Annotated in this window: 48 protein-coding genes, 2 tRNA genes and 1 pseudogene (2 of these 51 running past the window's edge); 33 read left to right on the top strand and 18 right to left on the bottom strand. The window is 42.7% G+C overall.

Annotated elements, in window-relative coordinates; translation table 11 throughout:
- On the bottom strand, positions 1 to 661 hold the 5' portion of the coding sequence (locus CJD36_RS05900; RefSeq protein ID WP_105038213.1) for a ChaN family lipoprotein. It extends 257 nt beyond the left edge of the window; only the first 661 of its 918 coding nucleotides appear in the window; it begins with the start codon at positions 659 to 661; its stop codon lies beyond the left edge, outside the window.
- A gap of 121 nt (positions 662 to 782) precedes the next feature.
- Positions 783 to 1,769 (bottom strand): annotated as a pseudogene (locus CJD36_RS05895) (bifunctional phosphoglucose/phosphomannose isomerase); the annotation flags it as partial.
- Between the two features lie 15 nt (positions 1,770 to 1,784).
- Between CJD36_RS05895 and CJD36_RS05890 the strand changes: the two are divergent.
- From CJD36_RS05890 to CJD36_RS05870, 5 genes are all read left to right on the top strand, one after another.
- Positions 1,785 to 2,141, top strand: coding sequence for a YraN family protein (locus tag CJD36_RS05890; RefSeq protein WP_105038211.1), 357 nt, complete (start codon positions 1,785 to 1,787; stop codon positions 2,139 to 2,141).
- A gap of 92 nt (positions 2,142 to 2,233) precedes the next feature.
- Positions 2,234 to 4,492: a S8/S53 family peptidase gene (locus CJD36_RS05885; RefSeq protein WP_105038210.1), complete on the top strand. Its 2,259-nt coding sequence runs from the start codon at positions 2,234 to 2,236 to the stop codon at positions 4,490 to 4,492.
- A gap of 160 nt (positions 4,493 to 4,652) precedes the next feature.
- The gene (ccsA, locus tag CJD36_RS05880; RefSeq protein WP_105038209.1) at positions 4,653 to 5,339 is read left to right on the top strand and encodes a cytochrome c biogenesis protein CcsA; all 687 of its coding nucleotides are present in this window, start codon (positions 4,653 to 4,655) and stop codon (positions 5,337 to 5,339) included.
- Between the two features lie 6 nt (positions 5,340 to 5,345).
- Complete coding sequence (locus CJD36_RS05875) at positions 5,346 to 5,549, top strand: CcmD family protein (RefSeq protein ID WP_105038208.1); 204 nt, start codon at positions 5,346 to 5,348, stop codon at positions 5,547 to 5,549.
- A gap of 35 nt (positions 5,550 to 5,584) precedes the next feature.
- On the top strand, positions 5,585 to 7,003 hold the full coding sequence (locus tag CJD36_RS05870) for a Glu/Leu/Phe/Val family dehydrogenase (RefSeq protein WP_105038207.1): 1,419 nt from the start codon (positions 5,585 to 5,587) through the stop codon (positions 7,001 to 7,003).
- 90 nt (positions 7,004 to 7,093) lie between these two features.
- Here the strand turns inward: CJD36_RS05870 and CJD36_RS05865 are convergent, their stop codons facing one another.
- Together CJD36_RS05865 and panC are read right to left on the bottom strand one after the other, a co-directional pair.
- Positions 7,094 to 7,657 carry a thymidine kinase gene (locus CJD36_RS05865; protein WP_105038206.1) on the bottom strand — a complete coding sequence of 188 codons (564 nt, stop codon included), beginning with the start codon at positions 7,655 to 7,657 and terminating at the stop codon, positions 7,094 to 7,096.
- A gap of 256 nt (positions 7,658 to 7,913) precedes the next feature.
- Complete coding sequence (gene panC / locus CJD36_RS05860; protein ID WP_105038205.1) at positions 7,914 to 8,762, bottom strand: pantoate--beta-alanine ligase; 849 nt, start codon at positions 8,760 to 8,762, stop codon at positions 7,914 to 7,916.
- Between the two features lie 101 nt (positions 8,763 to 8,863).
- On the opposite strand from panC, the gene CJD36_RS05855 reads away from it, so the two are divergent.
- The 6 genes from CJD36_RS05855 (at position 8,864) to CJD36_RS05830 (ending at position 16,356) form a co-directional block, all read left to right on the top strand.
- Positions 8,864 to 9,691, top strand: a complete 828-nt coding sequence (locus tag CJD36_RS05855) for a glycogen/starch synthase (RefSeq protein ID WP_105038204.1) — start codon at positions 8,864 to 8,866, stop codon at positions 9,689 to 9,691.
- Positions 9,692 to 9,730: 39 nt separating this feature from the next.
- Positions 9,731 to 11,164 (top strand): DUF4270 family protein, encoded by a 1,434-nt coding sequence (locus tag CJD36_RS05850; protein ID WP_161499220.1) that lies wholly within the window; start codon positions 9,731 to 9,733, stop codon positions 11,162 to 11,164.
- A 3-nt stretch (positions 11,165 to 11,167) separates the two neighbouring features.
- Positions 11,168 to 13,006: a glutamine--fructose-6-phosphate transaminase (isomerizing) gene (gene glmS / locus CJD36_RS05845; RefSeq protein ID WP_105038202.1), complete on the top strand. Its 1,839-nt coding sequence runs from the start codon at positions 11,168 to 11,170 to the stop codon at positions 13,004 to 13,006.
- A 52-nt stretch (positions 13,007 to 13,058) separates the two neighbouring features.
- On the top strand, positions 13,059 to 14,312 hold the full coding sequence (gene metK, locus CJD36_RS05840) for a methionine adenosyltransferase (protein WP_105038201.1): 1,254 nt from the start codon (positions 13,059 to 13,061) through the stop codon (positions 14,310 to 14,312).
- Between the two features lie 200 nt (positions 14,313 to 14,512).
- Positions 14,513 to 15,157: an ATP-binding cassette domain-containing protein gene (locus tag CJD36_RS05835; RefSeq protein WP_161499219.1), complete on the top strand. Its 645-nt coding sequence runs from the start codon at positions 14,513 to 14,515 to the stop codon at positions 15,155 to 15,157.
- Positions 15,154 to 16,356: a hypothetical protein gene (locus CJD36_RS05830; RefSeq protein WP_105038199.1), complete on the top strand. Its 1,203-nt coding sequence runs from the start codon at positions 15,154 to 15,156 to the stop codon at positions 16,354 to 16,356. Before CJD36_RS05835 ends, CJD36_RS05830 begins: the two co-directional genes overlap by 4 nt.
- On the opposite strand, the gene CJD36_RS05825 is transcribed toward CJD36_RS05830, so the two are convergent.
- Complete coding sequence (locus CJD36_RS05825; RefSeq protein WP_105038198.1) at positions 16,357 to 16,686, bottom strand: MmcQ/YjbR family DNA-binding protein; 330 nt, start codon at positions 16,684 to 16,686, stop codon at positions 16,357 to 16,359.
- Between the two features lie 63 nt (positions 16,687 to 16,749).
- On the opposite strand from CJD36_RS05825, the gene CJD36_RS05820 reads away from it, so the two are divergent.
- From CJD36_RS05820 to CJD36_RS05805, 5 genes are all read left to right on the top strand, one after another.
- Entirely contained in the window at positions 16,750 to 17,223 is a 474-nt protein-coding gene (locus CJD36_RS05820) for a CYTH domain-containing protein (RefSeq protein ID WP_105038197.1), read from the top strand.
- Positions 17,224 to 17,335: 112 nt separating this feature from the next.
- Entirely contained in the window at positions 17,336 to 17,497 is a 162-nt protein-coding gene (locus tag CJD36_RS23200; RefSeq protein ID WP_161499218.1) for a hypothetical protein, read from the top strand.
- A gap of 92 nt (positions 17,498 to 17,589) precedes the next feature.
- Positions 17,590 to 19,503, top strand: coding sequence for an SPFH domain-containing protein (locus tag CJD36_RS05815; protein WP_105038196.1), 1,914 nt, complete (start codon positions 17,590 to 17,592; stop codon positions 19,501 to 19,503).
- Between the two features lie 254 nt (positions 19,504 to 19,757).
- Positions 19,758 to 20,669: a hypothetical protein gene (locus CJD36_RS05810; RefSeq protein WP_133162518.1), complete on the top strand. Its 912-nt coding sequence runs from the start codon at positions 19,758 to 19,760 to the stop codon at positions 20,667 to 20,669.
- Between the two features lie 46 nt (positions 20,670 to 20,715).
- Complete coding sequence (locus CJD36_RS05805) at positions 20,716 to 21,846, top strand: hypothetical protein (RefSeq protein ID WP_133162517.1); 1,131 nt, start codon at positions 20,716 to 20,718, stop codon at positions 21,844 to 21,846.
- 148 nt (positions 21,847 to 21,994) lie between these two features.
- On the opposite strand, the gene pdxH is transcribed toward CJD36_RS05805, so the two are convergent.
- On the bottom strand, positions 21,995 to 22,648 hold the full coding sequence (gene pdxH, locus CJD36_RS05800; protein WP_105038193.1) for a pyridoxamine 5'-phosphate oxidase: 654 nt from the start codon (positions 22,646 to 22,648) through the stop codon (positions 21,995 to 21,997).
- Between the two features lie 6 nt (positions 22,649 to 22,654).
- Positions 22,655 to 22,798, bottom strand: a complete 144-nt coding sequence (locus CJD36_RS23195) for a hypothetical protein (protein ID WP_161499217.1) — start codon at positions 22,796 to 22,798, stop codon at positions 22,655 to 22,657.
- A 237-nt stretch (positions 22,799 to 23,035) separates the two neighbouring features.
- Between CJD36_RS23195 and chrA the strand changes: the two genes are divergently transcribed.
- Positions 23,036 to 24,265 carry a chromate efflux transporter gene (gene chrA, locus CJD36_RS05795; protein WP_105038192.1) on the top strand — a complete coding sequence of 410 codons (1,230 nt, stop codon included), beginning with the start codon at positions 23,036 to 23,038 and terminating at the stop codon, positions 24,263 to 24,265.
- A gap of 60 nt (positions 24,266 to 24,325) precedes the next feature.
- Here chrA and CJD36_RS05790 read toward each other — a convergent pair whose 3' ends face one another.
- From CJD36_RS05790 to CJD36_RS05770, 5 genes are all read right to left on the bottom strand, one after another.
- Positions 24,326 to 24,961, bottom strand: a complete 636-nt coding sequence (locus tag CJD36_RS05790; RefSeq protein ID WP_105038191.1) for an SCO family protein — start codon at positions 24,959 to 24,961, stop codon at positions 24,326 to 24,328.
- A 140-nt stretch (positions 24,962 to 25,101) separates the two neighbouring features.
- A complete protein-coding gene (locus CJD36_RS05785) occupies positions 25,102 to 25,506 on the bottom strand; it encodes a DoxX family protein (RefSeq protein WP_105038190.1) in 405 nt (134 codons plus the stop codon).
- A gap of 88 nt (positions 25,507 to 25,594) precedes the next feature.
- A complete protein-coding gene (locus tag CJD36_RS05780) occupies positions 25,595 to 27,781 on the bottom strand; it encodes a tetratricopeptide repeat-containing sensor histidine kinase (RefSeq protein ID WP_105038189.1) in 2,187 nt (728 codons plus the stop codon).
- Between the two features lie 113 nt (positions 27,782 to 27,894).
- Complete coding sequence (locus CJD36_RS05775) at positions 27,895 to 30,063, bottom strand: tetratricopeptide repeat-containing sensor histidine kinase (protein WP_105038188.1); 2,169 nt, start codon at positions 30,061 to 30,063, stop codon at positions 27,895 to 27,897.
- Positions 30,064 to 30,185: 122 nt separating this feature from the next.
- Positions 30,186 to 31,253 carry an endonuclease/exonuclease/phosphatase family protein gene (locus CJD36_RS05770; protein WP_105038187.1) on the bottom strand — a complete coding sequence of 356 codons (1,068 nt, stop codon included), beginning with the start codon at positions 31,251 to 31,253 and terminating at the stop codon, positions 30,186 to 30,188.
- Between the two features lie 74 nt (positions 31,254 to 31,327).
- Here CJD36_RS05770 and CJD36_RS05765 point away from each other — a divergent pair, with 74 nt between their 5' ends.
- Entirely contained in the window at positions 31,328 to 31,825 is a 498-nt protein-coding gene (locus CJD36_RS05765; protein WP_240609309.1) for a DinB family protein, read from the top strand.
- A 76-nt stretch (positions 31,826 to 31,901) separates the two neighbouring features.
- Here the strand turns inward: CJD36_RS05765 and CJD36_RS05760 are convergent, their stop codons facing one another.
- The 3 genes from CJD36_RS05760 to icd all read right to left on the bottom strand — a co-directional run bounded on the left by CJD36_RS05760 (position 31,902) and on the right by icd (position 36,087).
- On the bottom strand, positions 31,902 to 33,890 hold the full coding sequence (locus CJD36_RS05760) for a T9SS type A sorting domain-containing protein (RefSeq protein ID WP_105038186.1): 1,989 nt from the start codon (positions 33,888 to 33,890) through the stop codon (positions 31,902 to 31,904).
- An 87-nt stretch (positions 33,891 to 33,977) separates the two neighbouring features.
- Complete coding sequence (gene deoC, locus CJD36_RS05755; protein WP_105038185.1) at positions 33,978 to 34,652, bottom strand: deoxyribose-phosphate aldolase; 675 nt, start codon at positions 34,650 to 34,652, stop codon at positions 33,978 to 33,980.
- A 160-nt stretch (positions 34,653 to 34,812) separates the two neighbouring features.
- A complete protein-coding gene (gene icd / locus CJD36_RS05750; protein WP_105038184.1) occupies positions 34,813 to 36,087 on the bottom strand; it encodes an NADP-dependent isocitrate dehydrogenase in 1,275 nt (424 codons plus the stop codon).
- 416 nt (positions 36,088 to 36,503) lie between these two features.
- Here icd and CJD36_RS05745 point away from each other — a divergent pair, with 416 nt between their 5' ends.
- The gene (locus tag CJD36_RS05745; protein WP_105038183.1) at positions 36,504 to 40,322 is read left to right on the top strand and encodes a T9SS type B sorting domain-containing protein; all 3,819 of its coding nucleotides are present in this window, start codon (positions 36,504 to 36,506) and stop codon (positions 40,320 to 40,322) included.
- 55 nt (positions 40,323 to 40,377) lie between these two features.
- Here CJD36_RS05745 and CJD36_RS05740 read toward each other — a convergent pair whose 3' ends face one another.
- On the bottom strand, positions 40,378 to 40,851 hold the full coding sequence (locus tag CJD36_RS05740) for a 23S rRNA (pseudouridine(1915)-N(3))-methyltransferase RlmH (RefSeq protein WP_105038182.1): 474 nt from the start codon (positions 40,849 to 40,851) through the stop codon (positions 40,378 to 40,380).
- 95 nt (positions 40,852 to 40,946) lie between these two features.
- Between CJD36_RS05740 and CJD36_RS05735 the strand changes: the two genes are divergently transcribed.
- The 7 genes from CJD36_RS05735 to CJD36_RS05705 all read left to right on the top strand — a co-directional run bounded on the left by CJD36_RS05735 (position 40,947) and on the right by CJD36_RS05705 (position 48,798).
- Positions 40,947 to 41,020: transfer RNA gene (locus CJD36_RS05735), tRNA-Arg, on the top strand.
- Between the two features lie 161 nt (positions 41,021 to 41,181).
- On the top strand, positions 41,182 to 43,122 hold the full coding sequence (locus CJD36_RS05730) for a tetratricopeptide repeat-containing sensor histidine kinase (protein ID WP_161499216.1): 1,941 nt from the start codon (positions 41,182 to 41,184) through the stop codon (positions 43,120 to 43,122).
- A gap of 65 nt (positions 43,123 to 43,187) precedes the next feature.
- Complete coding sequence (locus CJD36_RS05725; protein ID WP_161499215.1) at positions 43,188 to 45,071, top strand: tetratricopeptide repeat-containing sensor histidine kinase; 1,884 nt, start codon at positions 43,188 to 43,190, stop codon at positions 45,069 to 45,071.
- Positions 45,068 to 45,814: a LytR/AlgR family response regulator transcription factor gene (locus CJD36_RS05720; RefSeq protein WP_105038179.1), complete on the top strand. Its 747-nt coding sequence runs from the start codon at positions 45,068 to 45,070 to the stop codon at positions 45,812 to 45,814. Before CJD36_RS05725 ends, CJD36_RS05720 begins: the two co-directional genes overlap by 4 nt.
- A gap of 112 nt (positions 45,815 to 45,926) precedes the next feature.
- On the top strand, positions 45,927 to 47,330 hold the full coding sequence (locus CJD36_RS05715; protein WP_105038178.1) for an MBL fold metallo-hydrolase: 1,404 nt from the start codon (positions 45,927 to 45,929) through the stop codon (positions 47,328 to 47,330).
- Between the two features lie 84 nt (positions 47,331 to 47,414).
- Positions 47,415 to 48,719: a LamG-like jellyroll fold domain-containing protein gene (locus CJD36_RS05710; RefSeq protein ID WP_105038177.1), complete on the top strand. Its 1,305-nt coding sequence runs from the start codon at positions 47,415 to 47,417 to the stop codon at positions 48,717 to 48,719.
- Between the two features lie 6 nt (positions 48,720 to 48,725).
- Positions 48,726 to 48,798, top strand: a tRNA-Gly gene (locus CJD36_RS05705).
- A 415-nt stretch (positions 48,799 to 49,213) separates the two neighbouring features.
- Here the strand turns inward: CJD36_RS05705 and mtgA are convergent.
- Positions 49,214 to 49,942 (bottom strand): monofunctional biosynthetic peptidoglycan transglycosylase, encoded by a 729-nt coding sequence (gene mtgA / locus CJD36_RS05700; protein WP_105038176.1) that lies wholly within the window; start codon positions 49,940 to 49,942, stop codon positions 49,214 to 49,216.
- 121 nt (positions 49,943 to 50,063) lie between these two features.
- Between mtgA and CJD36_RS05695 the strand changes: the two genes are divergently transcribed.
- From CJD36_RS05695 to CJD36_RS05675, 5 genes are all read left to right on the top strand, one after another.
- On the top strand, positions 50,064 to 50,513 hold the full coding sequence (locus tag CJD36_RS05695) for a hypothetical protein (protein ID WP_105038175.1): 450 nt from the start codon (positions 50,064 to 50,066) through the stop codon (positions 50,511 to 50,513).
- A 393-nt stretch (positions 50,514 to 50,906) separates the two neighbouring features.
- Positions 50,907 to 53,129 carry a DNA helicase RecQ gene (gene recQ / locus CJD36_RS05690; protein ID WP_105038174.1) on the top strand — a complete coding sequence of 741 codons (2,223 nt, stop codon included), beginning with the start codon at positions 50,907 to 50,909 and terminating at the stop codon, positions 53,127 to 53,129.
- A gap of 126 nt (positions 53,130 to 53,255) precedes the next feature.
- A complete protein-coding gene (locus CJD36_RS05685) occupies positions 53,256 to 53,504 on the top strand; it encodes a hypothetical protein (RefSeq protein WP_105038173.1) in 249 nt (82 codons plus the stop codon).
- Positions 53,497 to 53,907: a hypothetical protein gene (locus CJD36_RS05680; protein ID WP_105038172.1), complete on the top strand. Its 411-nt coding sequence runs from the start codon at positions 53,497 to 53,499 to the stop codon at positions 53,905 to 53,907. The genes CJD36_RS05685 and CJD36_RS05680 overlap by 8 nt, the downstream gene beginning before the upstream one ends.
- A gap of 19 nt (positions 53,908 to 53,926) precedes the next feature.
- Entirely contained in the window at positions 53,927 to 55,009 is a 1,083-nt protein-coding gene (locus tag CJD36_RS05675; protein ID WP_105038171.1) for an anhydro-N-acetylmuramic acid kinase, read from the top strand.
- Between the two features lie 13 nt (positions 55,010 to 55,022).
- On the opposite strand, the gene CJD36_RS05670 is transcribed toward CJD36_RS05675, so the two are convergent.
- A complete protein-coding gene (locus CJD36_RS05670) occupies positions 55,023 to 56,240 on the bottom strand; it encodes a glycosyltransferase family 4 protein (protein ID WP_105038170.1) in 1,218 nt (405 codons plus the stop codon).
- Positions 56,241 to 56,285: 45 nt separating this feature from the next.
- On the opposite strand from CJD36_RS05670, the gene CJD36_RS05665 reads away from it, so the two are divergent.
- Both CJD36_RS05665 and aat read left to right on the top strand, forming a co-directional pair.
- The gene (locus CJD36_RS05665) at positions 56,286 to 57,038 is read left to right on the top strand and encodes a formyltransferase family protein (protein WP_105038169.1); all 753 of its coding nucleotides are present in this window, start codon (positions 56,286 to 56,288) and stop codon (positions 57,036 to 57,038) included.
- A 25-nt stretch (positions 57,039 to 57,063) separates the two neighbouring features.
- A protein-coding gene (gene aat, locus CJD36_RS05660) for a leucyl/phenylalanyl-tRNA--protein transferase (protein ID WP_105038168.1) crosses the window boundary here: on the top strand, positions 57,064 to 57,671 show its 5' portion. It continues 55 nt past the right edge of the window; only the first 608 of its 663 coding nucleotides appear in the window; it begins with the start codon at positions 57,064 to 57,066; its stop codon lies off the right edge, out of view.

The raw sequence follows: 57,671 nt of genomic DNA, 5'->3' as shown, positions 1-57,671 counted from the left end.
TTGCATCCCAAAGAGATTGTGCCACTACCAGGTCGAATCCGCCCATATTAGGTGGAGGTGCCGGTTGGGTGCTGTCCGTGCCGGTTGCATGTTCGCTCACGCCGGTAAGCTTTTCCAGGTATTTACCTTTAGCAACAGCGTAGGGTAGCGGCGCAATGTTGTCTTTAGATATTGCGGGTAGATCTTTCAGGAATTCCTGGCCTTTGCGGCCGGCAAGGTTGGCGTAGCGTGCGGGTGCATTGGCGCAGACTACATCAATCTGAAACTCTTTTGCGAATTCGATCATTGGTTTGTAGTCGCGGTAATTGCTCCACGCGCGGGCATCTTTAATGAAGTGTTTTTCCTTAATAAACCCCTTAAGGAATTCATTCATTACAGGCTGCACATCTCTGTCGAACATTTCCATAGACAATGCAAGGTCGTTGCCATATTTATTGAACAGCAGTTCAAAGAGGGCTCTTTCTAAATAATGTGTAACGCTGTCATTATGCTCTTCACCAAACAATAGTATGTCGTAGTTGATAAGGTCTTCGGCTACCACATTAAGCGGTACTTCTTTGTCGAGCTTGACGGAGTAGATGCGATAGTTAGCATCAGAGATCTGTGCTTTCGAAGAAAATGCAAGGGGTAAAAGGAAAATTAGGAGTAAGTACTTTTTCATTCCAGTGGTTTTGGTAAAGCTACTATTTTTCTGAAACCAATAATTAACGTTTGCCACAAAAAGCCCCAATGATAAGTAGATCAACTTATCATTGGGGCGGGTATTGAGATTGTTATTGAACTTATGATTTGGCCAAAGATCCCTTCAGGAAGTCTATGACTTTTACTTCGGTTGCGTCTAGTTCACGCAGATCAGCAAGGATAACAGATACCCAGTCGGTAAGGTGAATGAGGTAGAATGCCTTCTCCCAATAAGATTTACCTTGCGAATAGATCTCAATGATATTTGGTGTGTACTTCTTAATTATCTTCTTATTGATCTCCATTCTTGTTTGTACGCGCTCATAGTCGTCATCATTTCTGAGTAGTATGACCACTTTGTCCTTAGCTTCGTCTCTCCAGCCTACCAGTTCATTATGGTTCATTTCCGGTATTACACCGTGCCAGCAAAGCATTTTACTGTTTTCATTGAGCTGCTGTCGGAAACGTATAGCTACACCCTCGAAATTAGAAGCTGAATAGATAACAGGTATCTTCCCCAATATCTTCTTAGCTATTGCTGCTGCTTTTTTCTGTGTATCTTTTTCTGCTGCCTTCATTTCTTTGATAGTAGCAGTAATGTCTTTTTCAAATTTGTTATCGATCAGTCCGAAATGATTGAGTGTATAAAGTATTTGTATCAATGAGTAGCCGAGGCATGAGCGTGGTGGCATGCCCGCAGGTACCAGTATACAATCAAGCCCTTTTTTCTTAGCTATTTCAGAAACTTTACCACCCGATGTAATACAGACAACTGTTGCCTTCATTTTAATAGCATGGTTCAATGCATCAATTGTTTCTTCGGTATTTCCCGAATAAGAGCAAACAATTATGAGTGTGTTTTTTCCGACAAAAGATGGCAGGAAATAGTCTTTATTGACAACGAAAGGCATTTTCAGTTTATCGAAAACGAAATTCTGAACGATGGAGGCGCCAATGCCACTACCACCTAAGCCGGTAACGACAACGTTAGAAAAGTCAGCTGTGGGTGTAACAAAGCGGTGATTTTTACCTATTATTAAACCCTCTTGAAGTTGGGTCGAGAATTCGTGTACTAACTTTTTCATGCTACATTTATCATTTTAATGTCCAAACATAGTGAAATTGGTATTAAGGGAGAACAATTAGCAGAAGAGTTTTTGCTAAATAAAGGTTATAGTATACTAAATCGTAATTGGCGGAGTGGTAGAAAGGAAGTGGATATTGTTGCGTTTATTGATAATACAGTGGTTATTGTGGAGGTAAAAACGAGGTCGGCCACGGTGTTCGGATTTCCGGAAGAGGCTGTGAATTTGCGCAAGCAACGGCATTTGCGTGTTGCCGCGGAGTCATATTTACTGGAAAATCCACGGTATATAAACATCAGGTTTGACATTGTCAGTATAGTCATAAAGGGAGGCAGTGTGCAGGAGATCGTACATTTTGAATCGGCCTTTTATTAATATAAAAATAATGATGGTTGTATCTGTGTGTTAAAATGGATCAGAGTAACAATAATTTGAATTAATTTTATCAGCAACGTAAAAGATTATAGATGAAAAAAATATTTACCACTCTGGGTTTAAGTTTCCTGACCTTCATAGCACAGGGGCAGGAGAAGCAAGTGCCGAAGTTGTCTGCTCCCACAAGGCATTACCTTGCGGCGGTTAGTAAGGCTTCAGACAAAGAGGCTATGATGCCTGATTATGTTTATAAACTGATCAATAATAAGTACTACATCAGCGCTATGGTAAAGATGCGCAATGGCGCAGATCAGACTGCCTTAGATGCGCTGGGCGTTTATGTGGGCACTAGAGCCGGAAGCATCTGGACCGCCCAGATACCCGTGAATAAACTGGAAGCATTCACACAATTGCCATCTGTAGAATATATAGAGTTGGATGCACCGATATTTCCGGTATTAGATTCGGCGAGGAAGCAGACCAGGGCCGATTCGGCACAGAAAGGTATTTACCTGCCCTATCCCATGACGGGTAAGAATGTGGTAACCGGTATCATTGATGCCGGATTTGACTACAATCACACTACGTTTTATGATACTACCCGTGGCGGCTACAGGATAAAGAGGATCTGGGCGCAGAAGAATACCGGCACTCCTCCTGTAGGATTTGCATACGGCAGAGAAATTACGGACACCAATGTCATGCGGACCGTAGGGTATGATACGGCCATCACATCGCACGGTACACATGTTGCCGGCATAACGGCAGGCTCGGGCGTTGATGGTGGAGTAGGAGGCAAATACCGCGGTATGGCTTATGAAAGTGATATAGTACTGGTGGGTATCATGCCACACCCATCTCAGTGGATAGGTACCGGAGTATCGGATGTAATAGACGGAATGAACTACATATACAATTATGCAGCCTCTGTTAGTAAGCCTGCAGTAGTCAATCTTAGCTGGGGTAGTACTTTAGGCTCACATGATGGTTCTTCTTTGTTTAGTATGGCTGCTGATGCGCTTACCGGACCGGGAAGGATATTTGTTTGTGCGGCTGGTAATAACGGACAAGACACAGTGCATATTGAGAAAGTGTTCGCATTTACCGATACGCTGGTTCACACATTCGTGAATTTCTCTCCATATCTTGATACCGCGCACCAGATGACCTATGTAGATGTTTGGGGCGAGCCAGGGCAAACTTTTTGCCTTAATACAAGACTATTTAATGGGGCAACCGCAATAGACTCAACCCGCTTTATCTGCCTTTCTGCAGATTCGACCTATGATATGCATATGATAGGTAGTAATGGCGATACCTGTTTTGTTAGTATTACTACTTCACCCATAGCATTTAATGGCAGGCCACGAGCATATGTATACTTTCACAGCAAGGTGCACGATGCCATTTGCCTGAGTGTTATGGGCCAGAGCGGTACCAGAATAAATATGTGGGAAGGCTTTCTGATACCGCCAAGCGGGTATTATGGTTCGCTTACCAGTCATGGCTTTCCATGGGCAGTAAATGGTGATGTAAATATGACGGTATCTGATATTGGTTCAACCAGGTCCGCAATTACCGTTGCGGCTTACAATACTAAGGTGAGTTTTAAGAATATTTCAGGCGCAACTTATAGTTATACCGGTGCCGTAAGAGGAAAGCTGGCGTCATTCTCCAGCCACGGTCCAACCATGGACAATCGCGTTAAGCCGGATATTGCAGGTCCGGGTCTCGGAGTAGTATCTGCGGTAAGTTCGTATGATCCTTCATTTTCTGTAGGTGGTAGTGAATACTCAAGCGTGATCAGCAATCATCTTGATGCGATAAGCAGCAGGACATATAGCTATGCTATCCTTGCAGGTACGTCCATGGCATCACCATGCGTATCGGGAATAGTGGCAATGATGCTGCAGTATAATCCAAACCTGACACCTGATTCTGTGAAATCGCTGATCAATATTAATGCTATTAAAGACACATTTACAAGTGTAACATTACCTGCCACAGGTACAAATCTCTGGGGGCATGGTAAGATCAATGCTTACAGAACGCTCCGCTATATGGTAGGCAACCTTAGTGTGGCGCATGAAGGCATGGACCCGATGGATTGTATCTTGTATCCTAATCCGGGCAAAGGTGACTTTACGCTGAGCTTTAGCGCTAAGGCAGCAGAGCAACTGACGGTAAGTGTATTTGACATTACGGGTAAGATGGTCAACTTTCAGAACTGGAATGTAAATACAGGAGCAAATAGTAAAGAGCTAAACCTGACACAGCTGGCTAAGGGTATTTACTTCACAAAGGTGAATTCGGCCACCGGTCATGTGGTAATAAAGACTGTGATAGAGTAATTTTCAATACTTATTTTGGATAAGCGGCAGCTGATTAAGGTCATCTGCCGCTTGTTTTTATTAAGGCTGTTTGCACATTTGGAAATATTATTCTTGATGTGTAAGTATAATACTTACAGAAGTAATTAAATTTCCTACTTTTGCCAAAATTTTAAAAGCATTGCGTAGTTGGTGGTGGAAAATATTTGGCGGATTGCTGGTGGGTTATACCATAATAGGTGGACTGCTTATGCCTGTGCCTCGCCTGGATATTCTGAATGAAACGATACGCAATCTTTACTTTCACGTGCCTATGTGGTTTACCATGATCATCCTTTTTGCGGGAGCGTTCATTTATTCCATAAAGTATCTTAATTCTGGTAACCTGAAGGATGATATTTTTGCCGTCCAGCTTACAAATACCGGTATCTTCTTTAGTATATTGGGTATGCTTACCGGCATGGAGTGGGCGCAATATACCTGGGGCGAGGCGTGGAGCAATGACCCTAAACAATTGGGGACGGCGTTATGTATGCTGATCTATTTCGCCTACGCAATACTACGTAATGGTATAAAGGACGATGAAAAGAAGGCCAAGATAAGTGCGGTGTACAATATATTTGCCTTTGCAATGATGATTCCGCTGATCTTTATTTTGCCAAGGATGGTTGATTCTTTGCACCCGGGTAATGGTGGAAATCCAGCATTCAAGCAATATGACCTGGACAGGAACATGCGAATGGTATTTTATCCGGCAGTAATAGGCTGGATACTGGTGGGATGTTGGATAGCGAGTTTAAAGACGAGGGTCGGTTTAATCAAGTATAACAAGGAAGAAAAGTCACTACAATCAGACTTTGAAAAATAAACAGAGATGAAAGCAAAATATACACTGGTAACTATCTTAGTGTTACTGTTAACGACAACAATTGCACAGGCTCAGACTGAAATGGCTGATACTATGCGTTCAAATGGTAAAATATATGTTGTTGTTGCAGTATTAGCTACTATATTTGCGGGGATTTTTGCTTATTTGATATATCTGGACAGGAAACTAACAAAGGCAGAAAAGAGTTAAACAAATAGTATTCATTAATTTAAAAAACAAATAAGGTGGAAAATCAAGGTCACTACAGTTTTTTTCAGGGCGTAGAACGCAACTTTGATAAGGCGTCTAAGTACACGCGTTTTGAAGCGGGTATACTTGAGCAGATCAAAGCTTGTAATTCAGTTTATCGTATGAAATTCCCGGTAAGAATCGGAGATAGCATAGAAGTTATCGAAGCTTACCGTGTACAGCACTCTCACCATAAGCTGCCTTGTAAAGGTGGTATCCGTTACAGCATGGATGTAAATCAGGATGAAGTGATGGCACTTGCCGCGCTGATGACTTACAAGTGTGCGATAGTAAACGTTCCATTTGGTGGTGGTAAGGGTGGTATAAAGATCGATCCTAAGAAATATACAACTTTCGAGCTTGAAAAAATTACCCGTCGTTATGCTTCTGAATTAGTGAAGAAGAATTTCATTGGCCCTGGTATAGATGTTCCTGCTCCCGATTACGGTACAGGTTCACGCGAAATGAGCTGGATCGTTGATACTTACGCTTCATTGAAGCCAGGTGAGGTTGATGCATTGGCATGTATTACAGGTAAGCCTGTAACGCAGGGTGGTGTACGTGGCCGTACTGAAGCTACAGGTCTTGGTGTCTATTATGGTATCCGCGAAGCTGTAAGCATTGAAGAGGACATGACAAGACTGGGGCTTACTACCGGTGTTAAAGGTAAGAAGGTGATAGTGCAGGGAATGGGTAATGTGGGTTACCACGCTGCAAAGTTCTTCTATGACAATGGCGCAATAATAGTAGGTCTTTCTGAATATGAAGGTGGAATATATAGCGAAGCTGGTCTGAACCTTTACGAAGTGGTAAACCACCGTAAATCTACAGGCAGCATCCTAAACTTCCCCGGTGCTACTAACATGGCTACCAGCTCTACTACGCTTGAAATGCCTTGCGATATATTGATCCCTTCAGCATTAGAGAACGTGATCAATGCAAGCAATGCTGATCGTATACAGGCTAAAATAATAGGTGAAGGTGCTAACGGGCCGTTGACACCTGAAGCTGACGAAATACTTGGCGCAAAGGGAGTAATGATCATACCAGACATGTACCTGAATGCAGGTGGTGTTACGGTATCTTACTTCGAATGGTTGAAGAACCTGAGCCACGTTCGTTTTGGCCGTATGGACAAGCGTTTCAGCGAAAACCAGAATGGTTCTATACTGAATGCTGTTGAAAACCTGACTGGCAAGAAAGCAACAGATACAGAGCGCAAGCAGATACTGCATGGCCCTGATGAAGCTGATTTGGTTTACTCTGGTCTTGAAGATACAATGATCAGCTCTTACCACGAGATCCACGAAGAGTGGGTGCGTTTGGAGCGCAAAGTGGATATGCGTACTGCGGCATTCGTAGTTGCTATCAACAAGGTTGGTGTATCTTACGAAGAACTGGGTATCTTCCCATAGTCGGTTGTCGATATTTATATAATTATTAAGGCTGCCAATTGGCAGCCTTAATAATTATATTTCAGTTGATCAAGTGGCTTTCACCAGCGATCAGTTATAGAAGCAGTGCCTGCAGCGAGGTTCGTAAATGTTCTTTTCGCCAAGTAATACCTGATCGTCTATTTTAGGGATACGGTATGAGTAGTTGGCGATATCGCCGCACTTTACGCAGATAGCGTGGAGCTTGGTGACGTACTCAGCGCGAGACATAAGCGCTGGCATGGGGCCAAAAGGATTGCCCAGATAGTCCATGTCCAGACCGGCAACAATAACGCGGATACCATTCAATGCCAGTTTTTCTGCCACCTCTACTATTTCGGGATTAAAGAACTGAGCTTCGTCAATACCTACTACATCCACACCTGATGCGAGTAAAAGTATGTTGAACGGGCTATCTATGGGGGTAGAGCGGACTCTGGACGAGTCGTGCGACACAATGTCTTCTGGATGGTAACGGGTGTCTACAGCGGGTTTAAATATCTCTGCCCTCTGTCCTGCTATATCCACACGTTTCAGTCGTCTTATCAGTTCCTCTGTTTTGCCTGAGAACATGCTACCTGCAATCACTTCTATCCAACCTTTCTTTTTATTCCCTGAGTATGGTTCTATAAACATAGTATATGCGCTATAATAATGACGGGCATAAGATCATTAGGCCCTACTGTAAAAGTAAAAACTTAACTGTAAATTATTATGGTGGTTTTTGCCTTATTTATCCCCAAAAAATGTAATGGGGAGGATAGTGGCTCTTGTGGTGGAACGGGAGTCTAATACGTCTCAAAGAGACGCCTGCCCGATTACTGTTAGTGCGCCCTGCGCCAAGCTTACAGTGACACTAAAGTGGTTGAAGTGAAATTAAAGTCTATACTTTTTATTGCAACAGTATATTATCGATAAGCCTTATCTCGCCGATTTTGGCGGCGATAAGGGTGATCATTGGAACGCTATTGTCGTAGTTGCTGAGTAGTTGCAGGTTGTTGGCATCGGCAAGGGCAACATATTCGGGTGTGAAGCCTTTGGCGATAAGCAAGTCGGTACATTCTTTCTGAACAATTGCGAAGTTTCCGCCGGCTTGTTTAGTTTGAATGGAGACCAGGCACTGGTACAGCAATGCTGCCAAAGCACGCTGAGGTTCGGTAAGGCGGCGGTTGCGGGAACTCATAGCCAGGCCATCCTGCTCGCGTAAAGTGGGGGAAATGACCAGATTAAGCGATGGCAACCCAAGTATTTCAATTAATTTTTTGATGACCATGCACTGCTGATAGTCTTTCTGTCCGAGGTAGAGCGTATGTGGTTTTACAATGTCGAGCAGGCGGCTTACAATTTGCCCAACCCCCTTAAAATGGCCTGGCCTGTTGGCCCCTTCCAGAATGGTATCGAGGTAGCCGAAATCATAAGTTTTCATTTTGTCCGTACCTCCCGGGTACATCTCTTCCACTGAAGGCAGGAAAAGCACGTCACAGCCCGCCTGTAGCAGCATTTCGATGTCGGCATCGGTAGATACCGGGTACTGTTCATAGTCCTTTTTGTCGTTGAACTGGGTGGGATTGAGGAAGATGCTGCATACGGTGAACATGCCCTGAGCGTGTGCGTTTTTCACCAGGCTGATATGTCCTGAATGCAGGGCACCCATGGTGGGTATAAAGCCGATATTTAAATTATTTTCAACCTTGTGGCGAAGAAAATCACCTAACTGTGCAGCCTCCTTAAAGATCACCATGTTATTTTTTTTAATTAGAAACGAGTGCAAATTACGGTTGCAATTCAATATTTTCGTAATTTTGCAGACTATTTGTTATTTATTAATAATTAATCTAACGAATGTCAGCAGACACAAAGAAGCGTGTATTAATTATTGCCAACGAGTTATCTCCATACACTGAGTTTACGGATTTTGCACATATCCTTAATAAACTGGCGATTAAGACTTTTGATTCCGGACTCGAGATCCGTGTAATAATGCCGCGATTTGGCGTTATCAACGAGCGCCGTCACAGGCTGCATGAGGTGGTACGACTGTCGGGTATCAATGTGATCATCGATAAGGATGATTATCCATTGCAGATAAAGGTGGCATCCTTGCCTAATGCCAGGCTGCAGGTTTATTTCATGGACAACGAGGATTATTTCAAGCGCAAGTCTGTTTTCAGAGACGATCAGGATGAGTTTTTTGATGACAACGCTGAGCGTATGATCTTCTTTTGTAAGAGCGCATTGGAGACCGTTAAGAAGTTTGGCTGGCCTCCGCATGTGATCCATTGCCATGGCTGGATGACTTCATTAGCACCGCTTTACCTGAAGACCACTTATAAGAAAGAACCTGTTTTTGGCTACAGTAAAGTAATTTACACTGCTCAGGCAGATCAATTTGCCGAGACATTGAATCCCAATTTCATGAAGAAAGCTATGATCAGCAGTGAGATAAAGGATAAAGATTTCGAAGCATTCAAGCCGGGTACTAATAGTGCGTTGACAATAGGCGGAAGCAGACACGCAGACGTAGTTGTGATAGGCTCTGACACGATAGGCGACAATATCTCTGACGAACTGAAGCCAAGTAAGACCAAGAAGATAGTGAAGTATGATGAGGCCTGGAAGGAAGATGTTTCTTCACTGCTGGAGCTTTATAAAAGCTTAACAGAGTCTTAGTTTTTCTTTTATCATCTTAGCACCCTAAAAAAAAGTATTTTGAATCCTGGTTTTCGTCGTTTGAAATTTATATATGCTTTACTGGCATTAGTAGTGGTGGGATTCAGTGCATGCCGTGAGCGTACGCTGATCAGTTCTTCTTTATCGCCTGCCAGTGACACGGTAGGTGTAAGGGCAGATACATTGTCATGTATTACACATACGTTTTACACCGATGATGTTATTACCAGTTTTAATGCATCGGGGGCGTATGAATACCAGGCAATAGGTACGCTTACAGATTCATTTTTTGGTACTACAACTGCAGCTACTTTTTTCCAGATAACAAATTCCGGTGGTGTGACAAGTATGGCTACTATTGCTGATCATATTGATTCTATAGTATTAACCATCCCTTATTCCAACTTTTCCTACGGTGATACTGGCAATCTAAGCCTTACCCAATCTTATCAGGTATTTTATCTCGACGATACAATAGGGTACAACAGTATTTATTTCCCATATTCCAATAAAGCTATCAATATAGCCAGCCCATTGAGCGATCCTGTTACGGTAAATCTTCACAACCTGAAAGATTCTGTAAGGGTAGCAGGTGTCAATTATGCTCCGGCAATGAGGATAAGGCTTAAGAAGAATGAAATATATCCTAAATTGAGCGCAGCGGTAGGAGCCTATGCTGCATCTCCTTCATCAGCAACATTTGTTGAAGCATTCAAGGGGATATGCATAAGGCCAACCAGTCTGGTACAGTTCAATAAAGTATTGCCTTATTTTGTACTTAATGGTAGTGATGACTATACCAGAGCGGGTATATTGGTGTACTACCACGATACTGCAAGTGCAGACAGTGCGCAACATCTTGCGTTTTCTCATGAGCAGTCGGTATGTGCGCATTTCAATAATGTAACAAAGTCTTATAGCCGCTACCCGATAAACAGTCTGTTTAATTCTACGCAAGCAAATGATTCGATCGTAGCAATACAGAACCAGCCAGGTGCTTCAATAGATCTAAAAGTGTACGGCCTGTTGAGCAAAATACCTAAGGGTGTGGTGATCAACAAGGCAGAGATACAGCTATCTCTTATTGCACCTCTGAATCCCGCAAAATTATTTCCGGGCGACCAGATATACCCTGTTGGTGTAGGTAATGGTGTGTACCCCGCGGGCACAACTGCAGGTGGTGAATACACTGTACTGGACAGGTTTCCATTAAGTACTACATCGGTATACAGTGTGCTTGATGGTACACCTCATACTATAAATTATGGGACTACCGGTATTACGACATACACCATAGGTATTCCAAGAGAGGTGATCTCAAGTATAGCCGCCGGAAATGATACGCTTCATTACCACATAAGAGGTACACAGGTGTTGTATGGCGCCTACCGGTTATTAGCTGCCGGAGGAAATTATAGTGACATAAGATACAAGGCAAAGCTAATTGTTGTACATTCATCCCTAAAAAAATAACCCATGTGTGGCATAGTAGGTTACATCGGTAACAGGCAGGCATTTCCCATCCTGATAAAAGGCCTTAAGCGCCTTGAGTATCGGGGTTATGACAGCGCAGGAGTTGCGTTGCTGAATGGGGACATGACCGTATTTAAGAAAGCAGGAAAGGTAATAGAACTGGAAAAAGTTGTAGATCCTAACAGATTAGGCGCAACTATAGGCATAGGGCATACCCGTTGGGCAACCCACGGAGAACCTAATGACCGGAATGCGCATCCGCATCTTTCACAGTCTGGCGAATTAGCTATAATCCATAACGGAATTATAGAAAATTATGCTTCGATAAAGGCAGAATTGGAGCGCAGAGGTTATGTTTTTCATTCTGATACTGATACGGAAGTATTGGTGAACCTGATAGAAGAAGTAAAGAAAACTGAAAATACAACACTTGATAATGCTGTGCGTATAGCCCTTAATGAGGTTGTAGGTGCATATGCGATAGTGGTGCTGAACGTTAATAACCCCGATCAACTTGTAGCTGCGCGTAAGGGTAGCCCGTTGGTAATGGGTATTGGTGACGATGAGTTTTTCATAGGGTCTGATGCGTCATCTATCATTGAGTACACCAAGAATGTGGTGTATCTGGATGATCAGGAGTTTGCAGTGATCAACCGTGATGGAACCTATTCCATCCGTACGTTAGGCAACGTAGAAAAATCGCATGCTATACAGAAACTGGAGTTTTCGCTTGAAATGATCGAGAAAGGTAATTTCGAACACTTCATGCTGAAGGAGATCTACGAGCAGCCAAAGGCAATTGAAGATTCTCTTCGTGGCCGAATGAATGCGTCTCAGGGATGGATAAAGTTGGGTGGACTTGATGAATATATCAACCGTATTGATAAGGCTGAGCGCTTTATCATTACAGCGTGTGGTACATCATGGCACTCAGGTATGATCGGTGAATATTTGCTGGAAGATCTGGCACGTATACCTGTAGAAGTAGAATATGCATCTGAGTTCCGTTATCGTAATCCGATCATCAGGGATAATGATGTGGTTATTGCTATTTCTCAGTCAGGAGAGACAGCCGATACACTTGCAGCTATAGAGTTGGCTAAGGAAAGGCAGGCATTGATCTATGGTATCTGTAACGTTATCGGGTCTTCTATAGCCCGTGCATCCCATGCCGGATCTTATACACATGCCGGTCCTGAAATTGGTGTTGCATCAACAAAGGCGTTCTCTACACAGGTGTCTATCATCACGCTGATAGCGTTGCAGATTGCACAGGTAAAGGGTACGATCCCAACATCTAAGATGAGGGAGATCCTTTATGAACTGGAGAACATTTCGAAGAAGATAGAAGAAACATTATTACTTAATGACCAGATAAAGGAGATTGCCGCGATCTATAAAGACGCCAATAACTTCCTGTATCTGGGTCGTGGTTATAACTTCCCTGTAGCACTGGAAGGCGCATTGAAGCTTAAGGAAATTTCTTATATACACGCTGAAGGATACCCGGCTGCAGAAATGAAGCACGGACCGATAGCGCTTATTGACGAGAACATGCCGGTGGTATTCCTTGCAACCAATAAGAGTGCTTATGAGAAGATAGTTTCTAACGTGCAGGAAGTAAAAGCACGTAAAGGAAAGATCATAGCAGTAGTGCTAAAGGGCGATACGCAGATAGCAGAATTGGCTGATCACGTAATTGAAGTGCCGGAGACTGAAGAAATACTTTCACCACTGATCACTATTGTACCACTTCAGCTATTAGCGTACCATATAGCTATCATGAGAGGTTGTAATGTAGACCAGCCGCGCAACTTAGCAAAATCAGTAACAGTAGAGTAACTACAGCAGAGTCTAAATTTTTATTATAAAAAAAATAAATTTTAAAAGCAGCATGCCATATCTTTTTACATCGGAATCGGTATCAGAAGGTCATCCGGATAAAATTGCAGACCAGATATCAGACGCACTCGTCGATAATTTCCTCGCCTGGGATCCTCAGTCGAAAATTGCTTGTGAAACACTAGTTACTACGGGGCTTGTGGTATTGGCAGGTGAAGTAAAATGCAATACTTATATTGATGTGCAGACTATAGCACGTGACGTAATTAAGAAAATAGGGTACACAAAAAGCGAGTATAAATTTGAAGCTGAATCGTGCGCTGTAATTACTGCAATACATGAGCAGTCAGCTGATATTAACCAGGGTGTAGAGCGTAAGATAAAAGAAGAGCAAGGTGCAGGAGACCAGGGTATGATGTTTGGTTATGCAACTAACGAAACAGAAAATTATATGCCGTTGGCACTTGACCTGGCACACAACCTGTTATTGCAATTGTCGGCTATCAGAAATGAAGGCAAGCAGATGAAGTATCTCCGCCCTGATGCAAAAAGCCAGGTAACGCTGGAATATGGCGATGATAACAAGCCTGTGCGTATTGATGCTATTGTAATTTCTACACAGCATGATGATTTTGCAGAAGAGAAGGCCATGCAGGACCGTATCACTAAGGACGTTAAGACCATACTGATACCTCGCGTTATTAAGAGTTACCCGCAGTACAAACATTTGTTCAATGATAAGATCAAGTATCACATCAACCCTACAGGTAAGTTTGTGATAGGTGGTCCTCATGGCGATACAGGTCTTACAGGCCGTAAGATCATAGTTGATACTTATGGTGGTAAGGGTGCTCATGGCGGTGGTGCATTCTCCGGTAAAGATCCTAGCAAGGTGGACAGGTCTGCAGCATATGCTACGCGTCACATAGCTAAAAACCTTGTTGCAGGAGGTGTTTGCGACGAAGTATTGGTACAGGTATCTTATGCGATAGGTGTAGCTAAGCCAACAAGTATTTTTGTAGATACTAAGGGTACTTCTAAGCTGAAGTTGACTGATGGCCAGATAAGTACTATTGTACAGGAAGTATTTGACATGCGTCCGTACTTTATTGAAGAGCGTTTGAAACTGCGCCAGCCTATGTATAGCGAATGTGCTGCTTATGGACATATGGGCCGTAAGTCTGAAACTGTTACCAAAGAGTTTAAGGCTGCTGATGGTAAGTTGAAGAAGGTAAAGGTTGAATTGTTTACATGGGAGAAGTTGGACTATGTAACTAAAGTAAAGAAAGCGTTTGGTCTGAAATAAGATCAATGTTCATAAAGATTGAAGCGGGATGTTTTAGGACATCCCGCTTTTTTGTTTTGGGAGCGGGAAGCTTCTATTAATATGCAGCTCATGTTGAGTAGAGACGTAATTACGTGTCTCTGCAAGAGCTTAGATGTGCTATTTACTGGCACTTGTTTTGCATGCTTTGTATTGTCAAACCATCTAAATTTGTTGGTCATATGCAGTTATCGCTTCATCAGCTTGTTCCATTACCATTAAGAGAGAAAATAGCCGGTCGCTCGTCGGGTATCTGGGAGGGTGATCTTGTGCTTAATGAGAAGGATCATGTATTTATAAAGGCTCCATCGGGGACAGGGAAGACTACGCTGATACATATGCTATATGGTATGCGTGATGACTATGAGGGCACGGTGAAGTGGGATAACCTGGAAATGAAGAGGGGGAGTGCAGCAGAAATATCACAATTGCGAACAAAGGATGTGAGTGTGATCTTTCAGGACATGCGCTTATTTCCTGAGTTGACGGCATGGGAGAACCTTGATATAAAACGGAGGCTTACAAATACCATTACAGCGCAGCAGGTAACTAACTGGATGGATGAACTGGGAGTGGCCGATAAGCGCTTGTCATTGGCTCGGAAACTATCTTATGGGGAACAGCAGCGGGTGGCCATAATAAGGGCGCTATTGCAGCCATTTAAGTGGTTGCTGATGGATGAGCCATTCAGCCACCTGGACCACGTAAATATAGCAAAGGCGACGAAGCTAATAAGTGAGGTTGTTAAGCAAAATAACGCCGGGATGATATTGGCGGATCTTGATGATAATAATTTCTTTCCTTACACTCAAACAATTGTGCTATGAGTGATAAAACCAGAAATATATTGCTGAGAAAATTGCTGCTGCGTAACAACAGTAAAGGCCGCTTATGGGCTGCCATGATAGCCCTGTTTGTTGGTAATACATTGCTGCTATTGTCTGTGTTGATATGGTGGAACTTTAATGAGTTGCTGTATGGTAAGACTGAAAATGATAGCCTTGGCAGTACGTTCCTGATCATAGGGAAGAAGGTAACCAATAGTAACATGGGGCAGCCAGGTGCTACGTTGTTTACACCTGCTGATGTTGACTCTGTAAACAAGGCTCCGCAGGTGCAATCGGTTGGTGCTATAGTATCTAACCACTTTCCTGTTTATGCAATGATGGGTGGTGATATGGGGTTTGCAACTGATCTGCCGCTGGAGAGTGTGCCTGATCGCTTCCTTGATAGCAAACCTGCTGACTGGGACTGGCAGCCGGGAAGCAGAGATCTACCGATCATTATGTCTTCTCAATTTCTGGACCTGTATAATTATGTATTTGCACCAAGCCAGGGACTTCCGCAGTTATCTGAGTCGTCGGTAAAGTCGCTGGCATTGAATGTAAAGGCCGGTCCGCCTGATATGGCAGAGACTTACACTGCACATGTGGTGGGGTTTTCTGATAGGATAGGATCGGTGCTGGTGCCGCAGGCATTCATTGATTATGGTAATCAAAAATATGGCAAGCAGGGGAGCGGAGTTGCTCCATCTCAGTTGATATTGAAAACAAAGGATCCATCCGATATAAAGTTTACAGAGTTCATACAAAGGAAGAATTATACAACCAATTCGCAGAACCTAAGGTGGAGCAGGATACGTGCCATAGTAGAGGTGGTGGCCAGCGCAACAGGTGTACTGGCTTTACTGCTGATGGGCATAGGTACATTGGTATTTGTGTTGTTCATTGAATTGACGATAGCAAAGGCGCATCAGTCGCTGACATTGCTTAAAGAGATAGGATATAGTCCCGGTTACCTGAGTGGGTTTATGGTGAAGCGGTTTGTACCGTTGGTGCTAGTGGTGGTGATCTTTAGTGCGGGCATAACAGTTGGCGTGCAAGTAGTGGCGGCAGACATGGCGAAAGCGCAAGGGTTGGCGTTGCATACCTTGCCGGGGTTGCCTTTATGGGCTGCATTGACGGTCAGCACGGGTATATTGTTGGTGCTGGTGGTAAGGTCTATTACTGGAGCAATAAGGGAATAGTTATTTCTTTTTCTTTGGAGCTACCAGTGAGTAGGAGTGGTCGATCTGTTCTTTTAATTCTTTGTTGGTAAGTGAGCCGTCTACAATCACACTGTTCCAATGTTTTTTGTTCATGTGATAGCCGGGGATGATAGATGTGTGTTGTTCGCGTAGTTCTACTGCACGGTCGGGGTCGCACTTAACGTTGAATTGAAGAGGCTGTGCATCTAGGCCCATGAGTAGAAATATCTTTCCATTTACTTTAAATACAAGTGTGTCATTCCCGAAGGGCATTCCTTCTTCGGTGTTTGGTTTGGCTAATGCGTATTCTCTTATTTCTTCGATATTCATAGAGCGAATTTATGGGAATTTAGGAAATCATCATTATAGCAGGAAGTTGTAAATTACAGTGCGATGAATAATAACGGAATTGAGATAGAGCGCCGGTTTATATTGAGGAGTAAGCCTGCTGCGACGCCACATGAGGAGTACAGTATCTTTCAGAAATATTCGAACAATGGTTGGCGGTACAGGCGGCAGCAGGGTGGGGGTGACGTAGTATATTACAAGACCCGCAAAACAACTATTGCCAGTGGTGTGAATGAGGAAGAAGAGTATGCGATAACTGAAGAAGAATTTCTTAATGATTGCGGTACTGCTACTAAGGGTATAAGCAAGACCCGATCAGTGTTTCAGCATGAGGGGTTAAGGTTTGAGGTGGATATTTTTCATCACATAAACCTGGTGATAATGGAGGTGGAACTGAATGATATTGCGCAATCATTTTCATTCCCCGATCATTTGAAAGAGTTAGTGATATTTGAAATAACGGGCATTAAAGAGTTTAGTAACAGTGCGCTTGCAACGGCCGATTATTTAAAAAGATAAGTGCCGTAATAAAGATAGCACAATGCCTAATGTATTGTTAAAGACAGAAAATAGTTATGAGAATAATGTAGCCTTTGTAATTTTACATCGTCAATTTAAATGACACCAAACTATGAGTGCTGATGTACTCTTTATTGCTCAATTGCCCGTCACTTTTTCTCCTCTTGTTTCTGCTAAGGCATCGGATGCTGTAATAGCTCTGCCCTTCCAAATCAAAGAAAATATGGTGAACCACAAGAAGATGGTACACCCACCAAGTGCCGCTTTGGCATAGATGGGTTACTACCGTTTAGCCATCTTAATTGATCTCCCGAATAGGGGATATGACCTTGTTTTATTAATTTTCACACATACAAACTTACAATTATGACTTTCAGTGGTTTTATGTCCGGCTACGGCTGGATCATTCTGTGCATCATTGCACTTATTTTATACAAGATCATTCTTCGTGTATTCTTTGGTATGATCATCATACCAGAAAGCAGTATAGGACTGGTTACGAAGAAATTTACATTATCGAGCTCTAACCGTTTGCCCGACGGCAGGATCATAGCAACCAAGGGCGAAGCGGGTTTTCAGGCTAAAACATTAGCTCCCGGTCTGTACTGGTTCATGTGGCCATGGCAGTATAGCGTAGAACTATCTGTGTTCACTGTTATTCCTGAAGGCCATATTGGTATGGTGTTGGCAAGAGATGGTGAAGAGATACCTACAGGCCGCATACTCAGCCGTAAAGTAGATTGCGATAACTTCCAGGATGCACAAGCGTTTTTGGATAATGGTGGCCAGAGAGGTAGGCAGACTGCTTTTATTACTGCCGGTTCTTACCGTATCAACACCTACTTGTTTGAGATAACGATGGTAGGACAAACAGTGATAAGAGAGAGCATGGTAGGTATAGTGACCACACTAGATGGTGAGCCACTGGCACAAGGGCAGATAGCGGGCACCATGGTGGATGGCCACAACAACTTCCAGGACATTGACAGCTTCCTTAAAAATGGTGGTTGCCGTGGTTTGCAGCCGCAAGTGATACTTGCAGGTTCTTACTACATTAATACATGGGCTGTGCAGATAGAAGAGAGCTATATGACAGAGGTGCCAATTGGCCATGTGGGCGTGTGCATCAGCTATATAGGTGAAGATGGTGAAGACCAGACAGGTACTACCTTTAAGCATGGTAATATAGTAACCAAGGGACACAGAGGTGTATGGATGGAACCGCTGGGTCCTGGTAAATACCCGATCAACCGTTACGCTATGAAGGTGGAACTGGTGCCTACAACCAACCTGGTGCTTAACTGGGCCAATGCCCGCAGTGAAGCTCATGCGTTGGACAAGAACCTTTCTACCATTACCGTGCGTTCAAAGGACGGTTTCCCGTTCAACCTTGACGTAGCGCAGATCATACACGTTCCGGCCAATGATGCACCAAAAGTGATAGCTAGGTTCGGTAGTATGAACAACCTGGTATCGCAGGTGCTGGAACCAACTATTGGTAACTATTTCCGTAACTCGGCACAGGACAGTGATGTGATCTCTTTCTTAACTACACGTAAGGAAAGACAAGAATCTGCAAGGGCGCATATAAGGGCTGTATTGGAAGAGTATAACGTGAATGCTGTTGATACATTGATAGGTGATATCGTACCTCCTGAAGCATTGATGAAGACGCTTACTGACCGTAAGATAGCACAGGAAGAAGAGAAGACCTATGAGACACAACGTATGGCACAGGAAAGAAGGCAGGGTATGGAAAAGGAAACAGCTATTGCAGATATGCAGCGCGAGATAGTAAAGGCACAACAGAGTGTGGAAATATCTCAGCGTACTGCCGATTCAGTGGTTAAGAAAGCAGAGGGTGATGCTACGAGCCTGAAGCTGCAGGTAAACGCAGAAGCAGAAGCTACCAAGATGCGTGCTAATGCGGAAGCAGAGGCAACAAAGTTGAGGGCAGGTGCACAGGCAGAAGCTACGAAATTGAACGCATCAGCAGAAGCGGAAAGGATATCCAAAACCGGTAATGCCGAAGCAGAGAAGATACTGGCTATTGGTAAGAGTACCGCAGAAGCTTACGAACTGCAGGTAAGTGCAATGGGTGGAGATAACTTTACCCGTTATAAGATCACCGAAGAGATAGGTGCAAAGAACATAAAGGTGATACCTGATATTATGATCAGTGGCAGCAATGGTTCTGATGGTCCGATGAATGGATTGATGGGCTTGAAACTGATGGAAATGATGAGTGAGAAGAAGAAGGGTGAGGAGCCGAAAATTTAAGCGTTGAAAGGCCGGCAGCAATGCCGGCCTTTTTTTTTGAGAGCGGGAAAGAGAGCGAAGAGCGGAAGGGTTGATGTGTTACAAAGAGAGTACGTCCCGATGCAGAATGTCGTGGTTCGGCGCGGCTCACCATGACATTTGGTGGAGTTACAGAAAAACATGCATAATGCTTGTGAGCTCAGAGTAGGTAATTGGCGTATTATAACAAAATGGTTAGTTGGAGAACTGTATATTTGATTTGTAAAATACTTATGATGAAAAAGGTTTTTGGTACTGCTATTTTGTTGGTTGTTCTATCATTGATATCTGTTGATGTGGTGGCAAAGAACAAAGGTGCTAAGAAGGTGCCCGGAGTATGGCAGGAACAACCAATAATAATTGATGGCAGCAGTGCTGACTGGAAGACACCGTATCCTTATTATGATGAAGATGCTATGTTGGGTTACTCTGTGAGTAATGATAGCGAGAATCTCTACATAACGGTGCAGACAGGTGATGCAGCAACCCAGTTGAAGATACTGGAAGGGGGATTGACGGTGTGGGTAGATAAGACTGGTAAACAAGATGAGGTAACCGCAATTAACTTTCCGATACCTGCCAATTATAAAAACAGGCAACATGCAAAGGATGGTTCTTACAGCCGGGAGGAAAATGAACCAGACCCAGGACCGCAGGAGGCTGTGCAGAAGAGAATAATAGAGATGCAGCAGAACGTAAAGAAAGCGATAGCAGCAGCCGATGAATATTCACTCCAGGGTTTTAAGGGTTGCAATCTTCAATTTCCGGTAAAGGCAGAGAACTCATGTGGTATAGTAGTTCGGATAGACATGGATCAGGATAATGAACTGATATGGGAGGCGAAGGTGCCTTTCAAAGCATTTTACTTTAAGTCTAAAATAGACAGGACAGATAAGAACAGGACGATAGCTATTTGTTTTGAAACAACAGGATCAAAGAGGCCCGACGGTCAAGCTACTCGGACAGTAAGAGGAAGGGGTAGAAGCGGCGGTTTCAGACCATCTATAGGGATCGGCGGAATGGGTATGGGGATGCAGTTTGGTGGGAGCGGTAACCAAAGCGCCGCTTATGATCCTAACGCCAACCTGATGGAGTCGTTGTATAAGAGTACGAAGACGTGGGTGGTGACTGGTGTAGCGGTAAAGTGATATTGATAATTCGATTGTAATTTCTTATTTTAGACAAAACGAACTTATGTCAAAGTATAAATCAGTGTGTATATTGTTGGGAATGCCATTTTTACTTACTTCATGTTTCCCTACGCAGAAACTGCCTAAGAGATATAAAAGCTATGCTGCCCGCAATTATGTGCCTACAAAGGATAGCATAAAATACTTTGTTGGCGTGAGCGGATATGCACATGGTGGAGGTGGCAGCGAGAAAGTGAAGGTAGAACAGGGGAAGAATATCTTTTCGCTTTCAGGAGAAGGACAGAAGCAACTGATAGAATCAATAGCAGATAATGAGAAGACATCAGAGGAGCTGTTGGCGAAGCTGTCTGAAGATATCATACCAGGCACAAGGGAGGTAAAGCTGAGGGATATGACCCGCTTTAACAGGAAGCTGTCGTTTTCGGTAGATAACCTCAGGATGAACCCAGCAGACAGGATAATGAAAGTGACCATTTCTATAGCTCCGTCTCCAGGCTCCGAGATAAAGATTGTATCATGCAACAAGCTGACTGCAGATAACAAGGCTGTGGTATTATCGTCGGGCATTACTGCCGGCGCAGTGAATCTGTTGGAAGAACCTAAAGGTAACAACGACCTTGTGGGTAGTCTTAGTGCTGATGTGGCTTTTGAATATAAAGGTGCTACTTCAACTAAGGAGGTTTATGTATTTAACGGTTTGTACAATCGCGATAAGACGACAGTAAAGCCCAATGATGTGGTCATCTCGCAGCAACGGTGTGTGTATCCTGATCTTGCAAAGGATGAGGTATTGTCATGCAGTTATGAGGCTGTAGTGAGGCATGTAATAGATGGGGACAATACCATAAGTGAGGCTGATGATGAAATAGAAGTGGTGAAGGGTAAGGCTACAACCAGTGACATATCTATCATTACAAAGGGACAATTAACGCCGAAGTTGTGGATGATAACCGACAGCAGGAATAACTTGGAGTTGAATGGCCCTACTGGCCAGAGCGTATTGCTTTTTGCTACTTACGAGGACGCGCTGAATTTTATAACCTGGTTCAAAAGGTCTTCTTCAGAAATATTGGTGAATAGTAAAATGGGTAATGGTGCATATCAGGCCGAATTGTCGGGTGGGGCTACATTGACTGATAGCTTTATTAAGAATTGTGTGGTGAAGGGGTTGTAAAGTTCCGCAGGTATTGAGGGTTCACTCAAATGTTTTTATTAGACTACCTGTTTCAGTAGCGCATTGCTAAGTTGAACTACGTCGTAGTTGGAGATTCGATGCCTTCTGCATCAATAATAGAGTGAAAGTGCTGTTGAGAGGAGTAGGATTATGGTGCAAGCCTTGCTTTTACCCATGTGTCGTTTTCAGACCGGGTGAAAAGTATACGGTCATGCATACGGCTGCTGCGGCCCTGCCAGAATTCTATTTGCGTTGGCTCTACAATATATCCACCCCAATGAGGAGGACGTGGAATGGTAGTGTCGGCAAATTTTGCTTCGTAATCCTGATAGTTTTTGTCGAGCACCGAACGATCGGATATTACCTCGCTTTGTGGAGATGACCAGGCACCGATGCGGCTACCTGCAGGGCGGGAGTGAAAATACTGATCGCTTTCTTCTGCTGATATTTTCCTGATCTTACCTTCTACACGTACTTGTCGTTCCAGTTCTTTCCAGAAGAATAGTAATGCAGCACTGTCGTGCGAGGCTATCTGCCGGCCTTTATTGCTGTCGTAGTTGGTGAAAAAGATAAAGCCGTTATGTTCTACACCTTTCAACAACACAATACGCGCATGGGGCTTGCCCTCTGCGCTTACCGTTGCCAGTGTCATGGCATTTACTTCAGAAATCTGTGCTGTTTGCGCCTCACCAAACCACCTATGGAAAAAAGCTAAAGGATCATTTCCTGTTATGCTTTCGTCTAGTGCTGCCAGCGTGTAATCCTGGCGGATATGAGCAATATGCGTGGTTGATGCGGACAAGGCCAATTACTTTTTATCTCCTGAACCGAGATACTTTACCATTACGTAAACTAATTCTATGGTCATAAGGATAGAGAATACCCACATAAGAGTAGGGCCTACATTCTTATTTACATTATCGTAAAATGCACTGAGCATCAAATGGTTCATATTGTTCGATTTTCGGCTGCAAGATAAGTATTTAAAATGGAAAGTTAAAAGCGGAAGAAGTGAAAATTCATCATTTTTAGTGGAGGTAATTGCATTTTCATCGTATGACTGATGAGGATCATTCTAAAAAGGTACAAATGAATGTGTATCAATTGGCAGGCCGGGTGCATATTTGAGGACAGTAATAACTAGGTTACCACTTTTTGTAATTATCTTCATTCCAAATTTCCGGCATCCATGCTGTTGCGCCATGTACCGTTTTTAAAATCAGTATTTATATACTCCTTCACTGCTTTTGGCGGACCGCAGGGGCATATGGGTATGATGGTAAAAACATTTGTGCAAAAGCGAAAAGATGTTACGGAAGATGAATTACTTGAATATAATGCATTTTGCCAGATGCTGCCGGGGCCATCGTCTACCCAAACGGTGACATTGATAGCCATGAAGAGAGGGGGGATTCCGCTGGCATGTATCACTTTATTGTTGTGGGTGTTTCCGGCAGCACTTATTATGGGGTTGTTTTCTTTTTTGATCTACTTTTTTACCCCGGGTGCAATTCACGGTCACAAAAATATCCCTACAGATCTGTTTGCCTATATACAGCCCATGTCAGTTGGGTTCGTGTGCTATGCAGCTGCGCGAATGATGGGCAGCAGTATCAAACACGTAGCGACCACTTCTATAATGATTGGTAGTATTCTTGCTACGGTCTTGTTCCGTTCTCCATGGGTATTCCCGTGTTTGCTACTTGTTTCTGGTACACTAAGTAACTTCAGTAACAAGCGTATCCCGGGGTCTCAGCAAAAGCCAAAGAGGATCAACTGGATCAATTTGTGGCTATTCGCGCTACTGTTTGTAGGTGCAGGGGTGGTGAGTGAACTATCGAGGAGTCAGGGGTGGAGTCATGGACGTATTTATAACCTGTTCGAGAATTTTTATCGTTTCGGTGCTATTGTGTTTGGTGGCGGACAGGCTTTGCTACCCATGATGTATTACCAGTTTGTGAGTATGCCGATACAGCATCATGCGACTACAGTACTGTCGGCAGAGCAGTTATTAACAGGCTTTGGTATGGTTCAGGCTGTGCCCGGCCCGGTATTCTCTGTTTGCTCCTATGTGGGTGGTATAGCTATGAGTGGCGACGGACCTATGTGGCAGATGATAGGCTGTATAGTTGCTACAACGGCAGTTTTCCTGCCGAGTACCTTGTTGCTGTTTTTCTTTTTCCCGATATATGAGAACCTTAAACATCACGTAATTATATTCAGGGCATTGGAGGGCATTAATGCTGCTATTGTCGGTATCATATGGGCATCGGGTATTGTACTGTTCCAGTCCATACAATTTGAATGGAGCAACCTTGTAGTGGTAGCCATCACTTTTTGCCTGCTTTATTTTAGTAAGATACCCTCACCGCTTATTGTGGTAGGGTGGTTATTGATGGGGTTGACGCTGCATCATTAAAGCAAAAAAAGAGTGAATACCAGCGGCATTCACTCTTTTAGACATCATTAAAGATGTTGTTTAGTCTGTCTCCTGTAGCAAAGACTTAATGTCTTCTGTAAGTTTCTTTATGTCGCTTTGTTCAAGGCCGTTATAAAAGCCGCGAATACGACCATGGCGATCGACAAGTGAGTAATGCTCATCGTGAATGAAATCATTTTCAATATTTACCCCAACAGTGTCTTCTTTAGCATTGATCAAGTAGCTATATCGAGCCATGTCATATAACTCTTTCTTACTGCCGGTAAGGAACATCCATTGGTTGGGGTCTGCGTCAAAACGCAGACTATAAGCCTTTAGTGCAGCTACGGTGTCTTTCTTAGGATCTACAGTGTGCGATAAGATGATCACATCTTTGTTGCCACGGTAAGCTTTATAGATCTGTGTCATATTTTCGTTCATGCGCGGACATATACCTTTGCAGGTTGCGAAGAAGTAAGAAACAACAACCACTTTTCCTTTTACGTCGGCATTGGTAATAACTTTTCCGTCCTGGTTAGTGAATGAAAAGGCACCGACATGATGATTACGGTCGCCCTCAATAATTGGGAGTGCTGATAATTTACGTTCGTTATGCACATCATGATTTACTTTGTAGTAATAGCCAAGAAAAGCTATACCCAATATCATGAAGAATGCTATGAGAATTTTTGCCATGGCCGCAAAATTAAACCTAAATGAAACGAAAAATACATTCAGTTTTAAATATGCGTCCGTTATAGCGCTGTATTTGTCTTAATAAATTGTGAAAACCGATTTGTGAATAATTATCAGGTTTTACTAATATTTAATAACTTCTACCCCTTATCTACCGAAAACTTGCCAGGGCCCAGGAACAAAAAGCCAATGTATACAAAGCCAAGTTCAATGGCGTGTGAGGCTTCACCCAGATCTCCGCCGGTATTGAAATGATGGAGGCTAGCGACCATAAACAAGAAGATCATGAACAAGCTTACCAGCCTGAACCACAGGCCAAGTATAGAAAACAGGCCGCCAACAGTTTCTGTTAGTGCGGCAACGAAGCCCCAGAATGTAGGCCAGAAATGAATGTGTAGTGATCCCATGGCTTCACCTAAGCCGGCCCATTTTTCAGGGTGGGCAATTTTGGGTAATCCATGAAAGATCATCATGGCACCAATGCCAGTGCGCATAATGAATAATCCGGCATTTCTGTAATTACCTAATTGTGAGAATAGTGCCATATTGTGAGTTGCAAAGGGTGCGCTGTAAATTTACTAAGCATTGGGAATAATACGTTGGTTTTCGCAATAATTCTCACCAGTACTGCGTTTAGCTGACTTGTTTTGGTAAAGTTATCGTAAAGGTGCTTCCCTTGCCTGGTTCGCTTGTTGCTGTAATATTGCCTTTATTGGCTTTTATAAATTCATAGCAGAGCAACAACCCCAGCCCTATACCTTTCTCGCCACCGGTGCCGTAAGTGCTGTTGTTGGTCACGACTTTAAATAACTTATCCAGTTGCTGTTGGGTCATACCTACGCCGGTGTCGGATACAGATATAGAAACATCTTCGGCATTTTCATTGGCGGATAAAGTAATCCTTCCCCGCTCTCCGGTGAATTTTATTGCATTGTTTATGAGATTTCTAATTACTACGTCAATTTGTCCTTTGTCGGCAAGTGCGGTAGTATGTTCAGGAATATTGTTGTGGATGGTAACCATCTTTTTTGATGCAGTGCCTTGTACTAATGAAATGTTGTCCACTGTTATCTTATGTATATCGATAGTTTGGGTGAGAATAGATTTTTCTCCCTGCATATGGCTTTTAGACCAGTTTAGCAGATTGTCGAGGAGCAGATTAAGCGAGTTGATCTGCTTATTTATTTCCGGCTTTAGTTCCATAAATTCTTCCACCGAAAGTTCATCCTTATCCAGCATGTCCATTGCACTACTGAATGCGTTCATTGGTCCTCTCAGGTCGTGAGACAACACAGAAAAGGTCTTGTCTTTATACTGATTCAACTCTTCGAGCATGGTAGCCTGCTTTTGAATTTCGGCGGTCTGCGCCATACTCATTTCTTTGTTCTTCTTTTCTCTTTTTCTACTTATATACAGCAGGCTAACAACGATTGCCAACAGCCCTATTCCTGAGATAAGGCCCCATTGTGTTGCCCTCTGTTTTTCGAGTTTTGCCTGCTTAATAATTCTGTCTTTCTGAAGGAGTTCAATCTCCCCTTGTTTTTTCTTCAGTTCGTAGTCAAACTGAACCTCCTGCATGTGTTTGTCATTGTTTTCTCCGTAAAGCGTATCGTTATAAGCGTAGGTAATTCGCGCATATCTAAGTGCTTCACCTATATTGCCTGTCTGTTCATATGCCTTACTAAGCATATTGCTTATCTCTGATATTTCCCGCTTGATGCCTGCCGCTTTCATCACCTCTATTGCTTCCAGCAGGTGAGGTATGCCCTCTTTGGGTATTCCTTTTTTGATCAGTACATTGCCGATCCCTCTTCTGGCAAATGCCGCGCCTACCTCATCGTGAGTTATAGTGCATTGCTCTAGCCCCTTTGTGAAAGAAGATAGTGCTGTATCAAGCTGCCCTGTTGCCAGATAGTTTTCGCCAACATTGATCAGGCAGCTCCCCAGCCAGTAATGATTCTGAATTGAATCTGCAAGATGCAGGGCTTTGTTGTAATAGAATAGTGAATTTTTATAGTCCTGAAGCTGGCCGTATACCGACGCTACAGAAGTGTAGTTAACGATAATTCCCTGGATATCTCCTATGGGTTGGTATAGGGCACTTGCCTTTGTAATGTATTCTTTAGCTTTTGATCGATTACCAATAAGGGAATAGATGTCGGCAATATCTCTGTATGATTCGCTGATGCCCGTTGTGACCTTGTATTTTTCATAAATACTAAGTGCTTTGAGGTAGCATCCAATGGCATCGGCATATTGACCTTTATCCCGATAAATATCACCCATTGCCAGCATTGCTCTTCCGCCACGCTCGTAATTGTTATTTTGGTCTGCTATCGCGGAATCTTTTTGTAGTGCGGCAAGCGCTTTATCCATGTTACGCATACGGTAGTACGAAACATTGATATTATATAGGGTCATGCATTCCTTATCCGTTAGGCCTGCTTTGTGGAATACCGCCAGGCCATTTTCATAGTACCAGATCGATGAGTCATATTGGTTGCGCATTGTATGGGCAACACCTATCATGTAATAGCTCTTGCCCATGCCCATTGCATAGTCGTTTTTTTGCGCTATGGCCAATGCTCTCCTGGCAACAATCTCTGTAGAGTCTGGACTAATGTCGCGATAACTGTTGGTCATTTCCAACATTATATTGACAGTGGTAGTGTCGTTATTCTTAAACTCTAACAGAACGGCTTTAAGGCTATCAAGTTTTTGCCCGTATCCCGTATAGCAATGTACGGTGCATAAAAGCGTGCATAAAAAGGCAGCAGATGTGAGCCGCCAGGTGTTGTGGGGTAGGGGGCGTTTTTTCATTGGGTGTAGTTAGTTTGGTAGAAAGCTAAAGGGGGTATAGCCAGAGCCTATCCTCTTGATTTTGTTTTCACGACTAAAGTAATGAAAATACAGTAGTTAGTAATGTTCATTAATTATTTAACAGATGGGAGTATAATATTAAAGGTTGTGCCGGCTCCGGGTGTACTGGTAACTGTAAGGTCTCCTTTATTGGCTTTGATGAATTCATAACATAAGATCAGGCCTATTCCGATGCCTTTTTCGCCATCGGTTCCATAAGTACTTTTTTCAGTGGCTATGCCAAACAATTTGTCCATTTGGTTGGTGGTCATACCCACCCCTGTATCTGTTATAGAAACAATAGTATTACTACCGGAGATTTTGCCATTCAATGTTATAGTGCCATTGGTGCCGGTGAATTTAATAGCGTTGTTGAGCAAGTTTCTGAATATAATGTCTACCTGACCTCTATCTGCAAACGCATTAAGATCAGCAGGGATGTTATTGACTATGGTGATGGTTTTTTTATTGGTTGTATTTTCAAACAGATCAATATTGTCATTTGCTACCGTGTGCATATTAACCGGTAGAGCAGAGACGGATGCCCCGCCCTGCATATGATTTTTTGACCACCCAAGGAGGTTTTCTAAAAGCAGATTAAGAGCGTCTAATTGCTTGTTTATTTCCGGTCTTATTTCGTCAAATTCCTGCTGGGTGATCTGTTTTTTATCAAGCATGGCCATGGTGCCGGTGAAGCCTGATATGGGGCCCCTCAGATCGTGCGAGAGAACTGAAAATGTTTTGTCTTTGAAGGTGTTAAGTTCCTCGAGTTTTATAGACTGTTGTTTTACTTCATTGGCAAGAATTATACTTTTTTCCTTGTTCATTTTTTCAACCTGGCGGCTTCTGAATAAGAGAATGATAATCACTACGAATGAAATCAGGCCGGCTATCAGGCTTAAAATGATAGTGGTTTGCCGCACACTTTTATTGTGCGCTATTGTCTTATTTTTTTCTAATTGATAGTCGAATTGTAGTTGCTGAATATGTTTTTCACTTTTTTCATTAAAAAGGCTGTCTTTGTACACTTCGTATATTTTGCGATAGAGCAGTGCTTTGTCATAGGTGCTCAGCTGCTCGTAGGCTTTGCTCAGTTCCTCCGCATTTTCAACAATTTCATCTTTAATTCTATTCTCGCGGGCAATATCAAATGATTTTAGTAGGTAAGTTATTCCCTCTTTGGTCTTTCCTTGTTTGATCAATATTTTGCCAAGCCCGGTATTTACTACCGTATTTACATCTATGTCATAAACAGTTTCCAGATTCTTGACACATGCTGTGTAGATGGCAAATGAGCTGTCGAGATTGCCCATGTTGTAGTAGGTCTCAGCGATGTCTGCCAGGCAAATATTGCGCCAATAGCTATCTCCTATGGAATCGGAAAGGTGCAAAGCTTTTTTGAAGAAAAGTAAACCTTTGTCAAAGTTTTTTATGGTAGTGTATACCGCACCAATATCAACATAAAAAGATATTGTTTCGTGACTTTTGCTTTTGCCATTTTGTAAGCTCAGACTCTTGATTACATATTCTTCAGCCTTTACATTATTTCCTAATAAAGAGTATACATTGGCAATGCCTGTGAGGCAAGTAAGCAGTCCGGTAACGTTTTGCTGTTGCTCATATACCTTCGATGACTCGAGGTAGTATTTTATTGATTCGGGGTAGTTGCCAAGCTCCATGTATATTGACCCTGTATTGGCCATTCCCACTGCTATGCCATCCTGGTCGTTCATTTTTTTGCTAAAGGCAATCGTTTTTTCGTAGTACTCTATTGCCATAGCGTATTTCAACTGGCGGCTGTAAATATTAGCCATTGAAAATACCGTTTCCTTTTGACCGTTTATGTCGTTTATCTGTTCATAAATATGTAGTGCCCTATTGTAACACAGCAGTGTGCTGTCGTAAAGATTTTTACTCGAATATGCAGTTCCTAGTTCTTTAAGACAGGCGGCTTTACCCTGATCAAAATGTATTTGCTTAGCTAATGCTATACCCCTATTAGCAAAGATCATCATTGAGTCGAGGTTGGCATCGCGATAGGCATGTGCCAGTTGAGCTGTCAGTGTTACTCTTTCCGGATCAGCTATTTTTTTGCCGTTTAGTATTTTGTTGAGACTGTCTATATTTCCTGCAAAAGAGTGGGTCGCTATTGAAATACAAAATATTAGGATAGCAGTTGCGGCGGTGGAAATATAACCGAGCTGTTTTGGCTGATCCAATATATCTGTTTTGTCTGTTTTCATTCAGGTTATATGTCTGGTTGATCAACTGACCATATCCTAAATTAGCCAATAAGGTATTTACACACGAATTGTATTATTAAAGGTGTGTTACGTATTGAAAATTATATAGTTAATATTTCAGTTTATTTAGCTAGTTCAATTAATACCGGGAAATGGTCGCTATATCCATTCATCCAGCGGCTGCCGGCAAATGACCTTTTTGGTGTCTCATCGTGCTTTTTATGATCGGTAATAAACGCCGGACGGTATATTTCTGCTTTATTGAAGTGAAGGTGTTGCGCCTTGTCTGATAGGAACGCCCCAGATACGATGATCTGGTCAAAGAGATTCCAGGTACTTCTATATTTTTCTGTGCCCTCGCCAGAATTAAAAATCTGTTCGAATGGATTGTATAAGGCAATGGAGTTTGATACATTTTTGTTGCCTGTAGCTGCCAGCACCACTCCTATACTTCTGTCTGTAGGATTATCATTGAAGTCGCCCATAACAATGACTTTTGTATTTGGGTTAACGTTCATTAATTCGTCTATTGCAGTTTTGTTAGCCTGCGCCGCCTGTACTCTTTTGCGTTCGCTCTCGTCTTCTCCCTTTCTTCTGGATGTCCAGTGATTGACAAATACATGCACTGTGTCGCCATCAAGGACACCCTGAATGTGGAGTATATCTCTGCCATGTGATCTGTGTCCTGTGCCTGTGAATATTACAGGTACTATTTCTTCGTTCAGTAAAATGAATAATGAGGGATCGTAAATAAATCCTACGTTAATACCCCTTGGGTCGGGGCCTGCATGGCAGATATGCCTGAAATGTTTATCACCTAATTCGGGCTGACTGCACAAGTCTTGCAATACTCTGTCGTTCTCTACCTCGGCCAGGCCGGCAATCGCAAGGTTGTTATGCTCACTATTCATGCTCTGGAAAACGGTGGCCAGGTTGTGTAACTTTTGTTCAAATATTCTTTGTGTGTAGTGGTACTTTCCTTCGGGGGTAAAGTCTTCATCCTGTTTGCCCGGTTGGTGGTGGGTATCAAACAGGTTCTCGCAATTATAAAACGCAACGGTTATCTTATTTACATTTTTTTGAGGCTCAGATCTTTCAATTTTGTTTTCTGTGTTTTTACACGATGCAATTAAAAAGGCCACAAATAATATGGATAATGCAGGGTATTTGATGATACGCGATATGATCATTGAAATATGTGTTTTGAGCCTATTAGAAACTACGAACGGTGACTTTTACTATCTTCACAAAAATACATTTTGCTATGGCTTTAAATCAAATTTTAATTGCAGAACTGAAGCATGAATCTGCGAATACTAGGAAGATGCTGGAAAGAGTACCAACAGAAAAGAATGACTGGAAACCACATGAAAAGTCTATGAAAATAGGCAGGCTTGCATCGCATATAGCAGAGATACCTACCTGGATAACGATGATGGTAACCAGCAATGAATTGGACCTTGTTAACATGCCTGCCAAACCATTCGTGGCAGAGAGCAGTGAAGAGTTATTATCTGTGTTTGACCAAAAATTGGAAGAAGCAGTAACAGCACTGGGCGGTGCAACGGATGAGTACCTGCAAACCAACTGGATATTGCGCAGAGGTGAGCATGTGATATACGATATGCCACGTGCCGCTTTTTTAAGAAGCCTTGGATATAGCCATTTGTATCATCATAGGGGGCAGCTAAGTGTTTACCTGAGATTGCTGGATATACCAGTGCCGGGTATGTATGGTCCTACAGCCGATGACGTAAAATAAATTGATTAGTAAAACAATAGAAATAGCAACGGGCCGCATTATTTGATGTGGCCCGTTGCTACTTAACTCTTAGCGTTTATAATTTCAACCATTTTGCAACTACAACTTTCTCGCGTGAATTTATTTTCACGAAGTACATCCCGGACGAAAGATCGCTCACCTGAAGGGTGTAGTTATTCTGTCCTGCATGTAGTTGTTTGGCTGCTACATAATACGCTGCGCCGGTGATACTAATAATACTGATTGTTGCCGATGCTGATGTTGCGGAATTGACACCAACATTGATATAATTGCCCGCGGGATTAGGGAATACACTGAAAGTCAGGTCCTGAGTTTCTTGTGGTACATAGGTTGGCGGGAAACTTACCGTTGCTGAATCGCCAACGCCTACACCGAGGTTATAGTAATTGCCCGAGGGGGTGCTTTGTAATTTTACAGGACGTACCTGATAATATTTAAGGCCATTGTAGCCCACGGTATCACTAAACGTAGTAGTAGTTAAAAGTGAAGATAGTTTCGTGTAGTAATCATATTCACTATCTGATCTGTACACGTAATAGCCAATTACTGCAGCATCCGGCGATGGAGACCAGGTGATATTGGCACCATGGTTTACCGTATGAGTTATAATAATGTTAGCAACAGGCTTTATATAGTCTGTTCGTAAACTAAGGTCGCCCATTAACGCTATGTGCACCCATTGGTGGATGCCGTATATGTTGGCAGGGCCATAGAGGTTGCCATCATTGTTTTGAGATTGCCAGGCTGAGTAGCCAATATTTTCTCCCAGTGCCATGTGGTGGAAGTACCAGTTGGGCCTACCTGCCCAGCAGCAGGTGAGTGCCGGTACATTGGCACAAAGTGGTGCGCGCAGAAAATTGTTCTGTACGTTCCAATCTCCGAAGTAGCTGCCGAATAGCATAGTGAAAATGCCGTTCACATTGTTGGTTGTAAAGTCGGTTGTAGTACCTATACCTCCGGCACTTGTGAACCAACCCGGGCCACAACCATATGCCCACTGAAAAGATTCTGTATTGAGCGACGGTATAAATGGCAGCTCGCTAAAACTATCGATACCCATCAGCGGTGCAAAGTTGCGCCAGCCACTGGTAGCAAACGCTTCCCCGCTCATAGCTCCGAAATTATCGCTGATAAGACCTCTGTGCCTGATGTTGAGCGAGTCCATTTTGTACCGGTGGTCTTTAGCAAGGTAACTGCGCATAAGTTGCACCTCTGTGGCACTGAATGCAGGCATGTCATAGAAGTCTATACGGCTTACCTGTAGTTCAGATCTTGATGCCCAGCCTACCTGGTCCCACTTCCCATCGCCGGGTGTATTCTGATTGGCTGTGTAGCCTGCGGAAATGTCATTTACCGAAACATCGGTCCAGGTATCGGAAAGATATGCGTAGTATGCGTCGGCCGGCCACGCACCCAGATGGTCGGGGTGGCCATCAGGGTTTTGATCACCACTATAGGGTACTGCAACATGCCCCAGTATCAATAATGCCTTTACGTTGGGGGTGGTTGAATAGTCGGCCGTGATCAGGGCTTTTACTGCAGTATCCGGTAATGTCCGTGCTACGTCATGCCTGAGTATTTGCCAGCCATCACCGCTCAGGTCTTTCATTAGTTGGTGGATGTCAGCCCTGCAGGAGTCGGTGAATGTGCTGTCAATCATGAGTACCAACGCGCCTCTATTGTGTATAGCCGGATTTTTAACAGCTGCATAGATATATCCCTTCGCTATCCAGGCCGTAACGCCTGAGTGGTGGTCTGCTACCACCTGGTATTCGTAGGCTGAGTCTACTATTACTCCAGCGTCTGTATAGGTGCTGTCGGTAGTAGAAAGGGTAGCTATAACAGCGCCCCATGCCAGTGCTGATTTGTTTTTCTTATAGATGGTATAGATGGTGGTGTCAGAAAGACGTTTCCACTTTAGTGAGATCTTTGCTGGTGCGGTCTGTATAGTAGCTGTTAGCTCTACCGCATAGTCTTCTGTGGTTTGTGCAAATGCGCCACCACATAGCAGTAGGATTAGAATAAGTGGAATGATCTGCTTCATGAATGATACAGGTGATTTGTTATTAAAAATAAGAAAAGCTACCTAAGTATGATAGATAGCTTTTCAAATAATCATTTGATATAGCATTTATCCGCCTGTTGCCAGCCTGAATTCTTTCATTATCTGCCAGCTTGATGAACAGCCAAGGCGTGTTGCTCCCGCATCTATCAGTTCTTTTGCAAAGGCATAATTCCTGATCCCACCGGAAGCCTTAATGCCCATCTTAGCGGGTATGTTAGCTTTGATCAGTTTTATTGCGTTTACAGTAGCGCCAATGTCGGCAAAGCCGGTTGACGTTTTTATATAGTCTATTTTGAAGTTGCTATATAGCTGACAGCATTTTACAATTTCACTATCGGTAAGTATGCCGGTTTCCAATATTACCTTCATCACTTTACCTGCATCATGCACAGGTTTCAGACATGCGGCAATTTCATCTTCCAGAAGTTTCCAGTTATTGTTTTTCAATGCACAGAGATCATGCACCATGTCTACTTCATCTGCTCCCATATTCAAAGCATCATCGATTTCTCTCAGCTTCACATCAGTAACATTGTACCCCAGCGGGAAACCAATAACCGTCGCTATTTTAACTCGTGAGCCGTCGAGCAGTTTTTTTGCGTTCAGCACATACTTAGGCGGTACACATACAGCCACAAAATTTTCCATTGAGGCCTCTACACAAACCTTATCAACTTCTGCAAGTGTGGTAGTCTGTTTAAGAATTGTATGCTCAATATAAGAAGCGATGTTAAAGGACATTATAAGGAGGATTACGATGAATAATTGATTACAAAATTACGTTTAAATTTAGATGTTATATTTTACAATCACCTAAAAATATCTAATTGATGTAGCAACATACGTAAAAAAATAAGTGCTACCAATTGAGTAGCACTTATTTTATGTATTATATTTTTAGTTATGCAAGATTCTTTATGATCTCTTCTGCAAACTCGCTGGTTTTTAGAAGCGTGGCGTCGTTCATAAGGTTGTAGAAATCGACCGTTACTCTCTTACGCTTTATCGTTGTGCTCAGCGCATCTTCAATGCTTTTGGCCGCTTCATGCCAGCCAATGTACTCCAGCAACATTACGCCGCTCAACAACAAAGAAGATGGATTCATAGTGTTGGTATTGGCAAAACGAGGTGCTGTACCATGTGTAGCCTCAAATACCGCGTGACCTGTGTTGTAATTGATATTAGCACCCGGAGAAATACCTATACCTCCAACAGCCGCTGCCGCTGCATCGGAAATATAATCTCCATTCAGGTTCAGGGTAGCGATAACTGAGTAATCCTGTGGGGCCAATAATATCTGCTGTAGAAAGTTGTCTGCAATAACATCGTTTACAATAAGCTTTCCTGCTGCTTTGGCAGTTTTTAATTCTGCGTTGGCCGCTTCTTCTCCGCTGGCTTTTTTAGTTCTTTCCCACTGCTCCCAGGTATATACATATTCGCCAAACTCGCGTTCTGCCAGTTCGTAGCCCCATATCTTAAAGCCACCTTCGGTAAACTTCATGATATTTCCTTTGTGAACTATTGATACTGTTGGCAGCTTGTTCTCCAGTGCGTATTTGATAGAAGCTCTTACCAACCTTTCGCTACCTTCCTTTGAAACCGGCTTGATACCAAATGCACTGGACTCAGGGAAACGTATTTTTTTGCCGGCTCCCAACTCGTTGGTCAGGAAGTCAAGCAGTTTTTTAGCTTCCGGCGTTCCGTTGGCAAATTCAATACCGGCGTATATATCTTCGGTATTTTCTCGGAAGATGACAAAATTTACATTTTCGGGGTGAACAACGGGAGAGGGTACACCTTTATACCATTTTACCGGGCGAAGACAAACAAAAAGATCCAATTCCTGCCTCATGGCAACATTGAGTGAACGCATACCACCACCTACCGGTGTAGTGAGCGGACCTTTTATAGAAACCAGATACTCCCTGGCCATGTCTAGTGTAGCCGCGGGCAGCCATTCACCAGTTTGCTTAAATGCCTTTTCCCCGGCAAGCATTTCTTTCCACTCTATTTTTCTTGTTCCATTATATGAATTCTTAACGGCGGCGTCTAAAACCATCTTACTTGCAGTCCATACATCAGGACCTATTCCATCGCCTTCTATAAAGGGGATAATAGGATTGTTGGGTACATTGAGCAGACCATTACTGCCCATCGTTATTTTCTGGGAATCCATTTTTTGTAAATTTTGGTGCGAAGGTAAAGTTTGTATTGGCTGCAAACAATAGTTTCCATTATTAATATAAATGCGGATGAAGGGATTGAAAGACCACATCTCATTTTGCCATATTTTAACAGAAGCGACTTCAGATGCTGTCGAATTTTAGTCCTCTTGTCAGGGATATACTGCAGATTATTAGCTCTGTATGAGCTAATTGATAAGTTATTTTTATTAAATGTGAATAACTTTGGTACAAGTAATGTTAATTTTTTGTAGATTTATTTTCATTTTTACCAAACTTTTTTCATTTTCCGACGGTCTTTATACCTGTCAGGGCTCAAAAAGAACTAATTCTACATATTGGCGTTTTTTGATTCTCTTTTGAAAACAAGGTTGAAACTACATTGGTATACTAAATATAATTTTTTCTTATGAAGAAAAATTTAACTCTTGCCACACTAATTACCTGCTTTTTATTAAGTGGTTTTGCCTCATGGGGTCAACTGGTAGGTGATTGTGCCTACCTGAAAGGTAAGTATCTTGAATTGGGGCTTGCGCCAACCGGTTGCTTTGGTGCTCCACGTCCTGCTCCGGCCGGCTATCACCCCGGTGCCGGTAACTGGCTCTATGATCCGGGTACAGGAACAACCTATACCTCTGGTCAGATCGGTTTCGTGGCAGATCCGAATTTGGATGGCTGGACAACAGGTACGCCGGCAAAATACGGTGACTTCTTTGTTCCGGGTAGTCCGCAAGAAGGGTGGAGTATTCAGGTAGGAGGCGTACAGAGTGATGCATGGCTTCAGAATCTGAGTTTTGCAGGTACCGGGTACACTGGTACTTTGTCTGGTACAACGGCTTCATACAGTTCATCGGGAACAGTGCTGACTTCGGTATGGCAGGGCCAGACAACTAATCCACTACAGATCACCCAAACCACCAGATTTGATACTACAAAATTGTGGTTTACTGTAAATGTGAAAATAAAAAACACAGGAGCCGCTGTTGCTAACAATGTGTATTATCTGAGGACGCTTGACCCGGATAACGATGAAGAGCAGGCAGGTGGATCATTCAGTACAATCAATAATATATTGTATCAATTGCCTAACCCCGCAAATAAAGTAATGGTTACGGCAAGGGCCACTTCTGCTGCTCACGCCATAGCATTTTTGGGCTTAGGTACTAAAGATTGTCGTGCAAAGTGTTTTATTGTTGATGGTAGCCTTACTCCAGGTGCCAATCCTGCTGCATGTTATAATCAAACAACTACATATTATTACACTCTTGGTTATACCGGAACTAATGACGTGGGTGTTGGACTTGTTTACCAGTTGGGTAATATCCCTGCGGGCGATAGTACCGACCTTACTTTCGCTTATGTAATGAGAGCTGTAGATCTGGATAGCGCCTTGAATGCAACAACTCCGGCTATATTGGCTGCGGGTAGTTTACTGCTTCCTGGCTCTGATACAATCAATGCTTGTACATCAGCCAGCGATTCTATTAATCTTAATATATCTAACGGTACGGGTTATACATGGACATGGGCTCCTGCAACAGGGCTTACTTCAACAACCGGTACTTCTTCTACATTAGTATTGTCTGCGGTAACAAGTATGACTACATACACACTTATTGGTATTCCATTGAGTGGTTCTGTGTGTGGTAATGATACGTTCCATTTCACAGTTATATCTGGTATTACTCCTGGTCCGGCTGTTACCAACCTCACTTATTGTCAGAATGCGGTAGCCCCTGCGCTTACTGCAGGTGGTTCTAATCTTTTATGGTATACTGCCGCTGTTGGTGGCACAGGCTCTTCGGTAGCACCGACTCCAAGCACCGCAGTGCCGGGTGTTTATACCTGGTGGGTCACACAGCATTTAGGGTTGTGTACCGAAAGTATACGTGTGCCGATAACAGTTACAGTAAATCCGGCACCAACGGTGCATGCAAGTAGCAATAGCCCGGTTTGCCAATACAGTACTTTGTATTTATTTGCAACAGATACTATTACTACCACACCACCGCCTACATTCTCATGGGCAGGTCCGGCAGGGTTCTCAAGTACTATGAGGAATCCGTTCATCTCTAACGTTCCTTTGGTTTCATCAGGTTTGTATACGGTAACATTAAACCTAAATGGCTGCCTGGCTACAGATACGGTAAGGGTATTGGTAAAAACTACTCCTGTTATCACCGCTACCACTCAAACTAACCCAACAGCTTGTAATGTGTCTGATGGTACAATAACGTTGTATAATCTTACCCCCGATTCTGTGTACGTAGTTTACTACACATTTAATGGTACAACTAATATGTCGGTTACCTTGACGGCCGATGCTTCAGGTAATATTACCATTACCGGCTTGCACGCAGGGTTATATGGCAATATATTTGTAATTGGTACAAATGGTTGTCCGTCTAACGCTATGACCGTTTCGATGCCGGATGGTGCAGCACCTGTGCCACCTGTATTGAGCAGTAATGGCCCAATATGCGCAGATAGCACATTGTATTTGTATGCTACATCTCCGCTAACTGGTATTGTATTTACATGGATAGGTCCTAATGGCTTCACTTCAACAATGCAAAATCCTGTTATTACAGGTGCAACCACAGCTGCAACTGGTACTTACAATTGTAATATCACTATTCTTGCAACAGGTTGTACTTCTACAGCCGGTAGCTTGTTTGTACAGGTGAAACCTACACCAACAGCACCAGCCATTACAAGTAACAGCCCTGTTTGTGAGGGAACGACGCTTACGCTGTCTGCAACTTCAATTCCTGGCGGCGCAAGCTTCAGCTGGAGTGGCCCACTGTCATTCACATCAGCACTGACAAGTCCTTCTATTCCATCGGCTCCGGTTAGTGCATCAGGCATTTATACTGCAGTTGCTACATTGAATGGTTGCCCTTCAATGCCTGGCTTCTACAATGCTACAGTTAATCCAATACCGCCGTCACCAGCACCTGTTGATGTTGCGTATTGCCAGTACGATCTTGCCTCTCCTATTACTGCTGCGGGCTCTAACCTGTTGTGGTATAATGTTCCGGTAGCAGGCGTAGGTAGCACAACAGCTCCAACCCCAAGTACATTAGTTCCGGGATTGGTTACTTATTATGTATCTCAGACGGTGCTTGGTTGCGAAAGCCCACGCGCACCACTGGTTGTTACTACTAAGGTTAAGCCGATAGTTGAGGTGACACCTACAAATGGTTCGGTATGTCAGCATGATACAATGGTGTATACTTCTACCGGTCCTTCTTACCCTGGTGCAAGCTACTTGTGGCAGATGCCGGTTGGCGCAACAATTGTTTCTGGTAGTGACTCAGTTGAAGGACCAATAGCTGTAGTATTCGATTCTACTTACCTTCGTATGGTAATGCTTACAGTATCATACAATGGTTGTACTACAACAGGTCTTCACAATATGTATGTAGTGCCAACACCTACACTTGACCTGTATGTTAATCCTAACATTTGCGAAGGTGATACAGTAACTGTAGCACTTACCTCTACTACTTATCATCCTGTTGTCAGCGGCTACTCATGGACATTTACCGGTGGCACCATTATCACTGCAGCATCTGGTGGCGGAGGCCCTTACTCTATTGCATGGTACACTCCTGGTGTATATGTGGTACACGTAACTGGTTATACCGAGCAGAGCGGTTGTCCTTCACAGTCTATGTATGACACAGTACGTGTTCATCCGCATCCGGTAGCTACATTTGCAAGCACAGGCGTTGCATGCGAAGGTGATACAGTGGTACTAACGGCTACAGTTAATGATCCATCTTACACTTATACATGGACTCCTGCACCATTCTTCACTGGTCTTGGTTCTGTAGGTGCACATACGGCGGTTGCTAACGTTATGTTCCCAGGATATATTACACTTACTGTAACCGATCCGTTTGGTTGCGCTGCAAGCGATAGTGTGATGTTCACACCTGCGCCATGTTGCCTGATCTCTTTCCCTACAGGATTTACGCCTAATGGTGACGGATATAACGATAACTTCCGTCCGATCACGTCAGGTCATCATACACTTAGCTTGTTCAGGGTAGTTAATCGTTGGGGAATTGTTGTTTACGAAACAACAACCACCGATACTGATGGATGGGATGGAACATATGGCGGTGTACCGCAGGATATGGATACCTACTTCTATGTACTCAGGTATACATGTAACGGAACCACAATGGAAGAAAGTGGTGACGTAGTATTGATCAGATAATATAGCGTTAATATTTTTAGCAGCGGGGTGCCCTTAAAAAGGCACCCCGTTTTTATTAGGAATGATGGTAAGGGGAGTTGTTGAGAATACTGAACGATCTGTATACCTGTTCTGCAGTAATGAGTCTTACCAACTGGTGGGGAAATACCAGGTGCGACAGTGACCAGCATTGGTTGGCTTTACTACGTATGGCATCTGTAACGCCAAAGGCGCCCCCGATAAGAATAACTATTGTTTTAGTGCCCTGGTTCATACATTGCTGAAACTGGTTGGCCCATTGGGGAGATGTGAGCATCTTGCCCCGCTCATCGAGCAGTATGAGGTAGTGGTGAGGCTGCAATTTTTTGAGTAGCATTTCTTCCTCCTGTAGTTTGGTACGGGCAACATCGGTAGTTACATTCTTCTTAGGTAACTGTAATACCACCAGTTCTACGGGATTCCATGGACGTGTTTTCTGGAAGTAGTAATTTATCCCTTCATTGATAAAAGCATCGTTTTCTTTTCCTATAGACCAGATCTCAATATTCATTCTCAGATTATTTTTAAAAATCTTTAACTAATTCTGTAAATTTATTTTGCAAAAGTACATCTAGTTTTATATCTTTGCACTCCCAAAAGGGTAATGGCTGCGTAGCTCAACTGAATAGAGCATCTCACTACGGATGAGAAGGTTTCAGGTTTGAATCCTGACGCGGTCACACTAAAGGCTCTAACAGCAATGTTGGGGCCTTATTTTTTTATATCCTCTACCGATCGTACACTTATTGGTCCGATTGACACACTTATCAAATAATTGCGGTCGTAGATGCCTGATTTTTTTGATATTTCGCCTATCAACGTACATTGCATAATGATTGGAATGAAAAGTGTTGTGTGGCGGTTGTTGGCATATGTATGCTTTTTATTGCCGTGCCTCCTGGCTATGCAAAACGGCTATGCTCAAAACAAAGATTCTCTCCTCCATCAATTGAAGTTAGCAAAGCATGATACACAAAAGATATACATATTACGGTCGATAACGGCACTGAGTGACGATACTACCATAAGACGATATTTTGATGACGGTATAGCACTATGTCAAAAAGGCATTGCCGACGGGCTGAAGCCGCAAGAATTATACCTCGCCGGCCTTGCAACCATATATGGTAATATGGGGAGTTACTATAAGCATAGGTCGGAATACGCCAACGCACTGGATGTATACAAGAAAGCAGAAGAATTATCTGACCAACTGCACGACAAGAGATTTAAGTCTATAATGCTCAATGACATTGCCATACTCTATGATGATATGGGCAACATGCGTCAATCGCTCGAAACATCTTATAAAGATCTGCAATTACAGGAAGAGTTGAATGATTCTCTGGGCATGGCCTACACTTACAATAACATAGCCCACATCTTCATAGAGTTGAAGGACGATAAAAATGCGTTGGAATATTACACAAAAAGTCTGAAAATGTTTGATGTCCTAAAGCATAAAAAAGGTATGGCTATGATTATGTGCAATATGGGTACCTACTATTCATCCTGTGGCGATGGCAAGACGGCGTTGATTTATTACGGGAAGAGCCTGGAATTATATCGTCAGATGAAGGATACCTACTCGGTTGGGGAAGTGCTTTCGTGCTGCGGATTTGAGTTGGATAAGCAAGGCCAGGTAGATAGCGCTCTCGCTTACTTTAATCAGGCATTATTGATAGCGAAAGAACTGAATGTAAAAGAGAATATGGCATATGCTTACAGGGCAATGGCTAAGATATTTTTAAAGAAGGGGAATGCACCACAGGCTCAGGAATATGCTTTACTGTCGCTACAAATAAGCAAACAACTGGAAAACCTTAGAGATATACAAAACGCTGCAAAGATGCTGAAAGAGATATATCTGCAAAAAGGCAACTACAAAGATGCCTACGCTATGCACGACCTGGAAATAACAATACGCGATAGCACTGTCAATGAGGCCAATTATAAAGATGCTATAAACAAGAAGCTACAGTATGATTTTGACAAAAGGGAACTTGAATTAACGCTGGGCAACGAAAAGAAGATTTGGGAAAAGAATGTGCTGATATTTGCCAGCCTGTTGGCCGCATTGTTAGTTTCCGTTGGTTCTTTTTTTTACACAAGGCACAGTAAGCTAAAGAACAGGCTGGAAACTATGGAGCTGGAACAGCAGCAATACCGCGCTCAGATGAACCCGCACTTTATTTTCAATTGCCTGCACTCTATACAACATTATATACTGCACAACGATGTTATCTCAGCAAATAAATATTTATCAGAATTTGCATCGCTGATGCGCACAACCATGGAGCATAACCAGCTGCAAACCATTGCGCTGCAGCAGGAGATAGATTACCTGAACAGTTATCTTAGCCTGGAGCAGATGCGGTTTGAAAACAAATTCACCTACCAGATAAACTGTAGTGCTGATGTAGATATATCTGTACTACAGGTGCTACCAACTATCATACAACCTTTTGCAGAAAATGCTATCGTGCATGGTCTGTGCTATCTGGAGAACGGTGGTAGATTATTGGTGAGCTTTACAAAAGTAGACGATAGGCTGGTATGTACTGTAGATGACAATGGAATAGGCCGCAGGGCATCGAAGCAGATAAAAGCAAGGTCGGGCAAAACGCATGTTTCGCAAGGTATGGAGCTGGTTAAAAAGAGATTGGCATTGGCCAGTTCGCTGCACAAAACAACCTTTAGTGCGGAGGTGATAGATAAAACAGATGCTGATGGAAAAGCGCTGGGGACATTAGTGATACTGAAATTTCCACTAGAGTTATGATTATATGCCGGTCGTCTATATCGCCACGTATATTTTGCGCATGTTTATGGCTCGCATGTCTTTTAATGCCTGAAAAGTTATGGGCAACAAAGGTTGAAGACTCATTGCTCAATCAACTAAAGTGGGAAAAAGGGGACACTGCACGAATAAAAATATTAATAGAATTAGGCGATGCCTGTGATGTTGACAATATACTTACTTATGCGCAACAAGTAATGAAACTATGTGATAAGGCAATAGCCGAAAAGCACCAGCCAGAAAGCTTTTACTTAAGTGGCAGGGGTAGTGCGCTCAATGGCATAGGTTACTACTATTCTCATAAAGGTGAAACAGAAACAGCCTTTCAGAATTATAATGCTGCTCTTAAAATATTTGAACGTCTGGGTGACCGGAAGGCAGCGGCTTACCAGTTGAATAATATAGCCTTCATCTACATAAACAGGGGCGATGTTGCTACGGGTCTGGAATATCAGTACCGCAACCTAAAGGTGCAGGAAGAGATAAGGGATACGCTTGGAATTGCCTATAGCCTAAATAACATCGGCCACCTTTTTGCCGACCAACACGATTTTGGTAATGCCATGGAACACTTCAGGCGTAGCCTGGGAATGTTTGTGGCTATACACAACAAGAAAGGAATTGCTATGGCCTATGAGAATATTGGCGCGGCTTACTCGGGGCAAGCTAACAGGCAGCAAGCATTAGCATATTACAGAAAGTGCCTGGAGATTTACGAGGAATTGGGCGACGACTTTTATATTGCAACGGCACTTGGTAGCTGCGGTTATGAATATGCAAAGATCGATAGCCAGGATAGAGCGTTGTCTTACTTTTACCGGGCTATAGCTATAGCTGACAAAAAGCACATAAAGACTATAAAGAGCTACATTTCTACCTCCATTGCCCGCATTTTGCTAAAGAGAGGGAATATCGACAGCGCCACCTACTATGCAACCATGGCTCTTACCCTGGGTAAGGAAATAGGAAACCTTTATGAACTGCAAAAGTCATCGGGGGTATTGAAGGATATCTATTTCGCAACTGGTAACTATAAAGGTGCTTATGAAATGCAGGATCTTGAATTGAAAGTGAGAGACAGCCTGCGGAACGAGACCAACCGCAAGGCAGTAATCGCAAAAAAGCTTCAGTATGAATATGATAAAAAGGAACTGCAACTGAAGTTGGATAACAAGAAGAAGATATGGGAGAAGAACATTCTCATATATTCTAGTTTGTGCCTGGCAATGGTTATATGCATCGCTTCACTATTATATACCAGACAGAATAAACTTAAAACAACCGTAGCGCGCATTGAGCTGGAGCAGCAGCAATATCGTGCTCAGATGAACCCGCATTTCATTTTCAACTGCCTGAATTCTATACAACACTATATAGTGCACAACGATGTAATGTCGGCAAACAAATACTTGTCGGAATTTGCATCATTAATGCGCACAACAATGGAATATAATCAACTGCAGGCTATCGTGCTACAGCAGGAAATTGCCTATTTGAACAGCTACCTTACGCTGGAACAAATGCGGTTTGAAAATAAATTTACGTATGAAATAAGTTGCAGTGCCGATGTTGCTACTTTTGATGTGCAGGTGCTGCCCACTATTATTCAGCCTTTTGCGGAGAACGCCATTGTACATGGTTTGTGCTATCTTGAAAATCAAGGCCGTTTGTCGGTTTACTTTGAAAAAGAAGGCAACTACATTGTGTGTAAAATTGAAGACAATGGTATTGGGCGTAAAGCATCGCAGGAAATAAAATCCAGATCAGGTAAAACGCATGTTTCGCAAGGGATGGAGTTAGTTAAAAAGCGGCTGGCACTGGCCAGCAAACTTCATAAGAAGAGTTTTAGTGCTGAAATTATTGATAAGACAGATGCTGACGGAAGAGCATCGGGAACATTGGTGGTCCTGAAATTTCCGCTTGAAGTATGATAACAGCTATTATTGTAGACGATGAACAGAAGAGCATCTCTACCATTCAAAAGATAGTAACAGACTATTGCACCGGCGTAGAGGTAGTAGGTACTGCCGATAATATTACAAGTGCTGCATCGCTTATTGCATCGCTGAAGCCTCAACTTGTTTTTCTGGATGTAGAAATGCCCTATGGAAATGGCTTTGATCTGCTGAATTCTTTGAGTGAGATCAATTTCGAGATCATCTTTATAACCGCATACAACCAATACGCAATAACAGCATTTAAATATGCTTCTATAGACTATTTATTAAAGCCTGTGAACATTGCACAATTACAGGCGGCTATAGAACGCGCGGGGCAAAGGACAACGGAGAAACTGCATGCAGCTAACTACCTGCTATTAAAGCAAAACCTGAAAACCGAAGATAAGGGCGAACAACGAATGGCATTAGCCGATAGCAACGGGCAATACTTTATTACCATCAAGGACATTAGCTACTGTGTGGCCAATGGTAGCTATACGTTCATTCATCTATACAACGGTAAGCGGTATCATGCATCTAAAAATTTGAAGGAGTTTGAGGAGATGCTACCGCAGAACTCGTTCTTCCGTATTCATCACGGACATATAGTTAACGTTCTTCACGTCAGTAAGGTCACGTCCGGACGGACTGGTAGTGTGATCATGCAGGATGGCAAAGAGTTGGAAATTGCAGCACGACGAAAGAAAGAGTTCTGTGATTTTTTAGCAGGTTAAATACACTTTTCAGGCCTTCAAACGCATTTATTTCTGTTTTAGATTAGCTTTCAGAGCTCGTCAGGCATTATTTTTATTGTGGGTAGTTTCAACACACGTAATTATTTCTTTTATGAAGATATCTTTTCATGGTGCAGCCCGCACTGTCACCGGGTCTAAGCATTTAGTGCATATAAATAATGGTAAGAAAATTCTGCTTGACTGTGGCATGTTCCAGGGAATGGGGAAAGATACCCTGGAGATGAACAGTACATGGGGCTTTGAACCAATGGATGTAGACCATGTAATACTTTCTCACGCGCATATAGACCACACCGGCTTGTTGCCCAAGCTGGTGAAAGATGGCTATAAGGGCAAAATATATTGCACCCCCGCAACGGCCAGCCTCGCTAAATTACTCTTAGTAGATTCTGCGCACATTCAGGAAATGGATGTGGAATACATAAACCGCAGAAGGGAAAAAGAAGGTCGGCCACTGGTAGAGCCATTGTATACAGAAGAGGATGCAATAAAATTGTTCTCTTTGTTTGAGACGATACCCTACAATGAATCGTATAAAATTGAAAAGGGCATTGAGGTAATGTTTACAGATTGTGGCCATATACTGGGTAGCTCTGCAGTTAATTTGTCAATAAAAGAAGATGGGCAGCTGAAGACACTTACTTTCAGCGGGGATATAGGGCGGTACAATGACATGATCCTGCGCTCTCCTGCTACATTCCCACAGGCAGACTATATTATCATGGAGTCGACCTATGGAAATAGATTGCATGAGGTAGTAACGGTAGCAAGCGATAAGTTACTAAGGCATATCCAAGAAACCTGTATAGACAGACAGGGGAAGATGGTGATCCCGGCATTTAGCCTGGGTCGCACGCAGGAAATACTATTTTTACTGAATAGACTTGATCTTGAAAAGAGCCTACCCGATATAACATACTATGTAGACAGTCCGCTCTCAGTAAAGGTTACGGAACTTATTAAGAAATACCCCGACTACTTTAATGCTGATGTGCAGAAGTTGCTAAAGCAGGATGACGATGTATTCAGCTTCTCCGGATTAAAATTTATTGAAACTGCAGAAGACTCTATACACCTCAACGACGAGCGTGTGCCCTGCGTTATCATATCGGCGTCAGGTATGGCAGAGGCGGGTAGGGTAAAGCACCATATTGCTAATAATATTGCCAGCTCTCGGAATACTATTTTGATGACAGGCTACTGCGAGCCTAATTCGCTTGGCGGCCGTTTAAAGCAGTATCCGCACGATGTTAAGATCTTTGGAGAGTTGTATCCTGTACGTGCCGAGATAGCCGAAATCAGCAGTCTTAGTGCTCACGGAGATTATCACGATATGCTGCACTGGCTATCGTGTCAGGAGGCAGATAAAGTGAAACAGATATTTCTGGTGCATGGAGAGTACGAGGTGCAGACAGAATTTAGGGAAAAACTTATGGTAAAAGGATTTAAGGATGTGGCCATACCTGCAAGGCACCAGACAATGGATGCAGAATAAGGCACTTCTTCTTTCGGGCGATAGTTAGATCCAGAGTTTGAATTCAGGATATTTATTACCTTGCAGTAGATAAATTCTTTCTTTATGAAAAAGTTCAACCTGTTCTTGCTTGTTGCATTGTTATTGTTGTCTAAGGCACAAGCCCAACTTCCGACTTATCTTCCGGCTGCAGGTCTAGTTGCCTGGTTTCCCTTTACAGGAAATGCAGTTGACAGTACATTGAATGGTCATGATGGGACCGTCTATGGCACAACGATGGGTAGCGGAAGGTATGGCCAATCCAATACTGCATTCAATTTTAACGGAGTCAGTGATTATATCTATGTGCCACCCGGGACATTAGTAAAGGAAAGGTCTGTAGATATCACAGCCAGTCTAACTATCTCGGCCTGGGTACAGTCTACCAACTATGCATTTAGTAGCCAGGAGCAAATATATTGGAGAGGTGATGCCACACCGGCACATGATCCCCATATGTTGTATTTGAATGGAGGACAAGTACGTGTAAGAAGAGATATAGATCCCGGGGCTGCAGTAACTGAGGCTGGTTATGCTTTTGCGGGTCTTGATACGAATTATCACTTGTTTACTGGTACCTACGATTCTGCATCAGGTTTCATGTGTATGTATATTGATGGTATCCGTAAAGCAAAAAACTATCTCCCCGGCTTACAAACATATCCTACTTCAACTATGTATAATTATATAGGTGCGGTAGATGGTGGCACATGGCAGTTTTTCTACGGACTTATTGATGAACTAGGTATATGGAATCGTGCGCTCACCCCATGTGAAGTAGCTGCATTATATTCATCCGTCACTCACATCATCACCAGTCACCCGGTAAATGACAGTGTGGTGTCCGGTGCTACCGCCACATTTGCGGTTTCTGTTGCAGCACCTGCCCCTCTGTATCAGTGGCAAGTAAATACAGGTAGTGGATTTATGAATCTTGCAAACGCTAGTCCGTATTCCGGAGCTAATACACCAACACTAACTATAAATCCTGCTAACGGGTCTATGTCCGGTAATTTGTATCGTTGTGTTGTATCTTCTGACAGCTGTGTTAACGTTATTTCAAATTCAGCGGCATTGATCGTAAATACAGTTGGCATATCTGCAAACCAGCAGAATCAAGAAAGTATCACTATCAGCCCCAATCCTAATAATGGTGATTTCACTATCTTTAGCTCATCGGCAAAGAGCCAGGTTCATATAGTCATCACTGACATTGTTGGTCAGGTGGTAGACAGGCAGGTCTTACAGCCTGTGAATGGTGTAATAAATCAACCTGCATTAATAAGTAATAGGCTATCTTCGGGAATATATTTCCTGCACGCGAAAGCAGAAGGTCTGAATAAAGTATTCCAGGTGATAGTAAATAAATAACAGTAAGCGAAAGTAGCTCAGTTGGTAGAGCGTCAGCTTCCCAAGCTGAAAGTCGCGAGTTCGAATCTCGTCTTTCGCTCTTTAAAGCAGGGGGGCCATCAAGGTTTCCTGCTTTATTACCTACATGCTGTCCGGACCCTCTAATTGCAGGACGTAATCCTTATCTTATACATTGTGTCAGGCCCGGCATCAATAATTGGAGTGACACATTTGTTAACATAATTTACATAACTGGGCTTGTTGTAATTGTTGTTATTCAAATACTCTTGTAGTTTTTTCATAGTCACGTTGATGACCTCATCATGGTTTTGTGATGTGTTCTTACAGCCATGTATTTTGTATTGTGTCTGGTCAATAACAAAACAAGTATAAGTTGTAGATGGCCCCTCTTTTGTACATGAGGTAAGAAGGGAAATTATAGTGCAAAAAATCAAAAAATAATACTTCATACGAGTGTTTTTTGGTAAGACTCAATTTTGCATTTTACTTTTAACTTACTTCAACACATCCTCAATATCCTCATCCCCCTCCAGATTGTCCATTTGCTGCATTATGTGCGGGTAGCGGCTTCTTACCCTGCGGCTCATAGGCACAACTGTAAACTTTTTAGGGTTGGGCAGGCAGGCTATGATCATAGCCGCCTCTGCGCGAGACAAATTTTTGGCTGATTTATGGAAGTAAGATTGTGATGCAGCTTCTATGCCATAAATGCCCGGCCCCATTTCTATTACATTCAGGTATACCTCTAAAATGCGCCTCTTACCCCATGTCCATTCTATCATCTGCGTGTAATAAAACTCGGGCACTTTTCTTATATACCTGCCAATACCTGTGCCCTGCCAAAGAAATACGTTCTTAGCTGTCTGCTGGCTTATAGTGCTGGCACCTCCACCTCGGATCTTATTCTTTCTCTTTTTCTTAGATACCGGGCCATTTACGCTTTTGTCAATAGATTTCCAGTCAAAGCCATTGTGCTCTGCAAATCGCTGGTCCTCGCTGGCAAGTGCAGCCAGCTTTACATTTCTCGATATCTCTTCCCAGCTTACATAGTCTCTTTTCAATCCATGGCCGGTGCATACGTCTACAATTTGTGTAGTAGTAATAGGCGGCATCATCCACTTGCAGAGTACTACATATACCATCGATGCTATGAACAGGATGAGTATTACCCTAAGGGTAGTGCGTAATGCGCTTCTTTTTTTATGTGTTTTATTTTTTGCCATCAGAGGGCGTAAATATATATAAATATGACAACAGCAAGGTTTAAAAAATGTTCATGTATACTTAACCCTACTGGTTGCAGTAACCCATTTAGATTTGCACTGTGATCTATATTTCACTTGTATGAAACCGGTACTGGCAAAGGAAATAATAAAGGGAAAGGTAGAAATGCTCATTGAATTGGCCGAAACGATCAATGAACGCTTTGATATTGACACTATTGTAAAGTTCAGGCGTGAGTTCAGGGTAGTAAGGTCATTTATGACGTTCATGAGGTTGCAGCGCAATGATAAACACATTAAAATGCCGGAAAATTGTAAATACTTGTACCACCTTGCAGGTAAAATAAAAGAACTGGCTGGCGATAAAATTGGCGACCATACTGTTGTTATATCCCCCGACGCTACAGATGTTTTTGTCAAATCTCAAAAAGAGTGGAAGAAAAATTATTCGACAGGCGTATTTACGAAGCTAGCTACTAAAATTGCTGCACTAGACTTCAGTAAACTACACCCCGACCTGCTCGATAACTTTTTTAGCAATGTTGACAGGGAGGATCCTTTGGAGGGATAGTTATATCTTTTCTGGCTTATTTAATTTACATCGTATTAAATTTTAGCTTCTTTCAAATATTTATTCTACAACATTGATATTTAGTTTTATTGTTAATGGGAAGTTTATTATATTTACAAGTAACGATTTTTAAGCGTATAAAGGCAAGTGACCGTTAGTTTTTAAATCGCCACTCTGAATTTAATGCTACATCCCTGATTATGTAATTTGTAAAACATAGAACACTTTTTAAGTATTATTTACCATTTGCGATACATTATAATTGTATTTAAATAATGTCGGTTTCGTAAATTCGCAATCTTTACAAAAAAAGGAGTAGCAGGAAAAAGTTAAACAGAGAAGAAGACGATATTGTACAGTGCTGTTATATAACTTTTGGTTAAAATAATATTTATGGAAGTCAGTAACCCCAAGCCAAAATTCAATCTTAAAAAGGAATTACACCAATATTTTGGGTTTGATACATTCAAAGGAGAGCAAGAAAAGATCATAAATAGTATTCTTGATGGCAGAGATACATTTGTAATAATGCCAACGGGTGGCGGTAAGTCTATGTGTTACCAATTGCCGGCCTTATTGAGCGAGGGTGTTGCTATTGTAGTTTCCCCACTTATTGCCTTGATGAAAAATCAGGTAGATCTGATAAGGGGATATAGTAGTAAAGACAATATAGCCCACTTTTTAAATTCAACTCTAAGTAAGGCGCAGCAGAAAAAGGTAAAGTCTGATCTGGTAGAAGGAAAGACCAAGATGCTGTATGTGGCACCAGAAACACTGACCAAGCAAGAAAATATTGCATTCTTTTCTGATCTGAAAATATCATTTATAGCTGTTGATGAGGCGCATTGTATATCTGAGTGGGGGCACGATTTCCGTCCTGAATACCGCAAACTCAGGGATATGATCAACGAGATCAATCCGGCTTTACCAATAATAGCACTTACCGCAACCGCAACACCTAAAGTTCAGGACGATATTGTTAAGAACCTGAACTTACAGGAGCCAAACATATTTATAGACTCATTTAACCGCCCTAACCTGTATTACGAAATTGTGCCGAAGACCAGCAAAGAGCAGGTGTTGAAGCATATCGTAAAGTTCATCAACACGATGAAGGGGAAGAGTGGTATCATCTACACCCTCAACCGCAAGACTACCGAAGAATTGGCCCAGACGCTGCAGGCTAATGGTATCACCGCTGTTGCTTATCACGCAGGGCTGGAAGGCCCATTGCGCGCTCAGCGCCAGGATCAGTTCCTGATGGAAAAGGTAGATGTTATAGTAGCTACCATTGCATTTGGTATGGGCATTGACAAACCCGATGTACGTTTTGTAATGCACTACAACATTCCTAAGTCGCTGGAAAACTACTACCAGGAAACCGGTAGGGCAGGCCGCGATGGGATGGAAGGAAAATGTATTCTCTACTATTCATATAAGGATGTACAAAAGTTGGAACACCTTATGCGCGATAAGCCCTTGAGCGAACGCGAAATGGGTGCACAGCTGATCTCTGAAACACTTGCCTATGTAGAAAGTGGCGTTTGTCGCCGCAAACTTTTGCTCCATTATTTTGGTGAAGAGTATACAGGTGCCAATTGCGATAATTGCGACAACTGTCGCAATCCTAAGGAAAAACTGGAAGTAAGAGATAGTACCAAAATTACGCTTGATGCTATCAACGAACTGGATGAAAGGTTTGGTATAGAGTACGTGGTAAACATCATATTGGGTAAGGCTAATCCGCAGGTAACCACTTATCGCCATGATAAGTTGAAATCTTTCGGTAGTGGCCTGATCATGGAAATGGAAGCTAACTTCTGGTATTCGCTGATAAGACAGATGATACTGGAAGGTATGATCCGCAAGGATATTGAAGAATATGGCTTACTGAAGATCACTGAGAAGGGGCGCAAGTTCCTGAAAAAGCCATACCTTATTTATGTTACTCTTAACCATCAGTACAACGATGCAGTAGGTGATGATGAAGAGGTGAGTGCTGCTTCATCTGGTCCTGCAACAACGGATACTGCTTTGTTTGAATTGCTGAAAGGCCTGCGTAAACAAATAGCTAAAGAAAAAAATCTGCCACCATTTGTCATATTCCTGGAGAATTCTCTGGAGGATATGGCTACCAACTATCCTACTACGCTTGAAGAGCTGGAGAAGATACAGGGAGTGAGTAAGGGTAAGACCATACGCTATGGTAAGAAGTTTGTAGAATTGATTGCCAAATATGTAGAGGAGAACGACATTACAAAACCAGACGATTTTGTAATGAAGAGCGTGGTAAACAAGAGTGGTATGAAGGTGTTCATCATACAGAACATTGACAAGAAAATACCGTTGGAAACCATTGCTAAGAACAAGGGTTTAAGTATGCCTGATCTGTTGGTGGAAATGGAAACCATTGTAGCAAGCGGCACACGCCTGAATCTCGACTATTGCCTGGAACAAGAGCTTGACGAATACGAACAGGAAGATATATTCGACTATTTCCGCAATAGCCCGGATGATAATATGGACAACGCTTTCGAAGAGTTCAAAGACCGCGATGTAAGCATAGAGCATCTTAAAATGATGCGTATTAAGTTCATGAGCGAGTACGCTAACTAAGTAAAAACTGAAAACTAAAAAGTAAAAATCCATCCAGTAGGGTGGATTTTTTTACGTTGTTAAATGTGTGAATTACTATATGCTTTCTAATTGCTATTTCTTAACTTTAATGCAAAGAGTTTTTGTATGAGAATTGCAGAAATGAGAACGGAATTAAAAAATATAATTGATGTGCTTGATGATGATAGTATAGCGGAGATGTATAGCATTGCAACGAACAGTATTAATGTAGAAGGTGATGATGAATGGGATAACTTAGATCCGGAAATTAAGGCAAAAATTGAGGAAGGAATAAGAGATCTGGAGGAGGGTCGATTGATTCCACTAGAAGTTGTTATGGCCGAAATAAGAAGTAAATATGGTTTGAATGCTTAGGCAATTACTATTCGGCATTGTAATCTGTTGTTTAGGTTCATTAAATGTAGATGCCCAAAAATCGCTTGATAAAAATAACCGAAAGGACAGAATTAAAATAGATAAGATACTTGATATGGTTTTAGCGTTACCGGAGGTAAAAGCTGAAATTAAATACGTTGAGAAAGAGTCAAAAGGTACTCGTCATTTAGCCGCCGCGATGTACGCAACGCCTTCAGAAAATCGCAATTATTACTGGGTAAAAGTCTGGGAAGATAATGGAATGAACTATGTAAGTCATTTTAATTTCTTTGTTGACCCCCAAACCTTGTCTATAAAATACCTTGATACTATTAATGATACCCTCCTTGATCTGAAAGCATGGAGACATATTAAACAGACCATACCTAAATCCATTCACTAATTCCTCCTACATTTGCGGCATGGTTTACAAGGTTATAGGGCTCATGTCGGGCAGCTCATTGGATGGATTGGATATTGCTTATGTGCAGTTCGAAGAGGTGCGTGGAGCATGGTCATATCAATTATTACATGCAGCATGTGTGCCCTACAGTATAGAGTGGGAACTGAAACTAAAGCATGCCGCCACAATCCCTGTGGGCGATTTCCTAAAACTACACACTAGTTATGGTCGCTACCTTGGTGAGCAGGTAAAGGCATTTATAGCTACCAATAATCTCGAACATAAAGTACATTTCATTGCGTCGCACGGACACACGGTTTTTCATGAGCCGCAGCACAAAACAACGTTCCAGTTGGGTGATGGTGCATCGTTGGCTGCTGTAGCAGAACTACCTGTCATCAGTGATCTGCGTTCGCTCGATGTGGCATTGGGTGGGCAAGGTGCTCCAATAGTACCGATAGGCGACAAACTTTTGTTTGGTAACTATGATTACCTATTGAACATTGGTGGTATTGCCAACATTACAGTTTGGCAGAATGGTGAGCCTGTTGCATTTGATATTTGTGCTGCCAACCAGGTATTGAACGGTCTCGCTGAGCGGGATGGCAAAAAGATGGATGAGAACGGTGCTATAGCTGCAAGTGGAGCATTACTTGTAGGTGTGTTGGAAGAATTGAATAAGGCCGCCTATTATGCAAAAAATGCGCCTAAGTCGCTAAGCAATGAAGAGGCAAGGCAGATCGTATTCCCGTTATTGTTGGAGAGTGATTATGCACTGGCAGATATGCTGCACACTGCTACGGTTCACATAGCTCAGCAGATATCCGCGGCGGTTGCCAAATATCCGCATGGAAAAGAAACGGCCTCTATGCTGGTTACCGGTGGAGGTGCATTCAACAGCTTTCTGGTCGATCAAATTCAGAAAGAATTGACGGCTAGCAATGTAACAGTTGCCGTTCCTGATGCTGGAGTAATACAGTATAAGGAAGCTATTGTTATGGCGCTTATTGGCACGCTTAGGTGGAGAGAAGAAGCCAATGTGCTTAGCAGCGTTACCGGTGCATCTCGCGATAGTGTAGGTGGTGCAATGTGGCTAGGATAGAGATGCTCATAGGTTACAGTCGCAGTTTCATCTGCGAATCTATTTCCTCTATGATATCTTTTATTACTTTCCGATAGTCATACTTGCGTGTGACCAGTTCCCTGGCGTTTACTGCTATTTGTTCCGCTTCCGGTTTATTTTTAAGGCACCATTTTATGGCACGCATAAAATCATCGGGGGTAGTAGCGGTAAGGTAGTGTTCACCCATTTTTGCTTCTATACCTTTTATACCAAAGGGAGTAGAGATCACAATTTTTCCTGCGGCCATAGCCTCCAGTATTTTCACTCTTATACCGCCTGCAGAGGATATGGGCACAATCAGAATTTTCTTGTCCGCAATGAAATCAGCCGCATTGTCTACTTCAGCAAGGCACTGTACACCCTCAATATTCATCTGCATGAATTCAGATGGCATCTTCCTGCCGGCAAAGAAAAATTCGAACTTCGGAGCGGCCTTATGTATGCGTGGCCATGCCTCGGTTAGGAACCATTTTACACCTTCCCGGTTGGGTATCCAGTCCATAGCGCCTATATGGTAGCCCACCCATTTTTGTTCTGTGTCACTTACCTTTATTTTGCTTGTGTCCATGCTAAAGGGCGCAACCAGTAAGCCCGGTATATTTTCTAACTTCCTTACATGCGCAGCATCTTTTTCTGTAATGGCCAGAACTATATCGTACTGTTTCCACGCATCACGCTCAAAGCGTTTAAGTCGTTTCGTAAGGTTGGTGAGGTAGTTCTTTTTAAGTATGTTCCTGCTTTTGTTGGCCAGGCTATGCCATATGTGGTATTCTATGTTGTGCATTCTCAACACCGATATTGCCTTGCTGTTGCTCTTAATAGCAGGCATGTAGGTGGTGAGATAAACACTTTCTATTTGTACTACATCAGGCTTAAATTCATTTAATGCAGATATTATTTTGTTTTCAAAGTCCGAATTGTAAAACCGTGCTACGTGTTCGGCTTCTTCACTAAACAGGTAATTCTTTATGATGCCTGTAGCTTTAATATCATTATTGATATCCATCCAGTTAAACTTATGGATGTCTTTATAGAGCGTCTCTAATACGTTATGGCGTATAAAGTGCTTCGATGTGTTCATTGCCAGCAGGTACACATCCCAGCCACTCACTTTGTATCCATCTATCATGGCCTGTGTGGCCAGATTACCGCCATCATTCAATGGATAGGGTACCCTGTTGGTAATTATTAATATTTTTCTGGCGCTCATAAAGTGTTTTGCGAAAGTAGATAACTTTTAAACTTAATTTTACATATGCTCAAAAAGACAGTAATATTTCTTGGGTCAAAGCCAATTGGTTATGAGTGTTTTGCGTACCTCGTTGCGCAACGCGAACAATTGAATATTGAAGTAGTTGGCTTGCTTACACAGGCCCGGAAGGAGTTTGGAAATGGGCATGATCTGGCGGCACTTGCCGCAGATAATGGTATCCCTGTTTTCGCTAGTCTTGAACAGATGCCTGACTGTGATGTTATTTACTCTGTTCAGTACCATGAAATATTGAAGGCGCAGCATATTGCCAAAGCGCAGCAGGTGGCAGTTAATTTGCATATGGCTCCGCTACCGGAATACAGGGGGAGTAACCAATTCACCTTTGCCATATTGGAAGAAAAGAAGGAATTTGGGACTACTATACATACCATGTTGCCGGGTGTAGACAATGGTGACATCGTATTCCAGAAACGGTTCCCTATACCGGAAGATTGTTGGGTGGATGACCTGTATCAACTTACTTTCAAAGCATCGCTGAACCTGTTTAAGCAAACATTGTCGCATGTGATCACAGGCAATTATAAAACTGTTGCACAAGATTTGTTGGTGAATAAATATGGCACCAGTATGCATTACCGTAAGGAGATGAAAGCACTTAAGGTGATCGATCTGACGTGGGATAAAGAAAAGATACAACGTTATGTGCGGGCCACATCTATGCCGGGCTTTGAGCCTCCATACTGCTTTATAGACGGTGAGCGGGTGTACTTCACCAGGCAAAATCCCGCTGGTTGATCCCTGATTACCTCAATTACAATTTATGCCTCTCCATTTATTAGATCACGATCTATGGTTCCCGCCCGTTTCCGATGCACTGGAAGACGGGTTGTTGGCCATTGGCGGTGATCTTAGTACAGACAGGCTTTTGTTGGCCTATCACAGTGGTATTTTTCCCTGGTTCAATGAGGATGAGCCACCAATGTGGTGGTCGCCCGACCCGAGATTTGTTTTGTTCCCCGGCGAATTGAAGGTGAGTAAGAGCATGAAGCAAGTGTTGAAAAGCGGGCGGTTCGAATTCAGGGTAAATACAGCCTTTGAGCAGGTGATCAATAATTGTAAGAATGTTTACCGCGAAGGGCAGGGTGGGACATGGATAGGTGATGATATAGTAGATGCCTATATAGCACTGCATAAGGCGGGTTACGCTCACAGTGCCGAGGCATGGTACAATGGTGTGTTAGTAGGCGGCCTGTATGGCTTATTGCTGGGCAAAGCCTTCTTTGGGGAAAGTATGTTCGCGCATCAGAGCAATGCCAGTAAGTTTGCATTCATTAATTGGGTTGGTGTCTTACATCAGCAAGGCGTGAAGCTTATAGATTGCCAGGTCTACACAGAGCACCTGGAGAGTCTGGGCGCACGCATGATAAC

Origin of the sequence: Flavipsychrobacter stenotrophus (assembly GCF_002954265.1) — a bacterium.
Taxonomy (GTDB): Bacteria; Bacteroidota; Bacteroidia; order Chitinophagales; family Chitinophagaceae; genus Flavipsychrobacter; species Flavipsychrobacter stenotrophus.
This window is presented reverse-complemented; position numbering and strand designations above follow the sequence as displayed.

Excerpts from the sequence above, each read along its gene's own strand:
- CJD36_RS05740 (WP_105038182.1), bottom strand. The coding sequence starts at position 40,851 with ATGAATATTGAGATCTGGTCTATAGGAAAAGAAAACGATGCTTTTATC.
- CJD36_RS05745 (WP_105038183.1), top strand. The coding sequence starts at position 36,504 with ATGAAGAAAAATTTAACTCTTGCCACACTAATTACCTGCTTTTTATTA.
- deoC (WP_105038185.1), bottom strand. The coding sequence starts at position 34,652 with ATGTCCTTTAACATCGCTTCTTATATTGAGCATACAATTCTTAAACAG.
- metK (WP_105038201.1), top strand. The coding sequence starts at position 13,059 with ATGCCATATCTTTTTACATCGGAATCGGTATCAGAAGGTCATCCGGAT.
- CJD36_RS05770 (WP_105038187.1), bottom strand. The coding sequence starts at position 31,253 with ATGATCATATCGCGTATCATCAAATACCCTGCATTATCCATATTATTT.
- CJD36_RS05780 (WP_105038189.1), bottom strand. The coding sequence starts at position 27,781 with ATGAAAAAACGCCCCCTACCCCACAACACCTGGCGGCTCACATCTGCT.
- CJD36_RS05710 (WP_105038177.1), top strand. The coding sequence starts at position 47,415 with ATGAAAAAGTTCAACCTGTTCTTGCTTGTTGCATTGTTATTGTTGTCT.
- CJD36_RS05890 (WP_105038211.1), top strand. The coding sequence starts at position 1,785 with ATGTCCAAACATAGTGAAATTGGTATTAAGGGAGAACAATTAGCAGAA.
- CJD36_RS05810 (WP_133162518.1), top strand. The coding sequence starts at position 19,758 with ATGAAAAAGGTTTTTGGTACTGCTATTTTGTTGGTTGTTCTATCATTG.
- mtgA (WP_105038176.1), bottom strand. The coding sequence starts at position 49,942 with ATGGCAAAAAATAAAACACATAAAAAAAGAAGCGCATTACGCACTACC.
- CJD36_RS05665 (WP_105038169.1), top strand. The coding sequence starts at position 56,286 with ATGCTCAAAAAGACAGTAATATTTCTTGGGTCAAAGCCAATTGGTTAT.
- CJD36_RS23200 (WP_161499218.1), top strand. The coding sequence starts at position 17,336 with ATGAGTGCTGATGTACTCTTTATTGCTCAATTGCCCGTCACTTTTTCT.
- CJD36_RS05725 (WP_161499215.1), top strand. The coding sequence starts at position 43,188 with ATGCCTGAAAAGTTATGGGCAACAAAGGTTGAAGACTCATTGCTCAAT.
- CJD36_RS05805 (WP_133162517.1), top strand. The coding sequence starts at position 20,716 with ATGTCAAAGTATAAATCAGTGTGTATATTGTTGGGAATGCCATTTTTA.
- CJD36_RS05865 (WP_105038206.1), bottom strand. The coding sequence starts at position 7,657 with ATGTTTATAGAACCATACTCAGGGAATAAAAAGAAAGGTTGGATAGAA.
- CJD36_RS05760 (WP_105038186.1), bottom strand. The coding sequence starts at position 33,890 with ATGAAGCAGATCATTCCACTTATTCTAATCCTACTGCTATGTGGTGGC.
- CJD36_RS05765 (WP_240609309.1), top strand. The coding sequence starts at position 31,328 with ATGGCTTTAAATCAAATTTTAATTGCAGAACTGAAGCATGAATCTGCG.
- CJD36_RS05825 (WP_105038198.1), bottom strand. The coding sequence starts at position 16,686 with ATGAATATCGAAGAAATAAGAGAATACGCATTAGCCAAACCAAACACC.
- CJD36_RS05685 (WP_105038173.1), top strand. The coding sequence starts at position 53,256 with ATGAGAATTGCAGAAATGAGAACGGAATTAAAAAATATAATTGATGTG.
- icd (WP_105038184.1), bottom strand. The coding sequence starts at position 36,087 with ATGGATTCCCAGAAAATAACGATGGGCAGTAATGGTCTGCTCAATGTA.
- CJD36_RS05695 (WP_105038175.1), top strand. The coding sequence starts at position 50,064 with ATGAAACCGGTACTGGCAAAGGAAATAATAAAGGGAAAGGTAGAAATG.
- CJD36_RS05785 (WP_105038190.1), bottom strand. The coding sequence starts at position 25,506 with ATGGCACTATTCTCACAATTAGGTAATTACAGAAATGCCGGATTATTC.
- CJD36_RS05790 (WP_105038191.1), bottom strand. The coding sequence starts at position 24,961 with ATGGCAAAAATTCTCATAGCATTCTTCATGATATTGGGTATAGCTTTT.
- recQ (WP_105038174.1), top strand. The coding sequence starts at position 50,907 with ATGGAAGTCAGTAACCCCAAGCCAAAATTCAATCTTAAAAAGGAATTA.
- chrA (WP_105038192.1), top strand. The coding sequence starts at position 23,036 with ATGCTGTTGCGCCATGTACCGTTTTTAAAATCAGTATTTATATACTCC.
- CJD36_RS05670 (WP_105038170.1), bottom strand. The coding sequence starts at position 56,240 with ATGAGCGCCAGAAAAATATTAATAATTACCAACAGGGTACCCTATCCA.
- CJD36_RS05875 (WP_105038208.1), top strand. The coding sequence starts at position 5,346 with ATGAAAGCAAAATATACACTGGTAACTATCTTAGTGTTACTGTTAACG.
- CJD36_RS05720 (WP_105038179.1), top strand. The coding sequence starts at position 45,068 with ATGATAACAGCTATTATTGTAGACGATGAACAGAAGAGCATCTCTACC.
- CJD36_RS05855 (WP_105038204.1), top strand. The coding sequence starts at position 8,864 with ATGTCAGCAGACACAAAGAAGCGTGTATTAATTATTGCCAACGAGTTA.
- CJD36_RS05815 (WP_105038196.1), top strand. The coding sequence starts at position 17,590 with ATGACTTTCAGTGGTTTTATGTCCGGCTACGGCTGGATCATTCTGTGC.
- CJD36_RS05775 (WP_105038188.1), bottom strand. The coding sequence starts at position 30,063 with ATGAAAACAGACAAAACAGATATATTGGATCAGCCAAAACAGCTCGGT.
- panC (WP_105038205.1), bottom strand. The coding sequence starts at position 8,762 with ATGGTGATCTTTAAGGAGGCTGCACAGTTAGGTGATTTTCTTCGCCAC.
- CJD36_RS05680 (WP_105038172.1), top strand. The coding sequence starts at position 53,497 with ATGCTTAGGCAATTACTATTCGGCATTGTAATCTGTTGTTTAGGTTCA.
- CJD36_RS05715 (WP_105038178.1), top strand. The coding sequence starts at position 45,927 with ATGAAGATATCTTTTCATGGTGCAGCCCGCACTGTCACCGGGTCTAAG.
- glmS (WP_105038202.1), top strand. The coding sequence starts at position 11,168 with ATGTGTGGCATAGTAGGTTACATCGGTAACAGGCAGGCATTTCCCATC.
- CJD36_RS05675 (WP_105038171.1), top strand. The coding sequence starts at position 53,927 with ATGGTTTACAAGGTTATAGGGCTCATGTCGGGCAGCTCATTGGATGGA.
- CJD36_RS05835 (WP_161499219.1), top strand. The coding sequence starts at position 14,513 with ATGCAGTTATCGCTTCATCAGCTTGTTCCATTACCATTAAGAGAGAAA.
- CJD36_RS05730 (WP_161499216.1), top strand. The coding sequence starts at position 41,182 with ATGAAAAGTGTTGTGTGGCGGTTGTTGGCATATGTATGCTTTTTATTG.
- CJD36_RS23195 (WP_161499217.1), bottom strand. The coding sequence starts at position 22,798 with ATGAACCATTTGATGCTCAGTGCATTTTACGATAATGTAAATAAGAAT.
- CJD36_RS05830 (WP_105038199.1), top strand. The coding sequence starts at position 15,154 with ATGAGTGATAAAACCAGAAATATATTGCTGAGAAAATTGCTGCTGCGT.
- CJD36_RS05820 (WP_105038197.1), top strand. The coding sequence starts at position 16,750 with ATGAATAATAACGGAATTGAGATAGAGCGCCGGTTTATATTGAGGAGT.
- CJD36_RS05885 (WP_105038210.1), top strand. The coding sequence starts at position 2,234 with ATGAAAAAAATATTTACCACTCTGGGTTTAAGTTTCCTGACCTTCATA.